Here is a 57,671-nt window from a genome sequence, read left to right as displayed (position 1 = left end):
TGTTATTGCCGGTATCATTTTCCTGCTGCGTAGTTCATTGTTTGAAAAGAGAGTGATCAACGCCCGTATCCTGAAGGACGAGATAGCCCTGAACGAGCACCTGGTTTACTCGGATAATACGGCTAATGCAAAAAGCTGGCTTTGGGAGTTCGGCAATGGCGATAAATCAATTCAACAAAACGGGAGCTACCGCTTTAAAAAAACAGGCGACTATATCATACGGCTTACAGTTGACGGCAATTTGACGCAGCAATTCCCGGTTAGCGTAAAAGATAGTACCCCAACCATAGCTGCCGATACCCTGATTACAATTAACGGCCCCACACAGGGAATTGTAAATGAACAGGTAAGACTTGAGGCGCAGGGTAACGCCCGGATTTTTGAATGGTCATTTGGGGAAACCGGCCGGGTGGATGTTAAAGGACCAACTGCACTCTACACCTTTCATAACCCCGGTACCTATTTCATCAAACTGAGCACGGATAAAAGCAGGCGCCCGGTCTATCACCGCATGCGTATTACCAATCCCGATTCAACATTTGCCAACCAGATCGTAAACCCTGGTGAAAGTGAGCGCCGTGTAATCGATGATATCAGGGCACACCTGCAGGCCATAGCCAACGGCGGTGATTTTAACCGCCATTATTATTACCTGGTTAGGAGGTATTTCTGCGGAGATGAGAAAGTTACCGTAAACCTTGAAGATAATGGCGAGAGCAAACGGACTGATTTTTATTCCTACTGTATGCGGTTAACTTTTGGAGGTGGCATCAGTGTTGACGAAGCACAGGTTACCCTAAAGCCAAAATCAAACTGTTCAAGCATGCTTTCGGTAAGGCAGCATGCAACCACTGCCGCTCCCGAAAAGAGGCCCAGATAATCCATTTTAAAACCTATTTGCATCAACCAACATGAAAAATATATTAAGCTTCGTTTTTTTAACCTGTATAGTAATTGCGGCCCGGGCGCAATCGCCGGTATCGCTTGGCAAAACAGTGGTAACGCTACCCAAAGCTTTTGAAAAACCTGATGAGCGTACCAGCATTTACAATACCGACGACCGTACTTCCCTGCCATGGATCGTATTTTCGGACAGGGCCGAAAATTATACATATACCTCGCCGGGCGGAACGCTGGTAATGAAAAAAATAAGTTTCATGGAGCCTTTTTATGTAAGTGAACAAAAAAACGGTTTTATAAAACTGATTAAGTACCAGGCAGGCATGGTACAGGGTAAAAAGCTTACCAATAAAAAAGGCTCGCAAAGTTACGGATGGATCAGCATTTCAAAGGTGTTGCCCTGGCAGTCGGCTTTTACCAGCACAAATGGTTATCCCGAAAAATATATCACCATTATAAGTGGTGCCGGCCCGCTTACTATGCCCGATTATTATTATGACAAAACTGATTCGGCATACATTTTTGCCGGGCCCGATCAAAGCCAGAAAAAAACCAAAGTGGCCCTGCACAATGTAGTTTATGTATACAAAAAATCTGACGACGGAAAAAAAGTATTGGTAGGGTCCGATCCGCAGTTGATTGCCGATAATGCAGCTGGCAGTGTTTATGGCTGGATAGCCGCCGACGCCGTTCATAGCTGGGGCGATAGGCTATATATCGGGTCGGCAAGGGAAAACCAGCCATTGATCAATGATTCTATTGCAAGGTATATCAACAGTTCCCTGAAAACCAATAATAGCAAGGGAGGTACGGGCTATTTTGCTTTTGATCCCTTACTGGCCGATAATGCTCCCTTGTTATTGAGCATGCCTGTAAGCTCATCTGCTTCGGGTAATCTTAGCCTCGGCTTCGCAACCGATGTTTATGATAAAAGCCATAACAGTGTGCTTAATATCAAAGGCGGGCATTTAGCATATAAGGATTATCTCAAGATCCGCAGCAATGTTCACCACGTTAACATTGTGTTTGTGGTTGATGGCGGCAGCCCTATGCGCAATTATTTTTCGGGTATTACCAGCACTATTCAATCATTTGAAGATATTTTTGATGCGCATGCCAGGGGTAACCAGGTTAGATATGGGGCTGTAGTTTACCGTAACGCGTCCGGCTGTCAAACCGGGGGCATCCAGTCAACCCCGCTTAACGCCGATTATCGTAACCTGGTAAAATACCTCGAATCACAGTCAACAGTAACAGGTAACTGTGCCCCGGTGATAAGTTCCCAACCTGTTTTTGACGGTATCCGCACGGGCTTAAGCCTTTTTGGCAATCATCCCGACGAAACCAACCTGGTCATCCTGATTGGTGCCACCGGTGCTTTAGATCGTAATTCGGTAGGGGTTAATACGGTGGCCAGTCAGATAGCGGCCGCCAACGCCCGCTTGTTAGCTATCCAGGTATTTAGCGATTACAACCCTATCTACAATGATTTTGTAATCCAGGCAAGACAAATTGTATCACAATCTGCGGTAAAGCTGGCCGATTATAAAAAACAGCGCATGGTGAATGGAGAAGGCCTTACCAACGTGCAGCAATTCAATACATCACTGTCTGATTCGGTTTCTTTTTACCTCGATTATCCCAAAAAGAGCCTGATCCAGGGCGCTGTGGTATTTCCGCCCAAGAGAGTAGTAAAATCAAACCAGGCCATGAGTTTGGCAGTTGAACGCCTGATGCGCGAAACCGATTATGATATCCGTAACCAGATCCATACGCTTGATAGTGCTTTCAGGCTTACCGGGCGCGAAAACCGTTATGTACAGCCGCTGGTTATGCAGCAACAGGGCCAGCCATCAACCGATTTGGGAAACAATATGCCGCATAACGCTTTCAAATATTACCTCAGCGCCGAAGCACCCAGGAACCTGGTAAATGAAAGCAAGGGGCAGCTGCAATACCTGCTGATATTGAACGAGCAGGATTATAAGCAGCTAACAGATCTGCTGTCGCTCATGATAGGCGAAAACCTGCAGCGGGACGCGTCCGATTATCGCTCAAAATTGGTTGATAACTACGTTGATATCGCTGCCAAGCATTTAGGGCTTAACTTATCTGGCGGTGATATTAAAGACATGACCCTGGCCGATTATTTTCTGCGGGTTACCAGTTTACCCTTACCCGGCAAAAAAGATTTCTATAATAAAAAGGTGAATGATCTTAAACACAACGATGATATGCCGCAGGCACAATTTGAGGAATATATCCACTATTTGATCCATAGCAGCGATGTTATTAAACAGGCCGCAATTACCAATCAACACTTTACGTCAAACGGCAAAACCTATTATTATATAACCCAGGCTAACCTGCAATAGCATATGAACATAGTTAATTTAAGCGAGTCGGTGAAAACGGCGGTGCGGGTAGCGCAGTCATTAGCCAAAGAATATCACCATAAGGAATTTGGTCCGGCGCACCTTTTAAAAGGCTTGATGCACCAGGAAGTTGGGTTGAAGAACCTGCTTCAATCCATCGGGAAGGACACGGCTTACATAAGCGATTGGGCCGAAGTGCGCATTGAAGACTATTCGGCCGCGTTAACCGTGCCCGACGAAATGTTAGGTAACAGCCAGGTAAAACAGGTATTTGAAGAAGCCGATAATGTGCGCATAAAATTAGGCCAGGATTTGATTATGCCCGTTTGTGTATTGATTGCGTTAATAAAACCCAATGTGGGTTTTGATGCTAACCAGCTAAAATCTTTCCCGGTAAAAGAACGCGAGTTGCTGGATATTTATTTGAGTAATGAGGATGTTAACCATGCGGTAAATCCCTCTGCGCAGGCCACAAACGGCAGCGATGTACCCAAACAAACAACAGCATTACTCAAATACTGTGTAGACCGTACAAGCCTGGCCAAACAGGGTAAGGTAGATCCCATCATAGGCCGGGAGCGTGAAACACGGATGGTGATGGAGATCCTGAGCCGACGCACCAAGCCCAATGTGATGATCACCGGCGATGCGGGCGTTGGCAAAACAGCCCTGGTTGACGGGTTCGCGCTTAGCATTGTAAACGGACAGGTACCGGCATCGCTTAAGAATGTACAGCTTTTTGAACTTGATCTGGGTTCATTGATCGCGGGGGCATCTTACAAAGGAGAAATTGAAGACAGGTTAAAAAACATCCTGCGCGAGATAAAGCAGTTTGAAAAAGCGATCCTGTTCATTGATGAGATCCATACCCTGCTCGATAATAAAGGGCCGATAGGCGGCGGTGTTGGCAACCTGCTGAAACCGGAGCTTGCCCGGGGCGAAATAACGGTGATTGGTGCCACTACTATCGACGAATACCGCAAAGTGATTGAGCCCGAACAGGCATTTAGCCGCCGGTTTGAGGTGCTGCAGGTAAATGAGCCCGATACGCCTACAGCTATAAAAATGCTTAAAAAACTGGTGCCCCAATATGAGGAGCACCACAACTTAAAGATAGACGATAATACTGCCGAAGAGTGCGTTAGACTGGCGCAGCGGTATATGAAAGACCGTCGCCTGCCCGACTCTGCCTTCGACCTGCTCGACCGTACCATGGCTGCTATCCGTTTAATGAACGATACCACCGATACTGCCCTTTCCGAACTCCGCACCGAACTGGACGAATTGAAAGCTCAGGATGATGCAGGCGATTTGATCGGAGCCTACAAATGGCTTTACACCTTGTATCGCAATAAAATAAGCGCGGTGTTGTTAGGCCAGCTGGAAGATGAAACCCAGGTTGATACTTTTGAAACGCCCGATGAATACATCGCTTACTTTGAACGCAATTTGAGCCGGCTTGAAGAATTGGCTCAAAATAAAACCGAGGTGGTGAATAAACATGATATTGCCGCTATTATCTCCTATAAAACAGGCATTCCCTTAGGCAAGATCCAGGCACAAGAGAAAGAAAGGCTTTTAGGCATGGAAGGCTTCCTGAAAAAACGGGTTGTTGGGCAGGACCAGGCGTTGAAAGCCGTTTCTGATGCCATACTCGAATCGCGGAGCGGACTGAACAAAAAAGGGCAGCCCATCGGCTCATTCTTTTTGCTTGGCCCAACAGGCACCGGTAAAACGGAGCTGGCCAAATCAATAGCCGAGTTTTTATTTAATGACGAAAAAGCGATGATCCGCTTTGATATGTCGGAGTTTAAGGAGGAGCATTCGGCCGCATTGCTGTATGGCGCGCCGCCGGGCTATGTGGGGTATGAAGAGGGCGGCTTGCTCGTAAACAAAATAAGGCAGCAACCTTATTCGGTTGTGCTGTTTGATGAAATTGAAAAGGCACACCCATCGGTATTTGATATCTTTTTACAGATCCTGGATGAAGGGCATATGCACGACAGGCTGGGCAAGCAAGGCGATTTTTCAAACGCGCTGGTGCTATTTACCTCAAACATTGGCAGCGAGTGGGTATCTGAGCAAATTAGCCGGGGGCATATGCCTACATCAAACCAATTGATGGAAGTGATGGCCAATAAGTTCAGGCCGGAGTTTTTGGCGCGGTTATCAGAAATTGTACCCTTTGCACCTATACATGAAGAAAATGTAGTACGCATCTTTGAGATCCAGCTCAAAAGCCTTATACAGGCGCTTGAAAAAATGGGCATAAACATGCAGTTAAGTGCCGAAGCCAAAAATATGCTGGCTTTAAGCGGTTTTACACCCAAATATGGTGCACGGCAGCTATCGGCGGTGATCCGTAACCAATTGCGCAGGCCAATATCACGCTATATTATTTTGGGCGAACTGAAAAAAGGAAATACTATCGCCATAGATAAAAAAAGTGATGATACTGAATTATTGTGGAGCATTAGTTAAGTAATTTAACTGAAATACATACTGTTAAAAACAATTTTATAGTTATTGCATTATAACATAAACACTTTCATACTTATCATTTATTAAATAAAGCTATGTTTAATTACGAAATAGGGGGAAACGAAACAAAAGTTGATTCCTCAGAAGCATTTGGTGAGATAGCTCCCAATAAAACTTTGTTTATTCAAAAATTAACTGATAATGAGCCGCTGAGACCTGAGAAGGTTGAGGGACTTAAAAATGTTGAAGAGGTTTTTGCTCATTACAAGCCAAAAGTAAGTGTTGAGCTTGAAAGAGAAAACGGAACAAATGTTACCGAAACGCTGCACTTTAACAATCTTGGCGATTTTGCCCCCAAAAACCTGGTACAACAAAGTAAATACCTGCATAAACTTAATATTCAGCGCGAGATGTACCTCAATATCATGAAGCAGCTGAAAACCAACAAAACGCTGAAGTCAACCCTTGATAACGCCGAAACCAAACAGGCCTTTATTGAGGCGTTAAAAAATATAGTAACCGAGCTTGACCAATAATTAGCTAATCCTAAACATTTAACAACACGATCATGGCAACACCAAACGAGCAGATCCTGAATGAAAATTCAACAGACCAGGCTCTTAAAATAAAAGAAAGAAGCGGCGCGACACCTCTATCAACCAGTTTAGATAAACTATCAAAAGTTGGTGGTTTTGATTTGCTGGAAGCTACTATAGATGGCCTTCAAAACCTGAACCCCGAACGCAAAGCCCGTAAACAGATCTTTTTAACTGATGATGAGAAGAAAGGGGAGCGCGAAGAACTTAAGCTGAAGCTTAATCAATGGATAGAAGCTTTGGAAAGCGGCGAATCGGTTAGCGATACTATTCAGAAAAGCGCCGAAAAACTGCAAAGCGTTGAAGAAAACCTGAACAAAAATTTACTCAATGTATTGGAAAGCACCCGCGAGCTTGAACAGGCTTACCGCACAGTGCATTTGTTTTATAAAAACACCGAACAGGATAAGCTGAAGAATGTGGTATTAATGAATGCCACGATCGATCAGTTGAAAGAGCTTGATAATCCGCGCTTTATTGAATATGCTGCAAATGAGCTTAAGCAAAATTATGACAGGCTGGATCTTCGTCAAAATTACTCAATCCTGGTTGTGCCCGGCTACCTTGGCTCAAACAAGGTAGTTGAACGCTGGTCAAAAATAGCCTATGATAATAAAGTAATGCTGGTGACCGATTTTGCGGATCTTGAACAACCGGATGATGTGATAGACCTGTTTACATCAGCCAATTTAACCGGCGGCGATGCTTTTAAATCAAATACCATCATGACCTGTAACTGGCTCGTAGGCCGCGGCAAAGTTGCCGAAGCGGGTGAAGAGGATGACCTGTATATCCCTGGTTCAGCAGCATTGGCGGGTAAAATGTATTATACGCTGATGTCGCAGGTTACCGCCGGTAAAAAACACGGCGCGGTTAACGAGGTGGATGGCGTACGCTTTGACCTTAAAAAGAGCGAGATCTCGCACCTGGAGCGCATTGGCCTGGTACCCATGGTGAATGAGTATGGCAAAGTAATGGCATTCTCGGCCAAAACTTTGTTTAATGGCGATAATATCGGTTTGCAAACCTATTCGGTAGTGAGGGTATTTGATTATATCACCAAAGTATTATTCGACTTTTTGAACCGCCGAGCTTTTGAAAACTGGACTTCAAAAACAGAGCAGGACCTGCGCTCGCAAATTGTGAAGTTTTTGGATAACATCCAGGGGCCCGACAGGCTTATCGAACGCTTTAAAATAATCAGGTTTGAGCGCGATGAACAGCAAAAGGACCGCATTCACCTTGATATTAATATCACGCCATATTTTCCCGCTAAAAGCTTTGTGGTAAAGCTTGACGGGCAAAAAGGTGAGGATGCAAGCCCAACGTGGAACAGCGAATATAAACAGCAGTAATATCGCGGTACACAACGTTGTGAAGTGGTAATGAATCCCTTTTAAAATAAGGAAGCACCTACTGGAGCGATATCGGATATGTGCAAAACAATATATTGGCTCCGTAGGTGCCTCCTGTTAGGAGGTGGGTTTTAAAAGCGAGATTCAACCGTTAAACCAGCGCTGTGTGCATTTTAGGTTAATTTAACCGAAGGCCTAACTTTATTTATTGTTAAATATGGTTTATGTTTGCATTGATGAGGCAGCTATTGATCATTAATGCAGATATAGATAAAACACCAACAACAGCGGCATTGATCAATGCCTATAAAGACGGGGCCCAGGCCGCCGAAGCTGTAGTAAAAGAGATAGCCATCGCCGATCTTAAATTTAATCCCAACAAGCAATTCACGCTAAGCAATAACGAGCCCGAACCCGACCTGGTGCAAGCTGTAAACGCGATAAAATGGGCATCGCATGTGGTTATATTTTGCCCGGTTTATAAAGATTCGATCAACTCAAAAATTAAAGGTTTTTTTGATCGCGTTTTTATGCCCGACCAGGTTTTTATCAGCGGCTCGTCGGTTAATTTCAATGGCCGGTCAGGACGTGTGGTTTCTATATTGGATGAAGCTGCCTGGCAGGACTGGCAGGTTGATATGAAGCCAACCTATCTGGCAGTAAAAAAACTAACCCTCGAAAAGCGCGGCATCAAGCCTGTGCATACCAGTACCATCGGGCATCTCTATAACCTCGATAATGAGTACAGTAAAAAGTGGATTCAAAAATTATATTCTTTTGGGTTAAAACTTATTTAAATAAATATTTAATATTTTCTCAAAACAATAAATTAATTACATTGTAGTTATTAAAGTGATGCGCAAAGCATCTACTTTAAATTATTAACCTCTTAAAATTTATCATTATGGCTTTCAAAGCAAGATTAAATTTTTCGGGCAAGGACTACGATGTGCTCACTTGCTCCTATGCATTAAACCGCGATGTAGACTCAAAAGGACGCCCGTCCTCAGGTATTTACGGCGGTACTATCGATATCGAGATCGAGTCGACTGAAGACACCTCCATTATCGAATCAATGGTTAACAACCAGTACAAACCGATTGCCGGAACTTTGCTGATCAAAAAATCTGAGGAAGACGCTAAAATGAAAGAGTTGTCTTTTGAAGATGGCTACATCGTGAAGTATTCTGAAGGTATCGACATTACAGGCGCAACTCCAATGAGTTTGAAGTTTGTGATCTCGGCCCGCAAGTTGAAACTGGGAAGCGCCGAGCACGTGAACGATTGGCCAGGTAAAAACTAAGCCCGGCCGATTTTGTTATCTGTTTGTGCCGAAGGGGCACTTAATTTATTTATCTACTTAAAACTTTATTGATCATGGCTTTCAAAGCAAGAATTAGTTTAGGATCGAAAGAATTCGATGTGCTGCAATGCAGCTATTCATTAAACAGGGACGTTGATTCAAAAGGCCGTCCGTCATCAGGTGTATATGGTGGTACTATCCAGGTTGAGGTTGAATCAACCGAAGATACTTCGGTTATCGAATCAATGGTGAACAGTCAGTACAAACCAATCCACGGCACTATTACCTTCAAAAAATCTGAAGAAGATGCCAAAATGAAGGAGCTTAATTTTGAGGATGGTTACATCATTCAATATAACGAGGGGATATCGATTATCGGTAACAACCCAATGTCGTTAAGCTTTGTGATATCGGCGCGTAAGCTGAAAATAGGCAACGCCGAGCACGAAAACGACTGGCCTAAATAATATATCAGTACAATTGATTTGTACTGTCTTTTAAAAAGATACGGAGGAGATAGTAACATATTTTCCTCCGTGTTCTTTTTACAGCTTTTGTTTAGGTTCAGTTATAAACCTTATGAAAAGAAAGAAGAGAATAATAAACCCAGCCTTACCCACTACAAAGAAAAAGGTGAAAAAATCGTCGGTTCCAACCCCCATGGAATACGTGCAGCTTTTTAATACCTGTGTTATTAAAAAGGAAAAAATTGCTGCTGTCGATAAGATCATCGATGAAAAGGTAACCGTAAACCGCCCCCGTTACGAAAGTATTTCAAACCTGGTACGCCTTGGTACTAATGCGCCGTCGGCTGCCGGAAATAAAAATCTTTTCGCATCGGTGTATACCCCTTTTTTTGATCGTTATAACACCACACCGCTATCATTAAACCCAACGGCGGCTAATGCCAAACCCGAAAGTGTTTTGGATCTGATGATCAAACCGCAAATGACAACCGGCCTTTTGGGAGGTAATTTTTTTGATACCGGGAGGTTTACTCCAAACGATCCGTTCACGTTTATGAACCTTTTTGGCGGCGGCGGAGCTATCCCCTGGTATTTTATTGCCTGCGTACATTATATGGAGTGTTCGTTCAGTTTCAAAAAACACCTGCACAACGGCGATCCGCTTACCGGTTATACGGTACAGGTGCCCGCCAATCGCCCAAAGGTAGGTCATGGCCCTCCGTTTACTTTTGAGGAGAGTGCTGTTGATGCTATTAAACTGATGAAGTATGATAAGGTAACCAATTGGAGCCTGCCGTTTATTTTGCAAAAGCTGGAGGGATATAATGGTTTCGGTTATAACAAAAAGGGCATTCACACGCCTTACCTCTGGAGTTTTTCGAACCAGTATGTCAAGGGCAAATATGTCAAAGACGGTGTTTTTGATGCCGAAGCGGTATCCCAGCAAATGGGCGCGGCAGTTATCCTTAAACGCATGGAAGACAGGGCACTGATCAGTATTCCCAGAAATTAACCAATGAAAAGGATCGTTAAATATATGGTATTATTACTGCTTGCTACCGGGTTGGCAGGTTCGGCCATTGGCTGCAGTGGTAACCCTAAAGCCCCGGTTGCTGATACTGTCAAAACCATAGCTAAGTCGGCCTCCCGAACTGTGCATAAGTCGCCCCTCACCGATGAGCAGTTGTTCAGGGCCTGTCTGAAACAGTTTAAAGCTGCTGCCCTGCAAAAAAACAAAAAGCAACTGGCTGCCATGTTTTACTTCCCGCTGCAAACAACACCCCAATGGTCAAACGAAGATTTACGATCTGCTAAGATTAACCCTGCTGAAGGGCTGGTTAGCGGAGCAGAATATCCACAGTATGAGCCTGCTATATTGAATGCTGACGCGCTTCGTCTTATACCCAAAAGCACAGAAGACGATCTGTCGGAAATTGACGCCGCTACCGACGAAAACTATTATAAAGTTATTGCAAAAGTTACAGATAAAGGTAGTAAGCTTTACGAGTTGCAGCAACAATATGAGCAAAAAAATGGCAGGGAAACATCGTACGGGTTTGTTTTTGGCAAAGTTAACGGGCAATATAAAATTATAAGTTACTACAGCCCATGGCCAGTTAAAGGTTAATGGATTTTATAGCCGAATTATGGAAAAGAAACTAAAAGTAGATATCAATATTGAAGGTACCCAGATCACCCATTTCTCTACCTTTAACCTTGACCAGCGTTTTAATGAGCACCATACTTTCCAGCTCAGGTTTAACCATGATATGGTTGAAGAGTACAACGCTGTTACGCTCGAAAACTCAAAGGACTTTATTGGTAAAAACATTACCGTGCAATTTGGCACAGCCGATAGCGGCGAAAATAAATTTAGCGGTATTGTTACCAAGGTAGAGCTTTCGCAAAGCCATGGGTTTCATGGCGATATCCTGGTGAGCGGCTTTAGTCCGACCATCCTGATTGACCGGGGCCCCGATCTCGGCTCGTACCTTAACAAAAGCCTGAGCAGCATTATTCAGTTAGCTACGCAGGATGCACCTGCAAATGATCTGAACCTCAATATCAAACCAACCAATACTTCGCCTATTGATTATATCATTCAATATCGTGAAAGCGATTTTGAGTTTATCAACCGTCTTTCGGCCGAGTATTACGAATGGTTTTATTACGATGGTGCTAAACTAAATTTCGGTAAGCCTGATAAGCTGGAGGAGGTTGCTCTAATTTACGGGCGTGATCTGCACAGCCTGCAATATGCAATGCAGATAGCGCCTTTAAAGCATAACAAGTTTGCTTACAACCCCAGGCAGGATGAACTGCTTTCGTCGGAGCCGCAAGGCTCTTCGGGCAGTACGCCGGATCTTTCGCATGCCATCAGCGCGTCAAACAAAGTTTTCAGCAAAGTTTATAATGAACCATTGGCTGTTAGGGTAAATAACAAAAAAGAAATAGATGATTTTGTTAATAACCAGCAAAAAGCGCTGATATCCGAATTGGTTACCATTGTAGGCAATGGCGACAACCCCATGGTGGGCCTGGGCAAAATACTTAATGTAAGCATGAGTGTAAGGGGCACAGGTGCTTTTGAATTGCAGGATTTTGGCAAGTTCCTGGTTACGGCGGTTTATCACCAGATCGACGGTGTTGGCCATTACCAAAATACGTTTGAAGGCGTTACTGCCGATACGGAGCGTATCCTGGTTGCTGAAGCCGAAAAACCCAACCCGGATATGCAGCTGGCCGATGTTACCGACAACGCCGACCCGGATGGGCATGGCCGCGTTAAAGTAAAATTTAAATGGCAATGTACCGCGAATGATGTTACCGAGTGGCTTAGAGTAGTTTCTCCTGACGCAGGCAGCTCGGATAAAGTAAGCAAGAATCGCGGGTTTGTTTTTATCCCCGAAGTTGGCGACCAGGTGCTGGTAGCATTTGAGGAGGGTAATATTGCCCGCCCGGTTATTATTGGCAGCATGTTTAGTGGTAAAACAGGCACAGGCGGCAGTCAAACCAATAAAACCAAAGCGCTTACTACCCGAAGCGGCAACACCGTGATACTGGACGATAGCAATGGCAGCATTAACGTTAAAGATCCCAGCGGTAACGTGGTAACCCTTAATGGCGACGGTACGGTAACCATTTATGCGCCAAACACCTTAACGCTGGTATCAAAAGATATTAACATTAATGCGGGCAATAGCATTAACATAACATCATCGCCGGCCAAAGAAGGCGGGGGTGACGGTGTTATCAATGTTACAGCCAAAAAATCGATAGCGGTAGCGGCGCAGGATGAAGGTATTACTACAAATGCGAAAAAAGATATTGCCTTTACCAGCGAAACCGAAAGCATCAAACTTTCTGCATCAGCCAAAGACATCACTTTTGATGCGGCGGCCGGCAAACTTTCATCAAGCAGCAAATCGGCCGAGATCAGCTCGACCGACAAAATGCATCTCAATGGCGGCAGTCTTGCGCATATTATAGCAGGCGATGTTGAAATTAACCAATCATGATCATGAATATATTACCGGTAAATACAGCTCAAAGTTCATGGTACCAGCTTAGCTCATCCAACCGTACTATAATCGGCACAAAAGTACTTGAGTTTGTGCAAGACAGGTGGATTGAAATAAAACTCATTAGCCATGACGATAAGCAACGGGTTTATGAATATACCCTGCTTGATCAAAATATGGATGGTTCGGCGCTGATCCATGAATGGGCAGCAGATATGGAATGGTTCCAGTCGCCGGTACAGATCATAACAGATCTGGAAGGGAAATTTATCGGCATCAATAATTTTAATAGTATCGCTAATTGCTGGCAGCAGGGCTTCCGGTCAAAAATCGCCAAAAAATATCGTCAGCAGGATGGTATCGATGTAATGCTGTCCGAAACAGACAAATTGCTGCAGGATCCTAAACGCTTTCTGCAATCATTTATGGGGTACAGCCATTACCGGTGCTTTTTTCAACCGTTTTACAGGGAATGGCAAGCCAATGAAAGCTCTTCCCTGATACTGAAAGGTTTTTTCGGCACAATTGACCTGCCGCTCGTCATCTACAGTTTTACCGAACAACATGGCAACACCGTAACCATAATTAACGAAGCCGAGGTTGACGAAGAAAGGTTTGAAAGACCTGTTTTAGTGAGGATGCTAAAAGACCTTACAAATACCTATAACCTGAAGGTTGACCTGCAAACCGAGATGGAAGAGATTTACAAATTTGAAAACAACATACTGCAGGAGGCCGATTTGTTTTTGCAATTACATGTGCCCTCATTTTATACCGTTGTAACGGCACATCAATGCAGGCGGATTGAACAGCATGAGCTTCCGAAGGAACGCGTTGATAAGCACGAGCTGAGCAACAGTATACTGCATGTATAAGGCTGAAGGTTTAGTACTAACAAAAAGTAATATCCGATGTCAAAAAAATATATTCCAAACAATAGCTGCCTTAAGTGCGATAAAGGGTCGGCTCCTGTGCGGTTAAAGGTAACGCATCATAATAACACAAAAATTTATGGTGAGTTCCTGGCCAGTGAGGCCGATATGGTGCCGGGTGAAAATATTTTGCCTATGGGCAGGTGTTCGGTAACGGGTGGCAGCTGCAAATTTGACCCAATTTACTGGGACAAGACCAATAAAGGTGTTAAGGTTAACGGCTACAAATTATTATTTGAAGACGCGAACCTGTTGTGCAAACAAGGCGGCAAAATAAGTGTTGACTTTAATGCGCCAAGCGGTATGAGCACAGCCGGGGCGCTTGTTACGGGTGCCGGTGCCGGAACGTTCAACTATGGTTCGTACACCAACACCCTTGATATATTGCAGCGCGGTACCATTTATGATGTTGAAAACGGCAAGATAAGCCTGGTACGGAGCAACAGCGAAAGTGATTACCGCAGGCACGGTAATTACGGGGAGATGAAGGACAACGTTTATCATCGGCAGGAAGGTTTTCGCGACGTAAGAAGCGAGCATCCTGTAATTGATATTGATAAACCTACGGCTTCGGGCATTGACGGGGCTTATGCCAAAGATAATGGGTATAAAATTACAGACGGTAAATACAATACAGCATCAATACAAAATACGACAACCGGCCGCGAGTTAAGTGAGCGATGGACGCGAAATCACATCGACAATAACGGGGCGATAAACCCGGCAGACGAAGCAGGGGTTAGACTGGCAAATACAGATGGCAGCCTGAACCGCGAGGTGATCAGGGTTAAGCCCGACGGAACCATGCAGTCAGAAACTATAAACTCCAACGGTTTTAAAGCTACCCGCGGGCAAAGTGAGGCCCTGGAAATAAAAACCAGCAGGGCAGGCAATTTTATGAATGGTGTAAGGTCGTCCATGCTCAATTCAAAACCTCTTACAGCCTTGTCCGAATCTAATTTTTCGCAGGCGGTACGTAATAGTAGAATTGCCACTGGCGCAAATGACGGCCTGTTTAAGGCAAGCCAGGCAATTGCACGTTCTCCGGCTTTAAGTGTGGCGGGCAAAGTTGCCGGCCGGGGGCTTATAGTTGTTGGTATCGCCCTTGATGCAGTAAGTATCTATTCGGCGTATGAAGAAGAGGGCGGTTTTGGCAAAAAAACAAAAGAAGCGGTAGGCGGTGCTGCCGGTGGCCTTGCCGGCGGTATAGCCGGCGCCGAAATAGGTGCAATGATAGGTACTGCTATATGCCCCGGGGTTGGTACGGTGGTTGGTGGTATTGTTGGCGGGGTTATCGGAGGCCTGGCCGGAAGCGGCATTGGTAAATCAATTGCAGGATGGTTCTCATAAATTTAAACAATTTATAAAATGGGTTTTTTTGATAAATTATTTGGCGGAGGTGGAACCACGGCAACACCCGAAACGCAGTTAAGAGCAGAATATAAAGACGCTGCTTTCTTTAAAAAAATGTTTGATAAGAAGCAGTCGATAATAAAAATGTACCAGGAACAAAATGTCACCCTGAAGCAGCAGGAAAAGTTTCGCCCGATAAACAACTGGGTGCTTGCTATGGAACATCTTGACCTGGTTTATTTAAACTATTCTGCCGGGAATGATATCAGCCTGTGTTATAATGAATATATAACAGCTGCCGGATACTACAGAGAAGGTTGGGATGCCGACGCGTTCTATGCTGATATGATTGATATGGTAGCCTTAGGCAGCCTACTTGATGTACCCGACGAGGTATACGAGCCCGTTATTAATTATATTCGCCAGTCGGATAGTGGTTCCAGTTACCCAACCTGGACACCGGATGCTTTACTATGGTATATCATCAACACCAAAAAGCCGGGGAGCGGCCCGCAGCCGGATACGCTTATTACCGAAGCTTACAGGGATATTTATGATTTAACAAAAATGCCTAAAGCCGATGCGGAGCGCGAAATGAAACTTTATCTCGACAAATGGTACAGGTTGCATAAAGACGATTCATGGTATGAAAACCACAAAAAAGAAGGCTCATATAAAGGCTACTGGAGCTGGGAGGCAGGCGCGATAACTAAGATATTGGGGCTTGATGATAGCGGTTACGCTAATCATCCAAATTATCCTTATGATATGGTGCACTGGTCGGCTTCCTAATTGCGCGGTATCAAATAAAATCACCATAAACCGGAGTTGATTTGAGTTTTACTGAAGCAATCCGGTACTCCTTTTAGGCCGCTCAAATTTACGCAAACGTTTCTGGGAACGTTTGCGCGGTTTTAGTTGGGCAAATCCTTTTTTTTATTGCCGTCAGCCTTTAATCTTGTTTAGGATTTAATGTTCCTTCACCAATTATAGGGCGATAAATAGCTGTTTTAAAATAAAAACATGTCGGTAGTAAAAACAAGGATAGGGATAGCGGTTTTGCTTTTGGCGGGTTGCTTCACATCGCGGGTACAGTGTCAGCAGTATTCCTGGCAACATTTGCCGCAGGTAAATAAACCTGAATTTAAAAAGGATACCATCAACATTTTAAAATACGGAGCCAAAGCGGATGGCATTACGTTAAATACAACAAGTATCAATAAAGCGATAAGCGCCTGTAGCGCCAAAGGGGGCGGGGTAGTGCTTATTCCGCAAGGCTTGTGGCTAACCGGGCCGCTGGTGATGAAGAGTAATGTAAACCTGCACGTAAGCAGGGCGGCGCTGTTGCAGTTTACCGATGATAAAACTCAGTATAAACTGGTTGAAGGTAACTATGAAGGCCATGCCGCTGTGCGCAATGAATCGCCGATATCGGGTACCAACCTTACCAATATCGCTATTACCGGCGAAGGGATCATTGATGGTCACGGCGATGTTTGGCGGGCTATCAGTAAAGAAAGGCTTACCGAAGCCGAATGGAAAAAATTAGTAGCCTCGGGTGGGGTGGTGAGTGAAAACGGCAAATCATGGTATTCTTCTGAAAGTTACGTTAAGGGGTTAAAAACACCCGGAGCAGGAGTGATAGGTAACGGTAAAACAATTGCTGACAACGAACCTTTTAAAGATTTTTTCAGGCCTAATATGCTGGTGCTTACCAATTGTAAAAAAGTATTGCTGCAGGGCGTTACACTTCAAAATTCGCCCGCATGGGATATCCATACTTTACTATGCGAAGATCTTACCGTACAGAACGCAAGGGTCAGGAATCCCTGGAATGCCCAGAACGGTGACGGAATCGATGTAGAATCATGCCGGAATGTGTTAATTGAAGGCAGCACTTTTGATGCCGGCGATGATGGCATCTGTATTAAATCGGGCCGGGATGAAGAAGGCCGCAAACGCGGTAAGCCCATTGAAAATGTCATTGTACGGAATAACGTGGTTTACCGTGCCCACGGCGGTTTTGTGATAGGTAGTGAAATGTCGGGCGGGGCGCGTAATATTTTCGTGTCTAACTGTACGTTTATTGGTACTGACATTGGCCTGCGTTTTAAAACCACCCGCGGCAGGGGAGGCGTGGTAGAAAATATTTTTATCAAGGATATTGCCATGAAAGATATTCTTCATGAGGCTATTCTTTTTGATATGTACTACGGAGGTAAATCGCCCGGCGAAGCGGATGATATAAATGACCAGGCTGTTGTGCCGGTAACCGAAGCTACACCTTCGTTTCGCAAGTTTTATGTAAATAACGTAGTATGCAACGGTGCTGAAAAAGCGCTTATGATCCGGGGGCTACCCGAAATGGGGATCAAAGACATCCACATCGAAAACAGCACCTTCAAAACTGTTAAAGGAGCAGATGTAATAGAAGCACAGAACATCTTCCTGAAAAATATCCATCTCGAAAGCAAAGAAACCAACCCACTCATAAATATTCAAAATAGCAACAACCTTGCGTTTGATCATATTACCTATGGCAATACAGAGTTGTTGTTTAAGGTCAGCGGTAAAAAGTCGCAGCAAATAAAATTACTGAATACAGATGCCGCCAAGGCTAAGAACAAAGCTGAGTTTGCTTCAGGAGCAACCAAAAATGCAATAACCGGTTCAAATTAATGAAGAGAGCGGCGCTATTGATATGGATTGTTTTTGCACCGGCATTATTGCTGGCGCAGGCTGTTGTATATCCAAAGCGTTTTACCGTAGCACTGGATGGTAGTGGCGATTTCAAAACCATTCAACAGGCTGTAAATGCTGTGCGTGACCTGTCGCAGCAAAGGGTTTGCATTTACATAAAAGCCGGAGTATACCACGAAAAACTGGTAATCCCTTCCTGGAAATGTAATATCGAGCTGATAGGTGAAGATCAAAATAAAACTATTATAACCAACAGCGATTTCTCGGGCAAAGCAAACCCGCAGGGTAAGGATGCCTTCGGAAAAGCCGAGTTTACAACCTATACTTCCTACACTGTTTTGGTGCAGGGTAATGATTTCATCGCCAGGAATTTAACCATAACAAATGCCGCGGGGCCGGTAGGGCAGGCCGTGGCTTTACATGTTGAGGGCGACAGGTGTGCCATAATCAATTGCCGGCTGCTCGGCAACCAGGATACGCTTTATGCCGGTACCGAAAACAGCCGCCAGTTTTATAAAGACTGTTATATGGAAGGTACAACCGATTTTATTTTCGGCGAAGCCACTGCGGTTTTCCAAAACTGTGTGATCAAAAGTCTCCGAAACTCTTTTATTACAGCTCCCGCAACTACACCGCGACAGCGATTTGGTTTTGTGTTTTTAAACTGCTGGCTTGAAGCAGCTGATACCTCTGTAACAAAGATTTACCTGGGCAGGCCCTGGCGGCCATACGCCAGATCTGTTTTTATCAATACAACAATGGGAAGCTACATCTGCGCCCAGGGCTGGGATAACTGGCGTAACCCGGAAAATGAAAAGACCGCCTTTTTTGCCGAATATAAAAGCAGCGGCACCAATATCAGCAAACGTGCGCCATGGTCGCACCAGTTAACTGAGGCCGAAATGAAAAAATATACATTGAATAATATTCTTGCCGGGAATGATAACTGGGATGTAATGTCAATAAAATGAGCTGTATAATGAAGAAAATATTATTGTTATGTGCTTTCCTGTTCGCGGACCTGGGGCTAAGGGCGCAAACGCTGCCATGGTCACAGCGGATGGCTAACACGGCTATGCATATCTGGGCAGATTCGTTACCGGGCGCCAACTGGTCGTATGACCAGGGGATTGTTTTGCAGGGGCTGCAAAGCGTTTGGCAGCAATCGGCCCGGAGTGAATATTTTACTTATATCCAAAAAGCGATGGACAGGTATGTGGGGGCAGATGGATCCATCCGTACTTACAAGGCTAAAGATTATACGCTGGATAATATCTTATCCGGCCGGAGCCTGTTGTTTTTGCAACAAGTATTAGGTACTGAAAAATACTACAAAGCTGCTTCGTTACTTCGCAAACAGTTGGACGAACAACCAAAAACACCCGAAGGTGGTTTCTGGCATAAAAAAAGATACGCTAACCAAATGTGGCTCGATGGCTTATACATGGCCGAGCCTTTTTATGCCGAATATGCTTCCGTTTACCATGAGGATGCGGACTTTGATCAGGTAGCCGATCAGTTTATCTGGATGGAGCAGCATGCGCGTGATGGTAAAACAGGTTTGTTATATCATGCCTGGGATCAAAGCAAAAAGGAACGCTGGGCTAACCCGCAAACCGGTCTTTCGGCCAGTTTATGGGCTCGTGCCGATGGCTGGTACGCTATGGCACTGGTTGATGTGCTGCCGCATTTTCCGGCCAATCATCCCAAACGGGCGGCACTTATTGCCATTTTAAACCGTTTTGCTGTGGCTATACAAAATTGCCAGGACCAGGACACAGGCTTGTGGTACCAGGTGCTCGACAAGGGTAACAAAAAAGGCAATTACCTGGAAGCATCGGCTTCGTGCATGTTTGTGTATACGATGGCTAAAGGTGTGAGGGAAGGCTATCTGCCTCAAAAATATTTGCCTGCTGCCCGAAAGGCCTATGAGGCTATCATCAAAAACTTTATTGAAACCGATGCCGATGGGCAGATAAATATTAAAGGCACAGCAGGTGCCGTAGGCGTAGGCGGCGAACCATATCGCGATGGCAGTTACGAATACTATACAGGCGTTAAAACTGTCACCAACGAAACCAAAGGTGTTGGTTCATTTATGCTGGCCAGTGTAGAGATGGAACGTTTAGCCAATCTGAATGCAGGTAAAGGCAAAACCGTACTTTTAGATAGTTATTTTAATAACGAATACCATAAGGATATTACCGGTAAAAGCATCCCGTTCCACTACAAGTGGGAGGAACAGGATAATAACGGATTTTCGCTTTTTGGGCAGATCTTTAATAATTACGGATTACATACCAAAACTTTAAGTGAGGCGCCGGATGATATAAATTTGAAGAAAGCTTCGGTTTATATTATTGTTGATCCTGATATACCAAAGGAAAACCCTGATGCTAAATATATTGAAGAACCACATATTAAAGCCATCAGTAATTGGGTGAAAAATGGCGGCGTACTGGTGGTTTTAAATAACGATACCGGTAATGCCGAATTTGTACATCTGAACAAGCTAATGGCCAAGTTTGGTATCAGCTTTAACCTAAATAGTGTTAACAGGGTGGTTGGTCGTAACTTTGAGCAAGGGGCAATAAATATTCCTGCGGATAACAGCATCTTTAAAACAGCCCGTAAAGTTTACATTAAGGAGCTAAGTACTTTGCAATTAACCAGTCCCGCCGTTTCGCAGTTAATCAATGGTAAAGATGTAATTGTGGCTACCGTTAAAAATGGTAAAGGCACTGTGTTTGCCGTTGGCGATCCCTGGTTTTATAATGAATATACAGATGGCCGAAAGCTGCCGCCCGACTATGACAACTTTAAAGCAGCCAACGATTTGGTAGGCTGGCTGGTGAAGCAGATTCCTCAAACAAAAAAATAGTAACTTATTACAATTCAAAAGAACATGATATTATCAAGATATAACCTCAACAAAACAACTGTACCGGCGGCAGAATTACCCCCCGCCAATGTATTCGACCTGCCTGAAAAGGTACTGCAATTTGGTACCGGCGTACTGTTGCGTGGCCTGCCCGATTACTTTATTGATAAAGCTAACCGCGCCGGCATTTTCAATGGCAGGGTGGCGGTTGTTAAATCCACCGACAAAGGTTCGACAACGGATTTCGATATGCAGGATGGTTTGTACACCATTTATTCAAAAGGCATTGAAAATGGTGAAGAAGTTAATGAGCAGGTAATTTGTTCGGCGATCAGCCGGGTGCTTTCGGCCTCAAGCGAGTGGGAAGAGATCCTGGAGATAGCACGAAGCAAGAATTTACAGGTGGTGATTTCAAACACCACAGAAGTTGGGATCCAGTTGGTGAAGGAAGATGTACGTAAACATCCGCCAGCATCATTCCCCGGCAAATTGCTGGCTATTTTATATGAACGATACAGGGCATTTAACGGAAGGCCCGATACCGGTTTGGTGATCATCCCAACCGAGCTGATCATTGACAACGGTAAAAAGCTGGAAGCCATAGTATTGGAACTCGCCCACCTGAATAAACTGGAGCCCGCCTTTATGGACTGGCTGGAGAGCAGCAATAGTTTCTGCAACTCGCTGGTGGACAGGATTGTGCCCGGCAGGCCGGATCAGCAGTTAAGTGACGCCATGGAAACTGAGCGTGGTTACACCGATAACCTCAGTATCATGTCCGAAACCTATAGTCTTTGGGCTATCCAGGGCGATGAGAAAATAGCCGAAGTGCTATCTTTTGCCCAGGCTGATAACGGTGTTGTAATTACGCCTGACATTGAACTATTCAGAGAGTTGAAACTCCGCTTGCTTAACGGTACGCATACCTTGAGTTGTGCCGTAGCCTATCTATCCGGTTTTAAAACAGTTAAGGAAGCCATGGACGATGCGCATTTCACCAAATTCATCACCCAACTGATGTTTACTGAGATCATGCCATCTATCCCATACCAGATTGACGAAGATGTAGCCCGCGATTTTGGTAACAAGGTGCTCGACAGGTTCCGCAACCCCAACATCAGGCACGAGTGGCTGAGCATTTCGGTGCAGTACGCTACTAAAATTAAAATGCGGGTTATTCCGTTATTATTGAACTATTACAAACAAAACAATAAGGCACCTCAAATGATGGCTCTTGGTTTCGCAGCTTTTATCCGCTTTATGCAGATTACCGAGACGGCTGATGGTAAATATACCGGAACAGCACATTCGGATAATTACGTGGTAACCGACGACCAGGCACCTAATTTAAGCAAAGCATGGAACGGCGTTGATGCAGAAACAGCGATTGCAGCTATCCTTAAAAATAAAAGCCTTTGGGATACCGATCTGACAACGTTACCCGGCTTTACAGAAGCAGTGACAGCACAGTTTAAGCTTATTAACGAACAGGGAAAACTGGAAATAAGCGCCATTTAAATAGGAGGACAGATGAAACAGAATATATTAAAAGTACACCCTGCCGATAATGTGCTTGTAGCGCTTACCGATTTGCAGGCCAATGAACAGGTTACCTACAAGGGCGAAACTTATACAGTAAAAGAGTTGATCCCGGCAAAGCATAAATTCGCTGTTGTCGAGATCCCCGAAGGCGGCGAAATTATCATGTATGGCGTACTGGTAGGCAAGGCGCAAAGCCTGATCCCGGTAGGAGGGTTGCTTAGTACCGCCAATGTAAAACATGCGGCAAACAGTTTTTTAACAGGCCAAAGCCATACTGATTGGCACAGGCCTGATATCAGTAAATGGGAAGGCAAAACATTCAACGGCTATCACCGCGGAGACGGCAGTGTAGGTACTGCGAACTATTGGCTGGTAATACCGATGGTTTTTTGCGAAAACCGAAATATTGAAGTATTGCAGGAAGCGTTGGTAAAACCACTGGGTTATGGCCGCAAAAAAACGTATGAGATCAAAGCGCAGGAGTTGATCGGTAAAATAAAAGCAGGTGCGGAGATAGATGAGGTTTTATACACCGAAATAGGTAGCGATACCGCTCAAAGCGCTGGCAATAAAGTGTTTCCTAACGTTGATGGCATAAAGTTTTTAACGCATACAGGTGGCTGCGGCGGCACCCGCCAGGATTCAACGGCGCTTTGCGGTTTGCTGGCCGGTTATATTACGCACCCTAACGTTGCAGGGGCAACAGTATTAAGCCTTGGCTGCCAGAATGCCGAAGTGAAGACCTTGCAGGAGGAGATCAATAAACGCTCGCCGGAGTTTAACAAACCACTTTATATTTTAGATCAGCAGAAAACAGGTAAAGAGGCTGATTTGATGGAGCTGGCTATCAGGCAAACGCTTGCCGGGTTGATGCAGGCTAACCAATATACCCGCAAACCGGCTCCTTTAAGTAAACTGACCATAGGTTTGGAGTGCGGCGGATCGGATGGCTTCTCCGGTATTTCGGCAAACCCTGCTATCGGTTACACATCTGATTTGTTAGTGGCGATGGGTGGTTCGGTTATTTTAGCCGAGTTCCCTGAGCTTTGCGGGGTTGAACAAAATCTGATTGACCGTTGTTTGGATAAAACTAAAGCCGAGCGCTTTGCCGATCTGGTACGTACCTACAGCCAACGGGCCGAAGAGGCCGGTTCTGGCTTTTACATGAACCCGTCGCCGGGTAATATTAAAGATGGCCTGATCACTGATGCCATCAAATCTGCCGGGGCAGCCAAAAAAGGCGGCACATCGCCGGTTGCGGATGTGCTGGATTATCCCGAAAAAGTAACACAGCCGGGGCTAAACCTGTTGTGTACCCCGGGTAACGACGTGGAATCGACCACGGCCGAGGTTGGGTCGGGCGCTAATATCGTATTGTTTACTACCGGTTTGGGTACGCCAACCGGCAATCCAATAGCTCCGGTTGTAAAAATCGCCACTAATACTGCATTATTTAACCGAATGAGCGATATTATCGATATCAATACCGGTACTATTGTAGAAGGTGACGAAACCATTGAACAGGCAGGCGAACGCATTCTGGACTACGTGATAAAAGTAGCCAGCGGCGAAATTGAAGTTCATGCTGTACGACACGGTCAGGATGATTTTATTCCCTGGAAAAGAGGAGTTTCGTTGTAAAAAGATAAAAGTCTCAATTCATAAGTTCTGAGAGTGGCTTGAATTTATTGAATATAGTTTACAGACAGATAAAATCGTAGCCCTTGGTTTTAACCAACGGAATAATGTGTAGCAATAAGAGGACTTTAGCCTAAATTCGCTTGTATAATTGGGCTAAAGCCAGGACTTTTAGCTTTTACCGTTGGTTAAAACCAACGGCAATGAATATATTTTAAAATAGTTTCTAAGTATAAAAAGTTGAATTTAACTTCAGACTTAGTACTACTAACTTAACACCAATGAAAATACTAACCTGTACAACACCCGGTCAATTGGATTATGGCACTGCTGATGTACCCCAATTAAAACCGGGTAATGCACTTCTCAAAATAAAACGTATAGGCATTTGCGGTACCGATCTGCATGCCTTTGAAGGTACTCAGCCATTTTTTAGCTATCCACGAATTTTAGGCCACGAACTTGCTGCCGAACTGGTTGAAGCTGGCGATGCCGAAGGTTTTGAAAAAGGTGAGGCTGTTACTTTTATTCCGTATTTCAATTGCGGGCATTGTATCGCTTGCCGCTCGGGCAAACCAAATTGTTGTGTAAATATCCAGGTTTGTGGTGTACATACGGATGGCGGCATGGCCGAATACCTGCAGGTACCATCACATTTATTGGTTCATGGCGAAGGTTTGAGCTTTGACGAACTGGCCTTGGTTGAGCCCCTTGCTATTGGTGCTCACGGGGTACGACGGGCCGATGTAAAGCCGGGTGAATTTGTACTGGTTATTGGTGCAGGCCCAATCGGCTTAGGTATTATGGAATTTGCCCGTATTGCCGGAGCAAAAGTCATTGCTGCCGATGTGAACGAACAGCGTCTTAATTTTTGCAGAGAAAATTTGAAGGTTGATTATACCATCAACGTAAAAAACGAAGATGTGAATGAGCGCCTGAAAGAGATCACCAATGGCGATATGCCTACCGTGGTGATTGATGCTACCGGCAATCAAAAGGCTATAAACGGCGCGTTTTTGTACCTGGCGCATGGCGGCAGGTATGTGTTGGTTGGTTTACAACGAGACGAACTTATTGTAAGTCACCCCGAGTTTCATAAACGCGAAAGCACGCTGATGAGCAGTCGCAACGCTACCCGCGAGGATTTTGAACACGTGATACGTTCCATGAAAAATGGTTTGGTAAACCCGCAAACTTATATTACCCACAGGGTAACTTTTGATGAAGTAAAAGATCAGTTTGAAAGCTGGCTGAGCCCGGCAAATGGCGTCATTAAAGCTATTGTAGAGGTATAGGTGATGATAAAAAAGACGTTTTTTACCGGGCTGTTTTTTTGCATGATAGGTAGTGCTTTTGCGCAGCAAAAGCATGTGTTGGGTTTTGATACACTGAAAACCTATGTCAATAGCTTCAACAAAACAGATACCGAAACGGTAAAAAACTACATCAACAACGATCGTGCTTACGAATGGCTTGCCAAAAATGTGCCCTTGTTTGAGTGTCCGGATTCGGCCATTCAAAAGATCTATTACTACCGCTGGTGGACATTCAGGAAACATCTGAAACAAACACCCGATGGCTTCATTTTTACCGAATTTATAACCCCGGTTAGCTTTACCGGGGTTTACAACAGTTCGAGCAGTGCCCTTGGCCACCAAATTTATGAGGGACGCTGGCTGCACGATCCGCAGTACATCAATCAGTATATCAACTTTTGGCTATATGTTGATCCTAAGCAAAAGAAGCCCCATTTGCATGCGTTCAGCAGTTGGATAGATGACGCGGTTTACAATTATTACCTCGTAAACCTTAATAGAAAATTTGTTGAACAAGCCTTGCCTTTGCTTAATACTGATTATTATGTTTGGGAAAAGGAAAAACAGCTGCCTTCCAAATTGTTCTGGCAGTTCGACGTGCGCGACGCGATGGAGGAAAGTATCAGCGGGGGGCGCAAAATAAAAAACATCCGGCCTACTATTAACAGCTACATGTATGGCAATGCTGTGGCGCTATCAAAAATGGCGGCCCTAACCGGCAATGATTCACTAAAAACAAAATACACACAAAAAGCTATCGACCTAAAAAAACTGGTGCAGGATAGTTTGTGGAACGACAGCGCATCCTTTTTTGAAGTACGTAAACCCGACGGGCATTTTGCCAACGCCCGCGAGGAATTGGGCTTTATCCCCTGGTATTTTAACCTGCCCGATGATAAACCTGTTTATGCCAAACAATGGGATCAACTAACCGATATCAAAGGTTTTAACGCTCCATGGGGCATTACCACTGCCGAACGCAGGCACCCTTTATTCCGTACCCATGGTACCGGGCACGGCTGCGAGTGGGACGGTGCGGTATGGCCTTTTGCCACTACGCAAACATTAAAGGGCCTGGCTAACCTGCTTACGGCTTATCAAAATAAAGGCGCTATGACACCCGGTATTTTTTATAATGAACTGCATAAATATGCTCTTTCGCACGTCAAACGCGGACTGCCTTATTTGGGTGAGTACCAGGATGAAAAAACAGGTTACTGGCTTAAAGGGGATAACCCAAGAAGCAGCTATTACAACCACTCCGGTTTTTGCGATTTGATCATCAACAATCTCGTTGGCCTGAAACCTCGTGAAGACAATATGCTGGAAATTTTCCCGCTCATCCCCCAAAACCAATGGAAATGGTTTGCGCTGGATAATGTGCTTTATCACGGGCATACTATCAGCGTAGTTTGGGATAAAACCGGTACTAAATATCACAAAGGCAAAGGTTTTATCATTTATGCCGATGGTAAGGCAATATCCCGGAGTACGCAACTGAAACATGTACTGGTGAAACTCCCGGGTTAAATCCTGACTCATTTTCTCCCTTTTATTGGCTTGTTGGCTTTAATGATGATAATATCGTATAGTAGATAGAGAAAATATCAGATGAAATTGCAGTAGCGTACTGATATTTTTGAATACTATACAACCAATTAAGTTCAAAACTAAAGAGTAGGTTTAAGAAGCTAATTCGCTTCAAATATTGAAAACCGGCTCTGCGTACGCCTGTCTAAATACCAATGAAAATGAAGATGTTTAACCGTTGCCTGCTGCTGTTGCTTATATTAATCTCTTGTTTTCATTCAAATTTAAACGCACAGGGAAAGTCAAAAAAAGTCACCATTGTTACCTTATCTAAGCATCATGCAAGGATAAGCTATGGCGTACAAAAGTTGATTCAGGCTTTACAGCATGCGGGATATTCAGTTACTGAACAAACTTATAAAGGCGCAATGCCTTCCGGTAGCGCAATAGTTATTGGGCTGCTTACCGATGCTCCGGTTAAGAAATTCGCGGCTGCTGCAAATAGTCAACCCCGAAAAGAGGGCTTTATCATCAGTGATAGCGGCCTTAAAAATAAACTCCTGATAGCAGGTGCCGATAATTCAGGTGCGCTTTATGGCTGTCTTGAACTGGCGGATAGGATCAATTTAAATAACAAGCTTCCCGTAAATATCAACCTGCATGATCAGCCCGAAATGGTTTTGCGGGGTACCTGTATTGGGGTGCAAAAGCCTGCGCTACTTCCCGGTCGGGGTACTTATGAGTACCCATACACGCCGCAAAATTTCCCATGGTTTTATGATAAAGCTTTGTGGATCCGTTATCTGGATTCGTTGGCGCATAACCGAATGAACTCTTTGTATTTGTGGAATGGTCACCCTTTTGCCTCGCTGGTACGGGTAAAGGAATATCCTTACGCTGTTGAGGTTGATGACGCTACTTTCAAAAAAAACGAAGAGATCTATAGTTTTTTGGCCGAGGAAGCTGATAAACGTGGCATCTGGCTTATTCAGGGTTTTTATAACATCATCGTATCCAAACCCTTCGCCGAAAAAAATAACCTGAAAACGCAGGACAGGAACCGACACATCGTACCCGTCATTGCCGATTATACCCGTAAATCTATTGCTGCTTTTGTACAAAAATACCCTCACGTTGGATTGTTGATTACACTGGGCGAGGCTATGGAAGGTGCGGGTCAGGATGATATCGACTGGTTTACGCAAACCATTATTCCGGGCGTAAAAGACGGGTTAAAAGCCCTGGGTCGCACAGATGAGCCGCCGATTGTGCTCCGTGCGCATGATACCGACGCACCTACGGTGATGAAATACGCCAAACCTTTATATCACAACCTGTACACCATGGCCAAATACAATGGTGAGGCACTTACTACGTATGAACCACATGGTCCCTGGGCTGATCTTCATCGCACTTTGAGTAATATCGGTACCGTACAAATAGAAAACGTCCATATCCTTGCCAACCTGGAGCCTTTCCGCTATGGATCGGCTGATTTTATTCAGAAATGTGTGCAGGCCATGCATACCGTTTTTGGGGCAAATGCCCTGCACCTGTACCCGCAGGCATCCTACTGGGATTGGCCTTATACAGCAGATAAAACTGATGGTAAGCGTCTGCTGCAGTTGGACAGGGACTGGATCTGGTATAAGGCATGGTCGCGTTATGCCTGGAATAGCAAGCGGGACAGGGATGGTGAAATAGGCTATTGGGCGAAGCAACTGGCTGATAAGTACGGATGCGACCAGGCGCACGGCGACGCTATTTTAAAAGCTTATGAAGAATCAGGCAATATCTCGCCCGAGTTGTTGCGTCGTTTCGGGATCACCGATGGTAACCGCCAAACAATGACTTTAGGGATGCTGATGAGCCAGCTGGTAAATCCTGAAAAATACGGTTTGTTTTCGCTGTTATACAATTCAGAAGGCCCTGTTGGTGAAATGATGAGTGAATATGCCGAAAGGGAATGGAAGCGCCAGCCGCACGTAGGCGAAACACCGGTAAAAGTTATCGATAGTGTAATAGTGCAAGGGAAAAAAGCTGTTGAGGCTATCGACGAAGCATCAGCGAAAATTAGTAAAGATAAAGCTGAGTTTGCCCGCTTAAAAAATGATATGTATTGTTATAACGCAATGGCCAATAATTATGCTTACAAAGCAAAGGCAGCTTTATGGGTACTTCGTTATAAATATTCGGATAATGTCGCCGATCTGGAAAAGGCTTTACCCGAGTTGCAAACCAGTCTGGATTATTATAAGCAACTGGTAAGGCTAACCGAAAATACTTACCTGTATGCCAACAGCATGCAAACCAAACAACGCAAAATCCCGGTAGGGGGCAATGATGCCAAAATGAAAACCTGGGCCGAGCTTTTACCGGTTTATCAAAAGGAACTTGACAACTTTAAACGCAATATCGATTCATTGAAATCGCCTCAAATACAGCAAAAGCAAAAAGAGGTTACCGTTTTGAAAGATGCGCCTGTGAAGTTTGAGGATAATGTCAGTAATTATCAGATAAATTCAGGCGAAACGGTTTATATCGATACAACCGCTCTGATAAAAAATACCGCGAAAGAGCTGGCAGGTCTAAAAGGTGTAAAACTATCTAAAGCAGGTCAGCAGAAGAACGGCACAACAATCAGTTTTAAAAATGATAGACCAGTAAAGCTGCTTGTTGGCTTTTTCAATAGCAAAATGCCTCAATACCTGCCCGAGCCGCAATTGGAAACAGATGCCAGCGCCAATGATTTTGGCCAGGCCGATATTAAAATTGCCAATGCCATTCAAATTGATGGCTTGCCGCCGATAAATATTCATACCTATACCTTTAAAGCAGGTTCAAATACGCTTACCTTAGGTAAAGGTGCGGCCTTGGTTTTAGGCATTGTTGATGCTGACGCTAATGTGCCGGTATATGACGCTGGCCTGAGCAACGAAGGTAATATCAAAGATTTACGCTGGCTTTTTAACTGATATTTATGAATAGCAGGAAGGGTTTATGTATTGCGATTTTATTGTTTGGAGTTGTACAGGTTTTTGCCCAACAGCCCCTGAAGCTTTGGTATAAACAACCTGCCCAGAAATGGACTGATGCCTTACCCATTGGCAATGGCCGCATTGGGGGCATGATTTACGGCGGCCTTACTGAAGACCATATCCAATACAACGAACAAAGCCTATGGACAGGCGGCCCGCGCGACTATAACCACAAAGGCGCCGTGAAATATCTGGAACCTATCCGCAAGCTCCTTGCAGATGGTAAGCAAGCCGAAGCAGAGGCCCTGGCCCAGCAGCATTTTATGGGGATGAAGAGCAATGAAGCCACTTATGCGGTTGATTCGGCGAAATGGTTTAATATGATGAGTTCGTATCATTTACCGCAGGACGTGTTATTTCATGATAATAATCTCAGAACTATCAATTTGCCAATTGAACAGGGCTGGGAAATAACACCCGGTTTTGAAGGTTTGGATGGAGCAGTTTGGTTTATTAAGTATTTTAATATTCCTTCTGGTTGGAAAGGAAAAAATATCGTAATTAGTTTAGGCAGGATACGTGATATAGATCGAACCTGGCTTAACGGAGATTACATCGGCACAACATCGGGTAACGCTTACAGGAAATACATTATCCCTTCTGATAAGGTACATATCGGCGAAAACAGGATCGCTGTACAGGTAGTTAATTTTTACGATAAAGGTGGATTTACAAGCAACGCTAAAACTTTATCGGTTTATCCCGGAGGAAGTGAAAGTGATGCGATTAATTTGGCCGGTCAATGGAAATATTTTATCCAGGATGATAGCCCACCCGCATATCCCCGTTACAATGCCGATTACCAACCATTTGCCGATCTGTACCTGCAATTTCCCAAACAGGATGTAGCCAATTATAAACGTGATCTTGATCTTGCAAATGCCACCTCCCATGTAAGCTATAAAGCCGAGGGTGTTACCTACACTCGTGAGTATTTCAGCAGTGCGCCCGATCAGATGATGGCCGTACATCTTACTGCCGATAAGCCGGGTAAAATTACGTTGAAGGCGTTAATGAGCAGTCTGCATAGAAACTATGTAACCCGTAAAATTGATGACTATACACTCGCGCTGTCTTTAAAAGTAAAAAGTGGTGTTTTGCGTGGCGTAAGTTATCTGCATGTACAGGCGGCGGGTGGTAAGGTTGTAGTGGATTCAAAAAACATATCGGTTACTGGAGCTAACGAGGCTACATTTTACCTCACAGCTGCAACCAATTTTAAAAACTATCACAATGTCTCGGGCAATCCCGAGGCTATCTGTAAGGCTCAGATTGCAGCTCTATCGCATAAAAGCTATGCCGTCATTAAAGCTGCTCATATTAAAGATTATCAAAAGTATTTCAATACTTTTTCCATTGATTTAGGCAAGTGTGAAAATGCCGAGCTGCCAACAGATGAAAGGATACTGAAATTTGGCCAATCACCTGACCCTTCGTTTATTAGCTTGTATACGCAATATGGCAGGTATTTGCTGATCTCGTCGTCCCGGCCCGGTAACGGCCCGGCGAATTTGCAGGGTTTGTGGAATAACCTGCTTACACCACCGTGGGGCAGTAAGTTCACCACCAATATTAACCTCGAAATGAATTATTGGCCTGCCGAAGTACTTAACTTATCGGCTTGCAGTCAGCCGTTTTTTAGTATCGCTGATGATCTCGCCAAAACCGGACATGAAACGGCGGTTGAATACTATGGTGCACCGGGCTGGGTATTGCATCATAATACGGATTTGTGGCGCGGCACTGCACCTGTTAACGCTTCCAATCATGGCATTTGGGTTAGCGGCGCTGCCTGGCTTTGCCACCAGTTATGGGAACATTATTTGTATACCGGCGATAAGGATTTTCTGCAAAAACGGGCTTATCCCGAAATGAAGGGTGCAGCCGAGTTCTTTGTGCATTCTTTGGTGAAAGATCCTAAAACCGATTACCTCATCAGCACGCCATCCAACTCGCCGGAGCACGGAGGTTTGGTTGCTGGACCAACAATGGATCACCAGATCATCCGCGATCTCTTCAAAAACTGCATGGAAGCTGCCAAAGTGTTGAATATCGATAAGGCGTTTGCCGATACATTAAAACTCAAATACAGCCGGATAGCACCGAATAAAATTGGCAGATACGGCCAGTTACAGGAATGGCTGGAAGATAAGGACGATACCACGGATACCCACCGGCATGTTTCGCATATGTGGGGTGTCTATCCCGGCACTGAGATCTCGCTCAAAACTCCCGAACTGTTAAAGGCTGCCGAACAATCTATGAAATACCGCCGGGATGAAGGCACTGGCTGGAGTATCGCCTGGAAAGTAAACATCTGGGCGCGGATGCACGAGGGGGATCATGCTTATCTGATGCTGAGCAAACTGTTATCACCTGCGGACGTAACTTCCGGGAAAGAGAAGGGAGGCGTTTACCATAATCTGTTCGATGCACACCCGCCATTTCAAATTGACGGAAATTTTGGCGGCGTAGCAGGTTTAGCCGAAATGCTTTTACAAAGTCAGGGTGATGTTATTGAACTGCTTCCAGCTTTGCCAACTGCATTACCGCAAGGTAGCATCAAAGGTATTTGCGCAAGAGGTGGTTTTATGCTGGATTTTGAATGGCAAAATGGGCGCTTGAAAAGTCTGCAGGTAATCTCCAAGCTGGGTAAAACTTGCCGGTTAAACTACGCCGGAAAGATCATCAATATTGAAACTCAAAAAGGTAAAAGCTATCGCTTTGACGCCGATCTGAAACAATTGTAAAAGATGGGTGAAACTCAAAAATATCACAGCGAAATTACTGGAAAAGAACAATCTGTTTTGGGATTGTGCAATTCCTATCTTGAGAGAATAATAGCCCATAAAAAGACAATAGTTGGGTTTAAAGCGCCGGGGGCTGCGCGATTCCCTCCCCTGGGAGGGTGTAGGGAGGGGTTTCAGCGAAATGCCTTGTCGTCGCAAAGGCGTATAAACCCCTCCCTGCCAACACGCAATCCTAACGCGCCCCTCCCAGGGGAGGGAATTGCCAATTCATTGACTATTACTCTTGAGAGGAGCAGAGAGGAGTGTTTCTCTTTTTTAAAACTGATCGCCTCGCTGCTGTTTTTGCTCCTTTTTTCTCATAGTTCCCTTCTCGCACAGCGTAATGATATCTCATTAAATACCAACTGGAAAAGTATTGCCGATGATAACAACCCAAAAGCGAATGCCGGTTTTGAGCAAGCCGGTTTTAATGATGCCCAATGGGAAACAGTAAACGTACCCCATAACTGGGACATCTACGGAGGCTATCGCCGCCTGAAACATGGCAACCGGCATGGCTCTGCATGGTACCGTAAAACATTCGCTCTTGAAAATAAGCAAAATGATAAGCGCTATTTCCTTTGGTTTGAAGGCGTTGGTTCTTACGCTACAGTCTGGCTCAACTGCAAGCAGGTAGGCTACCACGCCGGCGGACGCACATCTTTTACTATTGATGTAACGGATGCTATCAAAGCAGGCAAACAAAACCTGTTATGCGTTAAGGCCGATCACCCTTCGTTTATTAAAGATCTGCCCTGGGTTTGCGGTGCCTGCTCTGATGATCCGGGCTTTTCGGAGGGTTCGCAGCCGATGGGTATTTTCAGACCGGTGCATTTGATGGTCACAAATGCCGTCAGGATTGAGCCTTTTGGTGTACATATCTGGAATGATACTACCGTGCGTGAAAGATCGGCCACGCTTAATCTCGAAACTGAAGTTAAAAACTACAGTGGTAAGCCGTCTGCAATAACCTTGACAAACAGCATGGTTGATGCCGCTGGCAAAACTATCGCGCAAGCAAAAGCAAAAAAAATATTAAAAGCCGGTGAGGTTAATACAGTAAGTCAACAATTTTCCGATGTTAAAAACGTGCAGCTATGGACATTAGAAAAACCTTACCTGTATCATGTAGTAACGGAAATTTGGGCCGATGGAAAATTGATTGACAGAACTCAAACCTCTTACGGTATCCGGTGGATTAGCTGGCCAATTGGCAGAAATAATAACGACAATCGTTTTTATCTCAATGGCAAACCTGTTTTTATCAATGGCATTGCTGAATATGAACACCTGATGGGTAAAAGTCAGGCTTTTGAAGCCGAGGAGATCAAAGCCAGGGTAATGCAGGTAAAAGCAGCTGGTTTTAATGCTTTTCGGGATGCTCATCAGCCTCATAACCTCGCCTATCAGCAGTATTGGGATAAGCTGGGCATTTTATGGTGGCCGCAATATTCGGCACATATCTGGTATGATTCGCCGGAGTTCAGGGCCAATTACAAAGCTTTACTGATTGACTGGGTGAAAGAACGGCGCAATAGCCCGTCGGTAATATTATGGGGATTACAAAACGAAAGTAAGTTACCGGCCGATTTTGCCCGGGAATGCAGCGATCTCATCCGCAAGCTTGACCCTACAGCCTCATCGCAACGCAAAATAACAACCTGTAATGGCGGCGAAGGTACCGATTGGGACGTACCTCAAAACTGGACGGGTACCTACGGCGGTAACCCGCTTACCTATGGAGATGACCTGAAAAAACAAATCTTAGTAGGCGAATATGGTGCATGGCGAAGCCTTGGTTTACATACCGAAGGCCCTTTCAATGCAAATGGGCCGCTGAGTGAAGACCGTATGACCCAATTGATGGAAACCAAAGTCCGCCTGGCCGAGTCTGTAAAAGATCAGGTTGCGGGGCATTTTCAATGGCTGCTCTATTCGCATGAAAACCCTGGTCGCACACAAGGCGGCGAAGGGCAGCGGGAACTGGATAGGGTTGGCCCTGTTAACTATAAAGGTTTGTTTACACCTTGGGGGCAGCCAACCGATGCGTTTTACATGTACAGGGCCAATTATGCGCCTAAAGGTAGTGAGCCGATGGTTTACATTGTATCGCACACCTGGCCCAACCGTTGGCTTACTCCGGGTAAGAAGGATAGTATAATTGTTTACTCCAATTGCGATGAGGTTGAGCTTTTTAATGATCTCAACCATGAGTCTTTAGGTATACGAAAACGACAGGGTATCGGCACGCATTTTCAATGGCATGGCGCAGATATCAAATACAATGTGCTGTACGCCGTAGGATATGTTAATGGCAAGCCGGTAACGCATGATGAGATCATGTTAAACCATGTGCCACAAGCACCTCATTTGCCAAAAGAGAATCCCGCTATCCTGAAACCCGAAGCTGGTTACAACTATTTGTACCGTCTCAATTGCGGCGGACCGGATTACACCGATACCTACGGCAACACCTGGATGGCCGACAGGCATCAGGATAATAAACAAGAACCCGGCTCCACATCATGGACGGACAATTACCCCGGAATGCCTCAGTTCTTTGCCAGTCAGCAACGCACTTTCGACAGGATCAGCAACACGGCCGATGGGGCTTTGTTCCAGACTTTTCGGTATGGTTTAGATAAACTAAAATTTAATTTCCCGGTACCTGATGGTGATTATCGTATCGACCTATATTTTACCGAGCCCTGGTATGGCACAGGCGGCGGGATGGATTGTTCAGGCTGGCGTTTGTTTGATGTAGCCCTGAATGGCAAAACCACGATCCGCAATCTGGATATCTGGAAAGAAGCAGGATATGCTAAAGCGCTTAAGAAAAATATCGTTGCCCATGTTACGGGCGGGATGCTAACTATATCTTTTCCGAACGCAGCGGCCGGTGAAGCAATTATATCAGCTATAGCCATCAGTACTTTAAATAAGGCGGCAAAGCCACAACAAGGAAGCAAAGGAATAATCGGTCAATTACAGGGCCATAATAAATGGGTGGTAAAAAACTGGATGGACATTGGCCAAAAACAATACACCGATGCCGGGGTAACTTTTAATGATCTGCCGCCAATATTTTATGGTGCAGATTGGATAAGTCCCACCCACCCCACCCTGGAAGGGAGGGCTTTGAAAGTCTCCCCTACCGGGGGAGATTTAGAGGGGGCTTTTACTTTAAATGCTGATGCCGATGTTTATGTTGCCATGGATGTGCCCGCCTTGCAACGACCAGCATGGCTTGCTGATTATGAAAATACCGGCTTGTTTGTAAAAACAGATGCTGATGGAGGCCATCAGCTACCTGTTTACAGGAAGCGTTTTAAAAAGGCTGATGTAGTTACGTTAGGCGAAAACAAAGGCAGGTTCATGTACACCGTGGTAGTACTGCCCGTTACTTCGCTGCAACCGGCTACTGACCTTCGTAAAACCGTAAGTTATAAAGCGGAGACGGCTGAGATAAAAGGCGATGGTTTAAAAGCCGACACCCTGAACGGAAAAAAAGTAATTAAATTTAACAGCGTGGCAAGCGGCAGTGTGGCATTCGCGTTAACACCGGGTGTTGCCGACCTGTACGCCTTGCGCATAAAATATTATAACCAGAGCAATCAAACTTTTACGGCAAAAATGCAATTACTGGCCGCCGATGGTACGGTGATGAAGGAGGAAGAACTGAGTTTTAAACCGGTTGCCAAAAATAAATCGGGCACGGTTGCAACCAATACGGGCACAAGTATCAACGCGGGGAATTATAAGCTGGTAATCACAGGAATTAAGGCCGATGGTTTGGCTGTTTCGGGTATCGAAATGCAATAAAATATTAACATGAAAAAAAGGATCAGCCTGTTGTTTTTGTTACTGCCCTTCGGCCTTTTTGCGCAAAGCCTGAAGGTGTTAAACCTGCAATGCGAGTACAAAACCACTCCGTTGGGTATCGAATCGCTTAAGCCAAAGCTGAGCTGGCAAATACAAAGTGATGCCCACAGCACCCTGCAAACCGCTTACCGGGTTTTGGTTGCCGGTGACGCTGCTAAACTCAAAAGTAATATTGCCGATATATGGGATTCGGGAAAGGTATCATCCGGTGCATCGCTGCAGGTTTCATGTAATGGTAAGCCTATGCAAGCCGCAAAAACATATTACTGGAAGGTAATGGTTTGGGACAACCATGGCAAAGCATCGGCATGGAGTAATACTGCCAGCTGGCAAATGGGCCTGCTTACAAAAAAAGACTGGCATGGTGCCGATTGGATAGCTTATGATAAATTACATGATTCATCGGTCATTGTTCCCTTTTATCATGGTAAAGGGCCTAAAAAGCTGGGCGCAGCCAATGATGTTTTGCCTTTAATACGCAAGAATTTTAATGTTGATGGCAAGCTTAAAAAAGCCACGCTTTATATATGCGGGTTAGGTCATTTTGAGCTAAGCCTGAATGGTAAAAAAGTTAGCGATCATTTCCTTGATCCCGGGTGGACAAAATATGATAAGCAGGCACTATATGTGCCTTTTGATGTAACCAGTCAACTTCTTTCGGGAAAAAATGCTATTGGCGTAATGCTTGGCAATGGATTTTATTACATTCCGCGGGATAAACGTTATCGCAAGCTCACCGGTGCCTTTGGTTATCCTAAAATGATTTGCCGTTTGATGCTGGAATATGATAACGGCAAGGTAGAAAATGTTGTTAGTGATGGCTCATGGAAAACGGCACCTTCGCCGGTTACTTTCAGCAGCATTTATGGTGGCGAGGATTATAACGCCAACCTTGAGCAACCGGGTTGGAATACCAACAATTTTGACGACTTAAAATGGCGAAATGTTGTTAAAGTAGATGGCATACCCGAATTGAACGCGCAAATGGCCGAGCCTTTGAAAATTATGCAGGCGTTGAAGCCTCAAAATAAAAAGCAACTTGCTAATGGTGCATGGATCTATGATTTGGGCCAGAACTTTTCAGGAATCCCGCAAATTACTGTGCAAGGTAAAAAAGGAGATACCGTGCGTATTATCCCCGCCGAATTGGTGAATGAAGATGGCAGCGCTAATCAGAAAGCTTCCGGCAGTCCACATTATTATGATTACGTGTTGAAGGGCGATGGTGTTGAAACCTGGCATCCCTTGTTTACTTATTACGGTTTTAGGTATTTGCAGGTACAGGGTGCTGTTCCCCAAGGAGAAACCAATGTATCGAAGCGACCCATGATCGTTGATATTAAAGGGTTGCACACCCGTAACAGTGCCGAAACCGTGGGCAGTTTCGCTTGTTCAAATGAGCTGTTTAACAAAACGTTTAAACTGATTGACTGGGCCATGAAAAGCAACATGGCAAGCGTATTTACCGATTGTCCTCACCGCGAAAAACTGGGCTGGCTGGAAGAAGCGCATTTAGTCGGCAGCTCCCTACATTACAATTATGATATCGTTGGCCTGGCGCGTAAGTGTGTTAACGATATGCGCATCTCTCAAACAAAGGATGGATTGATCCCCGAAATTTCGCCCGAATATGTAAAGTTTGATGAACCTTTCCGCGACTCGCCCGAGTGGGGGAGCAACGCGGTGATTTTGCCGTGGTATGTATACCAATGGTATGGCGATAAAGAGGTACTGGCTCAAAACTATGATATGATCAAACGGTACCTGGTCTACCTTGATAAAAAATCTCAAAACCATTTATTGTACCAAGGCTTAGGCGATTGGTATGATCTTGGTCCAAATCCTCCCGGCGTTTCGCAGTTAACGCCGCAGGGTATTACGGCTACTTCGCTTTACTATTATGACCTGGATATAGCCGGAAAAATGGCAACCTTGCTTGGCAAAAACGATGATGCCGCATCATACAAAAAACTCGCTATCGAGGTTAAACAGGCTTATAATCAAAAGTTTTTTAACGCCGATACCAAACAATACGGCACAGGCAGCCAGGCTGCCAACGCTATGTCGGTTTATGCCGGATTGGTTGAACCGCAATATAAAACTGCTGTGATTAACAATATTGTAAAAGACATTCGCGACCGTGGCAATGCACTTACTGCCGGAGATATTGGTTATCGTTACCTGTTGCGTGTGCTGGATGACGAAGGTCGCTCGGATGTGATCTACGATATGAACAGTCGTGCGGATGTGCCGGGCTATGGTTATCAACTGGCTCACGGTGCCACTGCCTTAACCGAATCATGGGCGGCATTGCCTTCGGTATCCAACAACCACTTTATGTTGGGGCACCTGATGGAGTGGTTTTACAGCGGCCTGGCCGGGATCCGCCCGGCAGATGATGCCATCGCATTTAATAAAATCGAGATCAGGCCCGAAACTGTGGGCAATGTAACCTGGACTAAGGCTAATTATAAATCGCCCTATGGCAATATTTCAAGCAGTTGGGAGAAGGGGCGGGGGCAGTTTAAACTGGAGGTAAGTATCCCGGCAAATACTACTGCAAGTATTTTTTTGCCCGTAAAAAGCAATGCCGCTATTATGGTGGATGGGCAAAATATCAAAACCCGCCGTGATCTTAAGTTTATCGGCTATCACGATGGAAAAGCAGAAATCAAGGTGGGATCGGGTAATTACACGTTCGTGGCCAAATAATATTTATACACTCTATGAAACACATTTTTAAATCGTCTGCGTTCCTTGTCTGTGTTTTTTTTATGCTGAAGGCACATGCCCAGGAAGTACCCGAGAAGGTGATGAAAGATATTTACGAGCAGGTTAAAACGCCTTACAAATATGGCTTGGTGATAGCTCCGGAAGATAATAGCCAGAAGGCTGATTGCCCCACGGTTTTTCGCCAGGGTGACAGCTGGTATATGAGCTATATTATTTTTAACGGTCGCGGATACGAAACCTGGCTGGCCGATAGTAAAGACCTGCTGCACTGGAAAACACGGGGCCGCATCCTTTCATTTTCGGACGATACTACCAAATGGGACAATAACCAAAAAGCCGGTTATGTCGGTTTGCAGGATTATAAATGGGGTGGATCATACAAATTGCAGCAGTATAATGGCAAATATTGGTTATCGTATTTTGGCGGGCAAAGCAAAGGCTATGAGAAAGGTTTGTTATCCATAAGTGTGGCTTCTACCGATACAGATCCGGGTGCGGTACATGAATGGCAGGGATTAGATCATCCGGTATTGTCAAGTATTGATAAAGATGTAAGCTGGTGGGATAACCACACGCAATACAAACAAACCGTGATCTGGGATAAAAAGAAGCTAACCGGTCACCCGTTCATTATGTACTACAACGCCAATGGCGACAGCGTTAATAAAAAGCGAGGAGCGGAGCGCATTGGCATGGCTATGTCTGATGATATGCTGCACTGGAAACGCTTCGGTAAAGACCCGGTATTGAATCACGGCGACGGTATTACCGGCGACCCGTACATTCAGCAAATAGGAAATGTATATGTCATGTTTTATTTCGGCGCTTTCTGGAAAACCGGCGACTCAGGCGTGTTTAACCGCTTTGCCTGCTCGTATGACTTGGTGCACTGGACTGATTGGACAGGGGAGAAGCTCATTCAATCGTCCGAACCTTATGATAACATGTTCGCCCATAAATCATGCGTGGTTAAATACAAAGGCATAGTCTACCATTTTTATTGTGCCGTAAACAAAGCCGATCAGCGTGGTATAGCGGTAGCTGTATCAAAAGATCTGGGTAAAAGCGAACTGAACTTTGTTGCGGCGCCTGTAAAGAAAAGCAAAACGAAATGAGGTTCCGTTATCTATATACACTGTGTTTAACGCTTTTCGTGGCTGGTTTTGCATCTGCTCAAAACGTGCGCAAAACAGAAAGTTTTAACTCTAACTGGAAGTTTTTCCTGGGTGACGATTCGACTGCTAACGCAGTAAGCTATGATGATAGCAATTGGCAAAAGCTTGATCTGCCGCATGACTGGAGTATCGAAGGTAAATTCGACAGTAAAAACCCTACCACACAGGCAGAAGGTGGGTTGCCTGCCGGTATCGGCTGGTATCGTAAAAGTTTTATAATCCCTGCATCGTCAAAAACTAAAACTATTGTTATTGATTTCGACGGCGTTTTTCATAACAGCGAAGTTTGGATTAATGGCCATTATTTAGGCAAACGGCCTAACGGCTATATCTCGTTCAGATATGATTTAACGCCTTACCTTAAATTCGGTACACAACAAAATGTGATTGCCGTTCGGGTTGATAACAGCGATCAGCCTAATTCTCGCTGGTATACCGGGTCGGGTATTTATCGTAACGTGTGGCTAACAACGGTCAACAAAACGCATCTGCCGCAATGGTCGTCATTTATAACCACGCCGCGGGTTGATCATCAAAAAGCAGAGATCAATATTCGCACGGTTTTACCAGGTTCGATTGACTCAAAGTTTAAGCTCAAAGCTTCTGTTTTGGATGATAAAGGAAAGGTTGCAGGGGTTGTAACAACGTCAATAACCGATACTGTAATTCAGCAGAATATAAGCGTTCGGAATCCTCAACTATGGTCAGTAAAGCATCCTTATCTGTACAAAGTGAAACTGCAATTGACGGCTGCAGATCAGGTTATTGATGATTATGTCATAACTACCGGTATCAGGTATTTTAATTTCGATGCGGATAAAGGTTTCAGCCTGAATGGTGAGCCGATGAAAATTCTTGGCGTATGCCTGCACCATGATCAGGGAGCTTTGGGCACGGCTGTTAATACCCGTGCCATTGAACGGCAATTGCAGATCTTAAAGGATATGGGTTGCAATGCTATCCGCACCTCGCATAATCCGCCCGCACCCGATCTGCTCGACCTATGCGATAAAATGGGTTTCCTGGTGATGGACGAAGCTTTTGATATGTGGAAGAAGAAAAAAAGCAAACACGATTACCACGAGGATTGGGATAAATGGCATGTAAAAGACCTGCAAGACCAGGTATTACGTGATCGTAACCACCCATCTGTTTTTGCATGGAGTATTGGTAACGAGATCAGGGAGCAATTTGACAGTACAGGTGTAAGTATTGGTCGCGAGCTGGTTAAAGTTGTAAAGCAGTTAGATAACACACGATTAGTTACATCGGCCCTGAGCGATGCCGACCCTAAAAAGAATTTTATTTACCAGTCGGGTGCGCTTGATTTAGTGGGTTTAAACTATCACCAGGAGGTTTATGCAGATTTTAAGAAAAACTACCCCGGTCAAAAGTTTATCGGTACCGAAAATATGTCGGCCCTGGCAACACGGGGGCATTATGATATGCCGTCGGACAGTATCAGGCGCTGGCCCAAAGATGGCAAAACACCTTTGAAGGATGGCAATGCTGATCTCACGGTATCATCTTATGATAATGTTTCGGCCTATTGGGGCTCAACACATGAGGAAACCTGGAAGATCATCAAAAAGCATGACTTCCTTTCGGGCCTTTTTGTGTGGACAGGCTTTGATTACATCGGCGAACCAACCCCATACCTATGGCCGGCCCGAAGCTCATACTTTGGTATTGTTGATTTGGCCGGTTTTCCGAAGGATGTTTATTACATGTACCAAAGTGAATGGACAAATAAGCCGGTTTTACACCTGTTGCCGCACTGGAACTGGAAGCCTGGGCAGATGATTGATGTTTGGGCCTATTATAATAATGCCGATGAGGTAGAAGCTTTTCTGAATGGAAAATCGATAGGCGTGAGAAAGAAAGCCGGCGACGACCTGCATGTGATGTGGCGTGTAAAATATGAGCCGGGAGTATTAAAAGCCATATCGCGCCGTAATGGTAAAGTGGTGTTGACTAAGCAGGTAGTTACAGCAGGCGAACCTTACAAAATACAACTCAAGGCAGATCGGGATAAAATCAAAGCCGGCGGTAAAGATCTTTCTTACATTACCGTATCTGTTCTGGATAAAAATAATATTCCGGTACCTGACGCTAATCAATTGGTGAAATTTAAAGTAACCGGACAAGGCATATTGAAAGGGGTGGATAATGGTTCTCAAACCGATCTGGATCCTTTTGTATCTGATCAGCACCATGTGTTTAACGGTTTGGGATTGGCTATTATCCAATCTAAATCTGTTGGCGGGAAAATTACCATTAATGCTGCTGCCGATGGGCTGAAACCGGCTCACTTGATTATTGAAAGCGCACGTTGATGAGCTTTTAACTTACGAAAAAAAGAGCGGACTCACGCGATTCCCCTCTTGAGAGGGGCGGAGGGGTGTGTTTCTGCACTTTGGTTGTCGATCGCAGAAACACACCCCTGCTGCCGCTCTTTCCGCCGCGCCCCCTCTCGAGAGGGCATTTTTAAAATCTTTTGTTTAATTAATCCCGCCGCCACTTAGCTCTGATGCTAATATCCTACAATAGCAGGCGAAAATATTACAGTAAAGGCTAACAGCGGTACGTTACATTTGTTATGCAATTTATAAACCATAACATTAAATTTACTGTACTACCCGATTAACGCATGAAAGTGTTGCCCGTGTTAGATTTTACCATTATAGGTATTTACCTTATAGCTATGGTGCTGGTGGGTTTTTATTTTTCGCGTAAAAATAAAAATGCCGAACAGTTCACCGTTGCATCTGGTTTAATACCGGGCTGGGCTATCGGTTTATCAATTTATGCTACTTTTTTAAGCAGTAACACCTTTTTAGGTGTACCCGGCAAAGCCTACGGCGGCAACTGGAACGCTTTCGTTTTTAGCCTATCCATGCCATTTGCGGCCTGGATTGCTGTTAAATATTTTATACCATTTTATCGTAATACCGGTAACATTTCGGCCTATACGCATTTCGAAAAACGTTTTGGCCCATGGGCAAGGGTTTATGCGGTTATTTGCTTTTTGCTTACGCAGATAGCCCGTATGGGTTCTGTATTTTTTGGCATAGCGTTAAGCCTGCAGGCGCTTACCGGTCTGGCTATGAAGACCATTATGGTGGTAATGGGAATCTCTATTATCCTGTACACGGTATCAGGAGGGATCAAAGCTGTGATCTGGACAGAAGTTGTGCAGGCTATCATCAAAACTTTAGGAGCCCTGCTGATCATTTATTTGGTGGTAAACAGCATCCCCGGCGGCTTTGATAAGATCATAGAAATTGGTAAAGCTGATCACAAATTCAGTCTGGGTAGTTTTTCATTGAACCTTACCGAACCGACTTTTTGGGTGATCCTGTTCTACGGTTTCTTCATCAATCTAAATAACTTTGGGATGGATCAGAACTATATTCAGCGTTATCACGCGGCTACATCTACCAAGCAGGCCGCCAAATCGGTATGGTTTTGCGTTGGTATTTATGTGCCGGCATCTTTCCTGTTTTTTGTAATAGGTTCATGCTTATATGCTTACTACAGCCAGCATCCCGATCTGATCTTAAGCCTTAAGCACCAGGTAGCTATCGAGCGCCTGCCTGCAGCGGCTTCGGCAACCGATATTTCGGCATTTATGAACAAACTAACCCCTGCCGATTACGGCGATAAGATCATGCCGCATTTTATGGTTACCAAAATCCCTGCAGGATTGGTTGGTATTATCGTAGCCGCTATTTTATCGGCTGCCATGAGCACCATCAGTTCGGGTATGAACTCATCAGCTACTGTTTTTACCATCGACATTTACAAACGCTACTTTAAGCCGAAACTCAGCGATAAAAATACATTGAACGCCCTGCACATTGGTACCGTACTTTTTGGCTTTGCGGGTATGGCCGCCGGAATAGCCATGATAGGGGTAAAAAGTATCCTTGATTTATGGTGGCAGCTTTCGGGGATTTTTGCAGCAGGCATGCTCGGTTTGTTTTTGCTGGGCATTATCAGCAGGCAAACCCGTAACCATGAGGCTATCATTGCCAGTATCATAGGTATTTTGGTGATCATCTGGCTTACTTTTCCGTCACTCATTCCGGAGCAATACGCAGCCCTTCGCAGCACATTGAATACCAATATGATAATTGTGGCCGGTACATTGGCTATTTTTTTAACGGGGATTTTATTAACAAAAACAAGGCAGTTAACAGTTTAATAATCATCAAAATGGAACAATCAAAAAAGGGTTTTATCCCGGTAATGTTAACGCCCTTTAAAGATAACGGTGCTATTGATTATGCAGCGCTTACCCGCTTAACCGAAATGTACCTGCGCGCGGGTGCGGCTGGTGTGTTTGCCAATTGCCTCTCGAGCGAAATGTTTGAACTGAGCGGCGAGGAACGTTTGGCAATTATCAAACATGTGGTTGAAACTGTTGACGGCGCTGTTCCTGTTGTAGCTACCGGAACCTTTGGTGGCCCGGTTGAAAAACAAGCTGATTTTATAAAGAGGGTGTATGATACCGGCACTTCAGCGGTAATTGCCATTACCAGTTTACTTGCTGATGTCAATGAGCCGGATACTGCGTTTAATGATCGCGTTTTTGATCTTTTTGATCAAACAGAAAATATCCCTTTAGGATTTTACGAATGCCCGGTTCCATACAAAAGGTTATTATCGGCAGAACAGCTTCATCATTTTGCAGCAACAGGCAGGGTAATATATCATAAAGATACCTGCCTTAAAATTGACGTGGTAAAACAGAAATTGGAGGCAAGCAAAGTTAATCCGGCGTTTGGGCTGTATGATGCTTATATGGTTCACGCGGTTGAATCACTTAAAGCAGGTTCGGCCGGGTTGTCATGCATTCAGGGAAATTTTTTTCCGGAGCTTATTGTTTGGTTGTGTAATCATTATGCCGATGCATCGCGCCAGCATGAGGTTGCCATGGTACAGGAATTTCTAACCGAAAATATGGATGTGATGCACAATGTTTACCCGGTAATTGCTAAATATTATCTTACCAAACGGGGCTTCAAAATATCAACAACTACCCGGCGCGATGTTGGTTATTTCTCGCCGGCCATCCGCAATAAAATAGAAGATCTTTACGCTAACTACACTACACTTCAAAGTGAGATCGGTATCTATTAGTCTTAAGTTGAAAGTCCTGTTTAAATTCTGTTGTGAAGTTTTACGTAGAGACGCATCACATGCGTCTCCCATAGGACAAGCCGTTTTGTAATTCATTAAACCCTGGATTTGCATGCGTGAGACGCATGTGATGCGTCTCTGCATTTTAAAACAGCCTGTTGGAACTTTTGGCTAACGATTTAATACTTAACCAAACTAAGCAGAAATCGCCTGCTTTTGTCCTTTAATATACCGGCGTTTATACTCAAGCGGGGTCATGCCGGTAACCCGTTTAAAGTGTCGGTAAAAATTAGAGATGTTGTTATAACCGCATTCAAAGCACAAAACCTCGGTGGGTAATTTGTCCTCAATCAAAAACCGGCAGGCATGACTGATCCTGATCTCGGTTAAAAAATCAAAATACGTTTTCTTGGTCATCAGTTTAAAATATCGGCAAAAGGAGGTGACACTGAGGTTGCCAATGGCCGCTATTTTTTCCAGGCTGATCTCCTGTTTATAGTTGGCCAGCGTATAGGAGCATACTTTATTAAGGCGAATGGTGTCCGATTCGTTGGATTGATGAAAGTCACTGTGTGATAGCGTTATTGGTTCAAAGTCTTCATTTTCGGCTAATACTTTTAATATCGATAACAGAATAATGATCCTGTCGAGGTTGGTGGCTTCCGCTGCCTGCCGCATCAGTTTGGCCAGTTCGGTTCTTGCTTCGCCCTTAATTACCATTCCGCTTTTAGCTTTCTCAAACAACTTGGGCAGCATGAACGCTTCGGGTAAATTTAACAAATAACGACCAAGGCAGTCGGGCAAAAAGTGGATCACGATCACCTCAACATTCAATCCGGATTCGGGCAAAAAATATTCATCCTTGCAGCGCCAGCAGTGTGGTAGGGCCTCTCCCAGCAATGTGATTTCGCCTGGCGAAAAATTGCTGATATTATCACCAATAAACCTAACCCCTTCGCCCTTTATTACGTAGTGTAATTCAAGCTCGGGATGGTAGTGCCAGATACCCCGGAAGGTGGGCAAAATATCATGCCTGATACTGAATGAATTTTGCGGTTTAACCGCAACCTTGAGAAAATGGGGCTTCATTTTGTAAAAATCAATAAAGATTAGCAGGTGAGCGGACAATTAAGTATGCGTCGCGCTGGTTTATATTTTAAAAGTAGTAATTTTTAATCAAACTCAATTTGCACGAATGTAATTTTCTTTTGACAAAAAATTACCCTAACACGAAAAGCGGGTTATGATAAGATTGTATAATAAATAGATAAATACAAATAGGAAAGGCAAAGGCTAACCATTGATATTTGTTAAAGCAACTTGTAAATCAGGCTGCAGGATACCAGGAAATATAAACCAATAAAATTAATTATACTTTTTATCAGGCTTTTAGAACTGACAGGATTTTAACAGTTGATTAATTGTGATATGAACAATTAATTGCGTAAAAAAATTGCAGGACACCATATACTTTTTTAAGGGCTTTTATAAAAACTGTAAAGAATTTAACCAATTGAAACAACCATGAAACACTTTAAATACATAGTGATATTGTTATTATCAGTTGCAATCAGTGAGGCTTTCGCGCAGGCACCAGTGGATAACAACTACCTAAAAGTTATAACCGAACGTTCAAATAAAATTGTTACAGGAGCAGGCATTACCGACTCGGTAAAATTTAAGAAAGTGCGTGATATTGTAGTTGCCCAGTACAGTGATTTGAACACCATTTATGATGCGCGTAAAGCAAAAGTAAATGATATTAAAACCCAGATGCCCGATGATAAAGCAGGTGCCAATGCCAAAATCGCCCTTGTAGATAGTAATGTGGCTAAGCAGGTAAAAGTGTTGCATACATCATATATCAACAAGCTTAACAAGGTATTAAGTGCCGATGAGGTTGATAAGATAAAAGACGGTATGACCTACCGCATATACCCCATTACCTTTACCGCTTACCAGGACGAGATCCCTAACCTCACCGAAGAACAAAAAAGCAAAATTAAGGGATGGCTGCTGGAGGCGCGGGAAAACGCTATAGATGCTGAATCATCAGAAAAAAAGCATGCCTGGTTTGGGAAGTTTAAGGGCCGCATTAATAATTACCTATCCGCACAGGGCTACGATATGAAAAAGGAAGGTGAAGAGTGGCAAAAACGGATCAAAGAGCGGCAGGCAGCAAAACAATAATTTTTGAACTAACCTAAATATCCCGGTATCATGAAATAAGCTTTAGCCGGGCAAACCAATTATACTAATTAATTAACCTGATCATGAAAATTAAATTATCAAGTTTATGAGAAAACTTTTCCTCTTACTTTCGGTGTTGCTGTGCTTAGGCAGCGCGCTAAAAGCCCAGGACCGTAATATAACAGGTACGGTTACGGACGAAAAAGGTGCTCCCCTGCCAGGGGTTGCCATCCAGGTAAAGGGCAGTACTACAGGTACTATCACCAATGCCGATGGTAAATATTCAATTAAGGCTACTAATCTGCAGGCCATTGTGGTTGGGGCTAAATTTCTTGGATACAACTACCAGGAAAAAACACTGAAGATTGGCGAAATGAATGCCGACTTTAAAATGGTACCATCACAAAATGCCCTCGATGAGGTTGTGGTAGTAGGTTACGGTACTCAAAAGAAGGTCCACTTAACAGGTGCTGTTGCCGCGGTGGATATGAAAACCATTCAGGATATCCCTACCACTAACCTTGCCGCCGCACTTCGCGGTACCAATGCCGCGGTAAGTGTTACCGGTGGTATTGCAAGGCCAGGCCAAAGCGGAACCATCACTATCCGTAACCCAGTCTTTCTGGCAAAGAATGGTGGAAGTACAACACCATTGTACATTATTGATGGTGTACAACGTAGTGAAGCAGATTTCAACCTGCTTGATCAAAGTGAGGTGGAGAACATTTCGATATTGAAAGATGCTGCCGCTGCCATATACGGTATTTTAGGCGCGAATGGCGTTATCGTTGTAACAACCAAACGCGGCCAGGCCGGCGGGCCAAAGGTAAGCTTCAGTTCATCAGTAGGTATTGCCGATGCAATTCAGCTTCCTAAAATGATGTCGGGCTTTCAGATGGCTACTTATTTGAATGATATTGAGCAAACCAGGTATAACCACACCATAACACCCGAAGGTTATATCAACGGCGATTTAAGCAATAAAGACTTAAAATATTATACGCCGGATGAGCTTGAGTACTTTAAAAATAATAATCAAAATTTCCTGGAGCAGGCATTTAAACCGGCAGTAACCAGCAGGAACGCGTTGAGCATAACCGGCGGTAATGATAAGGTTACTTATTTCGCAGGCGCAAATTATGTAAACCAAAACTCCAACTTTAAAGGCGTAAATACCAACCGCTTTGGCTTCAGGGCCAGTGTCGACGCAAAAGTGGCGAAAGGTTTAAAACTGTCATTGTCATTGAGCGAAGATCTTGCCAAAAGCAAAATTTACTGGTATAAACTATCAAGTACCAGCGAAAGCCCCGATAACGACTTTCTGTCGCTTAACCAGGCACCACCATGGCAAAAATATTTTATCGACGGGCATCCTGTATATTTAGGAACCAGCAATAACGATAACCTTAACTTTTTTGCTGTTCAAAATTCTAACAACTACACAGGTAACAATAACACTGTATTTAATGGTTTAGCCAATTTGAGTTACGAAATTCCGGGTATTAGCGGCTTAACTGCCAATGTTAGCTACAACCGTAATCTTAATAATGCCTTTAACAAGCAATATGGCTCAACGTTTTATTACAACCAATACTCGGGCGAAGGCGACAATAACCATATTCCGGGAGGAACTGTGGTAGGCGTAAAAGCTATTAAAAATGGCGACAGGGTGCGCCTTACCCCTACAATGGCAGATAATTACCAGTTCAACGCCAACCTTACTTACCATAAACGTTTTGGGGCGCATGAAATTACTGCACTGGCTTTGTATGAGCAATATGAGTCATATAGTGAAGGTGTAGCTGCCGAAGCCGACGGTGTAATTGTAGGCGGAAAAGATAACCAAACGTTCACCATCGGCGATCAATCGTCAAACCAGGCTACCTTGGTAAAAGAATATGGCCGTAAAGCTGTGGCAGGTAGGGTAAATTATGCCTACGCCGATAAATACCTGGTTGAATTGGCCATGAGGGCGGATGCTAATACCAACTTTGCACCGGGCCACCAGTGGGGATATTTCCCTTCGGCTTCAGCAGGCTGGGTGATTTCAAAAGAAAACTTCTTTAAATCAGTGAGCTTTGTTGATCTTTTGAAATTCAGAGGTTCGGTAGGTTTGTTAGGTTCTGATAATACACCTTCATTCTTATACGCGGTTAACTACCAGTTTGGTACCGGCAACAAAGGCGGTGCTGTTTTCGGCGGCAATAGCGACAGGGGCCTCGGCGCGCTGCTAAATATCGCTATCCCGAACGCTAATTTAACCTGGGACCATGACCTGAAAACAAACTACGGTTTAGATGCCGCTTTCCTGGGTAACCGCTTATCAGTTTCGGCCGATTATTTCTGGGAGCACCGCTATGATATGCTTGCATCGCTGAACACTTCAGTTCCGGTAACTATAGGTGCAGCGCCATCTGCCGAAAATTATGGTATCGTCAATACTTTCGGATACGAGATCTCTGTAAGCTGGAAAGACAAAATTGGTTCTAATTTTAGCTATAATTTTAGCCCGTTCTTTTCCTGGAGTGATAATAAATACATTAAATACGATATCGCTGCAGCGCAGGTGGGTACCATTCAGGATTTGACCGGTAAATCAAGCGATCAGGGAACATTGGGATACAAATCACTCGGTATCATCCGTACACAAGCCGATGCCGACGCGATCATTGCTGAAAGGGCCGCCGCAGCCGGTGGGGCACAAAACGTTAAGATTTTTGGTTACGTGCCTTCACCTGGTATGATCAATTACGTTGACAAAAACGGCGATGGTATTATCAAACAAAACGACCTCAACGACCAGTTTTATTTAGGTAAGAAATCATCAAACCACTACAATCTTGGCCTTAACTTTGGCGGTGCATATAAAACATTAAGCTTAAATGTGGTTATGGGAATGAGCTGGGGTGGCAACCAATCAATTGAGAGCGCCGCCATTAAACAAGCCACGGCTAACCAGAACAGGCCTGTATTCTGGGCTGATCACTGGACCCCATCTAATCCAAATGCTAAATATCCCGACCCTTATTACTCGGACGATGTGAGTGCTACAAGTGATTTTTGGTTTGTTAGCCCCTTCACCTGGAATATCTCCAGTGCTAACTTAAGCTATACCCTGCCTGCTTCCATCACCAAAAGGCTCGGCATGTCAAGCATAAGGGCGTATGTGGTAGCTACAAACCCAATCAACTTTGTAAACCCGTTCCCCGAACATTATCGTGATATTTCATCACCATTTGGGGCATATCCCAACTTACGCACAGTATCTTTTGGTTTAAACTTAGGCTTCTAAACTTTGAAAGACATGAAATTATTTAAAACCATATTTGCAGCTTTGATCGTATCAGCCCTGTTTACAAACTGTAAAAAAGTGCTTGATAAGGAAGATCTTACACACAGCACCCCCGGCCAGATTTTTAATGACTCAACGGTGGCTATTTTAAACATCAATTACCTGTATACAGCAAACCAGCCCGGCTGGTTTGGCGATACCGGCGGCGCTATTGGCAGCGGGGGCGACAAATGCGACGAATTTTACAGCGATAACGCGTACGTAAAAGGTACGGTTACCATCGAAACTGTTGGTGACATCGGTACCTCGGTGAATATCAGCAATAACTACGGCCGGATCCGTAACATTAACCAAACCCTGCAGGATCTCGACGCCAGCACCTTGCCTGCCTCTACCAAAAATAGGTATAAAGCACAGGCTTATTTTTGGAGGGCTTTCAGGTATTTTGACCTGGTAAGGTTATACGGCGGTGTTCCGCTGGTGTTAAAACCGCTTGATGCTATTGGGCAGGACGCCAAAAACGCGGCGCTTTTGCCTCGTAACAAAACTTCGGAGTGCTTTAAACAAATTGTGAGCGATCTGGACAGCTGTATAAAATATCTGCCCGCCAAATGGAGCGGCAGCGATTACGGTCGTATTTCATCGGCTGCTGCGGCTGCGTTTAAAGGAAGGGTGTTGCTAACGTATGCAAGTCCTCAGTTTAACCCCAGCAATGATGCGGCCCGCTGGCAAACAGCTGCTGATGCCAATGATAAGGCAATGCAGATATTATCTGCCAATAACTACGGTTTAAACCCATCTTATGATAACATGTGGTTTACCGAAAACAGCAGCAATCCGGAGGCAATTTTGATAACAGGTTTTAACACATCATCAACCGATCAAAACCAGAATAACAATACCTATGATAATGCGACTCGTCCGGCCTATTTAGGTACTAAAGGCGGTTCCAATCAACCTACATGGGATATTGTAAAATCATACCCGATGCTTGACGGAAAAGCACCAGGTACCTCGTTAAAGTATACATATGATGATGCAAAGTTTTTTGATAACCGCGATCCAAGGTTTAACAAAACTATTGCCTACAACGGTTGTAACTGGCCTATAAACGGCAATAGCTCTTATCGCCTGTGGACTTACTTTTATTACAATAAAGCGGATGGTTCCGGTGTTAAAACCACTGAACCGGCATCGGCAACAGGCTCAGGTTTCTACCTGCGCAAAGCTATTGACCCTAACGTCAGTGTGGCAAATACACCATATGTTGGTACAGATTGGATGGAGATCCGTTATGCCGAAGTTTTATTGAACCAGGCCGAATGTGCCGCAGCGTTAGGCAACGTAACTACCGGTTATACCAATATAACAGCTATCAGGAAACGTGCCGGTATTGAAGCAGGTGCCGATAACCTTTACGGTTTAGATGCAGGCATGAGCCCTGATCAGATGATCAACGCTATCATGAATGAACGTAAAATTGAATTTGCCTTTGAGGGTAAACGCTATTGGGACCTTCGTCGCCGTAAACTACTCGAAAGCACATTGAACGGTAAAAAGAGAACGGGGCTTACAGTTACCCTTAATAACAACGCAAGCGGTAAAGATTATCTTACCGGTACAAGAGATGCTTTAGCAGCTGCATCATTGGATGCCCTGTACAGCACATCTTTCACCGTTAAAACTAAAACTATGGATTCTTATAACATTGCGGTTCAGTCGGGCGATTACTTTTTCGGGATCCCTTCGGCGGCATTGTTAAATAATATCAATTTACAGCAAAATAACACCTGGGGTGGGCCGTTTGATCCGCTTCAATAATAAATTAATTGAACGATGGGTGCCTGCTAACCATTTAACAAAAGAAGATTACGAATACAGATATGAAAAAACACACAGCTTTATTTTTAGTAGCAGCGGCATTGGGTTTAGCTAAACCGGCTTTTGCCCAATACCCGGAAATACCAGAAAAGGTTAAAGCAGAGAGTGAAGCTTTGATGAAAGAGGCTACCCGTCGTTCAGATTCAGCATGGGCGGTCGCCCTGCCCATTATCCAGGCCGATCAGCGCCGTGGCAAAGTATACGTACCATGGGCCGCGCGCCCGACCGATTTGCCGCAGGCCAAGATCCCGGCTTTTCCGGGTGCCGAAGGCGGTGGTAAGTTTACCTTTGGCGGCCGCGGTGGTAAGGTATATGTAGTTACCAGTTTGGCAGATAATGGCCCCGGCACTTTGCGTGAAGCTTGCGAAAAAGGCGGCGCACGTATAGTGGTATTTAATGTTGCGGGCATTATCCGCATCAAAACACCGATTATCGTGAGGGCTCCGTATATTACTATTGAAGGCCAAACTGCTCCGGGTGATGGCGTTTGTATTGCAGGCGAATCATTTTGGGTGAATACACATGATGTTGTGATCCGTTATATGCGTTTCCGCCGCGGCGAAACCAATGTTGGCCGCCGTGATGATGCTTTGGGTGGCAACCCGGTGGGCAACATCATTGCCGATCACGTATCTGCAAGCTGGGGCCTGGACGAAAACTTTTCCATGTACCGTCACATGTTTGATCCGGGCGATGGCTCGAAAGAAGAGAAGCTGGGTACCGTAAATATCACTATCCAGAATTGTATTTATTCAGAATCATTGGATTACTGGAACCACGCTTTCGGCTCAACAACAGGCGGCGAAAACAGCTCATTAATGCGTAACCTTTGGGCCGATAATACTGGCCGTAACCCATCTGTTGGCTGGAATGGCGTATACAACTTTGTAAACAATGTGGTATTTAACTGGCATCACCGTTCAATGGACGGCGGCGATTATACCACCAATTACAACGTGATCAATAACTACTTTAAACCTGGTCCGGTTACACCTAAAGATGAGCCGGTTGGTCACCGTATCCTGAAACCGGAATCGGGCAGGAGCAAGCTGAAGGAAAAAGTGTTTGGTCGTGTTTATGCATCAGGTAATATTATGGAAGGTTATCCCGAAGTAACTAAAGATGCGTGGAACGGTGGCATCCAGGTTGAAGGCCCAGGTGGCAAAGAATTGCCTGACGCCGGTCAGTACAAGGACTATATGAAGGCTAACGAACCGTTTCCAATGCCCCCGATGACAATCATGTCGGCAAAGGACGCTTTTAAATTTGTTATCGCGAATGCTGGTGCCACCCTGCCAAAACGCGATCCGGTTGATGTGCGCATCACCGAGCAGGTACGTACCGGTAAGATCACTTACAAGGAAATGAAAACCGATACTGCTTACCAGTTTAAAGTGCGTAAATTACCGAAAGACTCGTACAAGCTGGGTATCATCACCGCCCCATGGCAGGTTGGTGGCTATCCGGAATATAAAGGCACGCCTTACAAAGATTCGGACAATGATGGTTTGCCAGATAGTTGGGAAACAGCTCATGGCCTAAACCCTAAAGATGGTAACGACTCGGCCCTGCCTGCAAAAAATGGTGGCGGTTATACCAATATCGAAGTATATTTAAATACAGTAGCCGCTAAAGGCGAAAAGAAATTGGCTTCGTTAAAATAATAAAGACACTATAATGCGGGGATTGAGGTTTAACAGGATTTATTTTTGGGTTGGTTTAATGACTGGGGGGATGCTTATGCATTCCCCCTTATTTGCACAGGATAAGAAAAAAGCCCCTAAACCCCAACCGCCTGTTGCCGCCGATAAAAACGGCAAACTAAATTATGCAGTGAGCCCCAACGGCGACCGCATTCCTGATTTTTCATATTGCGGATATATGGCCTCCGAAAAGCCAATCCCTTTTGTAGCTGTAAAAGTTGTAGTACCTGTAAAAGCCGGTGATGCTACACTGAGGATCCAGGCTGCCTTAGATTACGTAGCTGGTTTACCTGCAGATAAAGATGGTTTTCGCGGAACGGTGCTGCTCAACAAAGGCACATATCAGATTAACGGCAGCCTTAAAATAAATGCATCCGGCGTTGTATTGCGGGGAAGCGGGATGGCCGCCAACGGTACCATACTATTCGCTGCCGGAACGGATAGGGAAACCTTTATCCATGTTACCGGCAAAAACGACCGGCTAACATCCAAAGAAATTAAAATTACCGATGCATACGTGCCGGTAAATGCTAACACTCTACACATTGCCGATGGTGCAGATCTTAAAAACGGCGATCTGGTTTTAATTCACCGTCCAAGCACACAGGCATGGATCAGCACCATTAAAACCGACCATTTTGGCGGCGACTTAACCGCTCTGGCCTGGAAACCCGGCGAACGCGATATTTACTGGGATAGAAAAGTAACATCAGTAGACGGTAACACAGTTACCCTTGACGCACCTTTAACAACAGCATTGGATACTGCATACGGCGGTGGTTTGATAGCCTCTTACCAATGGTCCGGCAGAATTATGCAAGTGGGGATCGAAAACTTAAAACTGCAATCAGCTTACGATGCTTCAAACGCAAAAGATGAAGCCCACCGCTGGATGGCTATCACAATGGAAAATGTTAGCGATGCTTGGGTACGCCAGGTAACCTTTGAGCATTTTGCAGGTTCGGCAGTATTTGTTGGTGTTACCGGAAACCGGGTAACGGTTGAGGATTGTAAATCGCTCGCGCCTGTTTCGGAAATAGGGGGACAGCGTCGCAACACTTTCCTGACTATGGGGGGGCAAAACCTTTTTCAGCGTTTATATTCCGAACAGGGTTTTCATGATTTTGCTACCGGGTATTGCGCGCCGGGGCCAAACGCTTTTGTGCAATGTATGTCGGTAGGTTCGCTGGGCTTTAGCGGAGGTATTGATAGCTGGGCATCGGGCGTTCTGTTTGATATCGCTAACATCGATGGACAGCCCTTAAGTTATATGAACCGGGGACAGGACGGACAAGGCGCCGGATGGAGCGCCGCCAACAGCCTGTTCTGGAATTGTACCGCAGCTCGTGTGGATTGCTATCAGCCGCCAACGGCTCAAAACTGGGCTTTTGGTACCTGGGCACAATTTGCAGGTGATGGCTACTGGAGTACATCAAACAGCACCATAAGCCCAAGAAGTTTTTATTACACGCAGTTAGCTAACCGCTTAAATAAAGATGTAAGCAAACAAGCCGATATCCTGTACCCGGCCACCGAACCATCAAGCAGCCCGACAGTTGAGCAGGCAGCCGAACTGATGGCAGCGGCCCGTAAACCTGCACTTACCATCAGTAACTGGATTGATCAGTCGCCTAAAAGAAATTCGATTAACATTGAATCGGCAGGTGCCAAAACTATTGATGAAATAGGATATAAACGCCCGGCTGTTGCTACATTGGCACCCACAATGAGTGTTACCAACGGCTGGCTCACCCGTGGTAACATCGTTTTAACAGGCAAGCATTTTGAAACCCCGTGGTGGAACGGCACTGTTCATCCCGATTATACTGAAAAGGAAGCTAAACCCGCCATCTCCCGTTGGGTACCCGGCCAAACCGGCACCGGTTTAACGGATGATCTGAACGCGGTAACCGACTGGATGCAGAAAGGTAATATCGTGGTATTTGAACACAACTACGGCTTATGGTATGATCGCCGCCGCGACGACCATGAGCGCATCCGCCGGATGGATGGCGATGTTTGGGCTCCGTTTTATGAGCTGCCTTTTGCCCGCAGTGGCAAAGAACTGGCTTACGACGGCTTAAGTAAATACGATTTAACTAAATACAATACCTGGTATTGGAACCGCCTGAAACAATTTGCCGATCTGGCCGATCAAAAAGGTTTGGTACTGGTACATCAAAACTATTTTCAGCACAACATTATTGAAGCGGGCGCGCATTATACCGATTTTCCATGGCGTACAGCTAATAATATTAACGGCACCGGTTTCCCGGAGCCCGTACCTTATGCCGGCGACAAACGCCAGTTTATGGCTGAGCAGTTTTATGACGAAACCGACCCGGCAAGGCGTAAGCTTCACATTGCCTACATCAATAAATGCATGGACAATTTTGCAGGTAATACCGGGGTGATCCAACAGATTGGAGCAGAATTTACCGGTCCGCTGCATTTTATGAAGTTTTGGGTAGAAACCATTAAGCAATGGGAAACTACGCATAAAAAGAAACAGGTCATAAGCCTGAGCGCCACCAAAGATGTGCAGGATGCTATCCTGGCCAACCCGGCTACAGCTTCGGTCATCAATGCTATTGATATCCGTTACTGGTACTATCAGGCCAACGGAACAGCCTATGAACCCATCGGCGGCCAAAGCCTGGCCCCTCGCCAACAAGCCCGGATCTTTAAACCCAAGGCTTCATCGTTTGAGCAGGTTTATCGTGCGGTACACGAGTACCGTACCAAATACCCGGATAAAGCTGTGCTTTATTCTGCCGATGGTTACGATCATTTTGGCTGGGCGGTATTTATTGCAGGCGGATCATTGCCGGTCCTTCCTGCCAATATTAATAAAGCTTTTTTAGCCGATGCAAGCGGTATGAAACCTGCCGAGTTGCCGGGTTCGCCTAAAGATCAATGGGCGTTAGGTTCATCAAAAGGGTATATCGTTTAT

Annotated in this window: 35 protein-coding genes (2 of these 35 running past the window's edge); 34 read left to right on the top strand and 1 reads right to left on the bottom strand. The window is 44.8% G+C overall.

Annotated elements, in window-relative coordinates:
* From BLP33_RS18175 to BLP33_RS18035, 29 genes are all read left to right on the top strand, one after another.
* On the top strand, positions 1-880 hold the 3' portion of the coding sequence (locus BLP33_RS18175; RefSeq protein ID WP_090531699.1) for a PKD domain-containing protein. The gene continues 83 nt to the left of window position 1, outside the view; 880 of the gene's 963 nt are visible here — the last part of the coding sequence; its start codon lies off the left edge, out of view; the stop codon is at positions 878-880.
* A 31-nt stretch (positions 881-911) separates the two neighbouring features.
* Positions 912-3,275, top strand: a complete 2,364-nt coding sequence (gene tssR / locus BLP33_RS18170) for a type VI secretion system protein TssR domain-containing protein (protein ID WP_090531697.1) — start codon at positions 912-914, stop codon at positions 3,273-3,275.
* A 3-nt stretch (positions 3,276-3,278) separates the two neighbouring features.
* Positions 3,279-5,756, top strand: a complete 2,478-nt coding sequence (locus BLP33_RS18165) for an ATP-dependent Clp protease ATP-binding subunit (RefSeq protein WP_090531696.1) — start codon at positions 3,279-3,281, stop codon at positions 5,754-5,756.
* A 95-nt stretch (positions 5,757-5,851) separates the two neighbouring features.
* Positions 5,852-6,292, top strand: a complete 441-nt coding sequence (locus BLP33_RS18160; RefSeq protein WP_090531694.1) for a type VI secretion system contractile sheath small subunit — start codon at positions 5,852-5,854, stop codon at positions 6,290-6,292.
* A 32-nt stretch (positions 6,293-6,324) separates the two neighbouring features.
* Complete coding sequence (locus BLP33_RS18155; protein WP_090531692.1) at positions 6,325-7,707, top strand: DUF5458 family protein; 1,383 nt, start codon at positions 6,325-6,327, stop codon at positions 7,705-7,707.
* A gap of 224 nt (positions 7,708-7,931) precedes the next feature.
* The gene (locus BLP33_RS18150; protein WP_090531690.1) at positions 7,932-8,504 is read left to right on the top strand and encodes an NAD(P)H-dependent oxidoreductase; all 573 of its coding nucleotides are present in this window, start codon (positions 7,932-7,934) and stop codon (positions 8,502-8,504) included.
* A 107-nt stretch (positions 8,505-8,611) separates the two neighbouring features.
* Positions 8,612-9,010: a type VI secretion system tube protein TssD gene (gene tssD / locus BLP33_RS18145; RefSeq protein ID WP_090531688.1), complete on the top strand. Its 399-nt coding sequence runs from the start codon at positions 8,612-8,614 to the stop codon at positions 9,008-9,010.
* Between the two features lie 74 nt (positions 9,011-9,084).
* Positions 9,085-9,477, top strand: coding sequence for a type VI secretion system tube protein TssD (gene tssD / locus BLP33_RS18140; RefSeq protein ID WP_090531686.1), 393 nt, complete (start codon positions 9,085-9,087; stop codon positions 9,475-9,477).
* Between the two features lie 112 nt (positions 9,478-9,589).
* Complete coding sequence (locus BLP33_RS18135; RefSeq protein ID WP_090531684.1) at positions 9,590-10,489, top strand: hypothetical protein; 900 nt, start codon at positions 9,590-9,592, stop codon at positions 10,487-10,489.
* Between the two features lie 3 nt (positions 10,490-10,492).
* Complete coding sequence (locus BLP33_RS18130) at positions 10,493-11,104, top strand: hypothetical protein (RefSeq protein ID WP_090531683.1); 612 nt, start codon at positions 10,493-10,495, stop codon at positions 11,102-11,104.
* Between the two features lie 19 nt (positions 11,105-11,123).
* Complete coding sequence (locus tag BLP33_RS18125) at positions 11,124-12,995, top strand: type VI secretion system Vgr family protein (protein WP_090531681.1); 1,872 nt, start codon at positions 11,124-11,126, stop codon at positions 12,993-12,995.
* 2 nt (positions 12,996-12,997) lie between these two features.
* Positions 12,998-13,873, top strand: a complete 876-nt coding sequence (locus BLP33_RS18120; RefSeq protein ID WP_139160016.1) for a hypothetical protein — start codon at positions 12,998-13,000, stop codon at positions 13,871-13,873.
* A 36-nt stretch (positions 13,874-13,909) separates the two neighbouring features.
* Positions 13,910-15,280 (top strand): PAAR-like protein, encoded by a 1,371-nt coding sequence (locus BLP33_RS18115; protein WP_090531678.1) that lies wholly within the window; start codon positions 13,910-13,912, stop codon positions 15,278-15,280.
* An 18-nt stretch (positions 15,281-15,298) separates the two neighbouring features.
* On the top strand, positions 15,299-16,075 hold the full coding sequence (locus BLP33_RS18110) for a PoNe immunity protein domain-containing protein (RefSeq protein ID WP_090531676.1): 777 nt from the start codon (positions 15,299-15,301) through the stop codon (positions 16,073-16,075).
* Between the two features lie 231 nt (positions 16,076-16,306).
* Positions 16,307-17,962 carry a glycoside hydrolase family 28 protein gene (locus BLP33_RS18105; protein WP_090531674.1) on the top strand — a complete coding sequence of 552 codons (1,656 nt, stop codon included), beginning with the start codon at positions 16,307-16,309 and terminating at the stop codon, positions 17,960-17,962.
* Positions 17,962-18,954: a pectinesterase family protein gene (locus BLP33_RS18100; RefSeq protein WP_090531672.1), complete on the top strand. Its 993-nt coding sequence runs from the start codon at positions 17,962-17,964 to the stop codon at positions 18,952-18,954. Before BLP33_RS18105 ends, BLP33_RS18100 begins: the two co-directional genes overlap by 1 nt.
* A gap of 8 nt (positions 18,955-18,962) precedes the next feature.
* The gene (locus BLP33_RS18095; RefSeq protein ID WP_090532055.1) at positions 18,963-20,864 is read left to right on the top strand and encodes a glycoside hydrolase family 88/105 protein; all 1,902 of its coding nucleotides are present in this window, start codon (positions 18,963-18,965) and stop codon (positions 20,862-20,864) included.
* 24 nt (positions 20,865-20,888) lie between these two features.
* Entirely contained in the window at positions 20,889-22,382 is a 1,494-nt protein-coding gene (locus BLP33_RS18090; protein WP_090531670.1) for a tagaturonate reductase, read from the top strand.
* 12 nt (positions 22,383-22,394) lie between these two features.
* Positions 22,395-24,047, top strand: a complete 1,653-nt coding sequence (locus tag BLP33_RS18085; RefSeq protein ID WP_090531667.1) for a UxaA family hydrolase — start codon at positions 22,395-22,397, stop codon at positions 24,045-24,047.
* A gap of 278 nt (positions 24,048-24,325) precedes the next feature.
* Positions 24,326-25,339, top strand: coding sequence for a zinc-binding alcohol dehydrogenase family protein (locus BLP33_RS18080; protein WP_090531665.1), 1,014 nt, complete (start codon positions 24,326-24,328; stop codon positions 25,337-25,339).
* A 3-nt stretch (positions 25,340-25,342) separates the two neighbouring features.
* Positions 25,343-26,890, top strand: coding sequence for an MGH1-like glycoside hydrolase domain-containing protein (locus tag BLP33_RS18075; RefSeq protein WP_090531663.1), 1,548 nt, complete (start codon positions 25,343-25,345; stop codon positions 26,888-26,890).
* 221 nt (positions 26,891-27,111) lie between these two features.
* On the top strand, positions 27,112-29,865 hold the full coding sequence (locus BLP33_RS18070) for an alpha-d-galacturonidase (RefSeq protein WP_254780190.1): 2,754 nt from the start codon (positions 27,112-27,114) through the stop codon (positions 29,863-29,865).
* Positions 29,866-29,870: 5 nt separating this feature from the next.
* Positions 29,871-32,678: a glycoside hydrolase family 95 protein gene (locus tag BLP33_RS18065; RefSeq protein WP_090531660.1), complete on the top strand. Its 2,808-nt coding sequence runs from the start codon at positions 29,871-29,873 to the stop codon at positions 32,676-32,678.
* Between the two features lie 270 nt (positions 32,679-32,948).
* Positions 32,949-36,539: a malectin domain-containing carbohydrate-binding protein gene (locus BLP33_RS18060; protein WP_254780188.1), complete on the top strand. Its 3,591-nt coding sequence runs from the start codon at positions 32,949-32,951 to the stop codon at positions 36,537-36,539.
* Between the two features lie 9 nt (positions 36,540-36,548).
* Positions 36,549-39,311, top strand: coding sequence for a family 78 glycoside hydrolase catalytic domain (locus BLP33_RS18055; protein ID WP_090531655.1), 2,763 nt, complete (start codon positions 36,549-36,551; stop codon positions 39,309-39,311).
* Between the two features lie 62 nt (positions 39,312-39,373).
* The gene (locus BLP33_RS18050) at positions 39,374-40,447 is read left to right on the top strand and encodes a glycosylase (RefSeq protein WP_090531652.1); all 1,074 of its coding nucleotides are present in this window, start codon (positions 39,374-39,376) and stop codon (positions 40,445-40,447) included.
* Positions 40,444-42,843: a glycoside hydrolase family 2 TIM barrel-domain containing protein gene (locus tag BLP33_RS18045; RefSeq protein ID WP_090531650.1), complete on the top strand. Its 2,400-nt coding sequence runs from the start codon at positions 40,444-40,446 to the stop codon at positions 42,841-42,843. Before BLP33_RS18050 ends, BLP33_RS18045 begins: the two co-directional genes overlap by 4 nt.
* A gap of 314 nt (positions 42,844-43,157) precedes the next feature.
* Positions 43,158-44,714 (top strand): sodium:solute symporter family protein, encoded by a 1,557-nt coding sequence (locus BLP33_RS18040; RefSeq protein WP_090531648.1) that lies wholly within the window; start codon positions 43,158-43,160, stop codon positions 44,712-44,714.
* Positions 44,715-44,725: 11 nt separating this feature from the next.
* Positions 44,726-45,652 (top strand): dihydrodipicolinate synthase family protein, encoded by a 927-nt coding sequence (locus BLP33_RS18035; protein ID WP_090531645.1) that lies wholly within the window; start codon positions 44,726-44,728, stop codon positions 45,650-45,652.
* A gap of 195 nt (positions 45,653-45,847) precedes the next feature.
* Here the strand turns inward: BLP33_RS18035 and BLP33_RS18030 are convergent, their stop codons facing one another.
* Positions 45,848-46,741 (bottom strand): AraC family transcriptional regulator, encoded by an 894-nt coding sequence (locus tag BLP33_RS18030; RefSeq protein WP_090531643.1) that lies wholly within the window; start codon positions 46,739-46,741, stop codon positions 45,848-45,850.
* Positions 46,742-47,176: 435 nt separating this feature from the next.
* Between BLP33_RS18030 and BLP33_RS18025 the strand changes: the two genes are divergently transcribed.
* From BLP33_RS18025 to BLP33_RS18005, 5 genes are all read left to right on the top strand, one after another.
* A complete protein-coding gene (locus tag BLP33_RS18025) occupies positions 47,177-47,842 on the top strand; it encodes a DUF3826 domain-containing protein (RefSeq protein WP_090531641.1) in 666 nt (221 codons plus the stop codon).
* 106 nt (positions 47,843-47,948) lie between these two features.
* Positions 47,949-51,134: a SusC/RagA family TonB-linked outer membrane protein gene (locus BLP33_RS18020; protein ID WP_090531639.1), complete on the top strand. Its 3,186-nt coding sequence runs from the start codon at positions 47,949-47,951 to the stop codon at positions 51,132-51,134.
* Between the two features lie 12 nt (positions 51,135-51,146).
* Complete coding sequence (locus BLP33_RS18015) at positions 51,147-52,955, top strand: RagB/SusD family nutrient uptake outer membrane protein (RefSeq protein WP_090531637.1); 1,809 nt, start codon at positions 51,147-51,149, stop codon at positions 52,953-52,955.
* A 62-nt stretch (positions 52,956-53,017) separates the two neighbouring features.
* Entirely contained in the window at positions 53,018-54,679 is a 1,662-nt protein-coding gene (locus BLP33_RS18010) for a polysaccharide lyase (protein ID WP_090531635.1), read from the top strand.
* A gap of 76 nt (positions 54,680-54,755) precedes the next feature.
* Positions 54,756-57,671, top strand: partial view of a DUF6298 domain-containing protein gene (locus tag BLP33_RS18005; protein WP_254780186.1) — the 5' portion only. It continues 177 nt past the right edge of the window; 2,916 of the gene's 3,093 nt are visible here — the first part of the coding sequence; the start codon lies at positions 54,756-54,758; its stop codon lies off the right edge, out of view.

Source organism: Mucilaginibacter sp. NFR10 (genome assembly GCF_900100445.1).
GTDB classification, from domain to species: Bacteria; Bacteroidota; Bacteroidia; order Sphingobacteriales; family Sphingobacteriaceae; genus Mucilaginibacter; species Mucilaginibacter rubeus.
The sequence above is the reverse complement of the archived record's forward strand: the minus strand, read 5'-3'. Positions and strand labels throughout refer to the sequence as shown.

What these genes read in the sequence shown, in the direction of transcription:
- BLP33_RS18165 (WP_090531696.1), top strand. Translation starts at nt 3,279, where the DNA reads ATGAACATAGTTAATTTAAGCGAGTCGGTGAAAACGGCGGTGCGGGTA.
- BLP33_RS18125 (WP_090531681.1), top strand. Translation starts at nt 11,124, where the DNA reads ATGGAAAAGAAACTAAAAGTAGATATCAATATTGAAGGTACCCAGATC.
- BLP33_RS18080 (WP_090531665.1), top strand. Translation starts at nt 24,326, where the DNA reads ATGAAAATACTAACCTGTACAACACCCGGTCAATTGGATTATGGCACT.
- BLP33_RS18100 (WP_090531672.1), top strand. Translation starts at nt 17,962, where the DNA reads ATGAAGAGAGCGGCGCTATTGATATGGATTGTTTTTGCACCGGCATTA.
- BLP33_RS18090 (WP_090531670.1), top strand. Translation starts at nt 20,889, where the DNA reads ATGATATTATCAAGATATAACCTCAACAAAACAACTGTACCGGCGGCA.
- BLP33_RS18075 (WP_090531663.1), top strand. Translation starts at nt 25,343, where the DNA reads ATGATAAAAAAGACGTTTTTTACCGGGCTGTTTTTTTGCATGATAGGT.
- BLP33_RS18135 (WP_090531684.1), top strand. Translation starts at nt 9,590, where the DNA reads ATGAAAAGAAAGAAGAGAATAATAAACCCAGCCTTACCCACTACAAAG.
- tssD (WP_090531688.1), top strand. Translation starts at nt 8,612, where the DNA reads ATGGCTTTCAAAGCAAGATTAAATTTTTCGGGCAAGGACTACGATGTG.
- tssR (WP_090531697.1), top strand. Translation starts at nt 912, where the DNA reads ATGAAAAATATATTAAGCTTCGTTTTTTTAACCTGTATAGTAATTGCG.
- tssD (WP_090531686.1), top strand. Translation starts at nt 9,085, where the DNA reads ATGGCTTTCAAAGCAAGAATTAGTTTAGGATCGAAAGAATTCGATGTG.
- BLP33_RS18150 (WP_090531690.1), top strand. Translation starts at nt 7,932, where the DNA reads ATGTTTGCATTGATGAGGCAGCTATTGATCATTAATGCAGATATAGAT.
- BLP33_RS18070 (WP_254780190.1), top strand. Translation starts at nt 27,112, where the DNA reads ATGAAGATGTTTAACCGTTGCCTGCTGCTGTTGCTTATATTAATCTCT.
- BLP33_RS18015 (WP_090531637.1), top strand. Translation starts at nt 51,147, where the DNA reads ATGAAATTATTTAAAACCATATTTGCAGCTTTGATCGTATCAGCCCTG.
- BLP33_RS18025 (WP_090531641.1), top strand. Translation starts at nt 47,177, where the DNA reads ATGAAACACTTTAAATACATAGTGATATTGTTATTATCAGTTGCAATC.
- BLP33_RS18130 (WP_090531683.1), top strand. Translation starts at nt 10,493, where the DNA reads ATGAAAAGGATCGTTAAATATATGGTATTATTACTGCTTGCTACCGGG.
- BLP33_RS18115 (WP_090531678.1), top strand. Translation starts at nt 13,910, where the DNA reads ATGTCAAAAAAATATATTCCAAACAATAGCTGCCTTAAGTGCGATAAA.
- BLP33_RS18120 (WP_139160016.1), top strand. Translation starts at nt 12,998, where the DNA reads ATGAATATATTACCGGTAAATACAGCTCAAAGTTCATGGTACCAGCTT.
- BLP33_RS18030 (WP_090531643.1), bottom strand. Translation starts at nt 46,741, where the DNA reads ATGAAGCCCCATTTTCTCAAGGTTGCGGTTAAACCGCAAAATTCATTC.
- BLP33_RS18020 (WP_090531639.1), top strand. Translation starts at nt 47,949, where the DNA reads ATGAGAAAACTTTTCCTCTTACTTTCGGTGTTGCTGTGCTTAGGCAGC.
- BLP33_RS18065 (WP_090531660.1), top strand. Translation starts at nt 29,871, where the DNA reads ATGAATAGCAGGAAGGGTTTATGTATTGCGATTTTATTGTTTGGAGTT.
- BLP33_RS18045 (WP_090531650.1), top strand. Translation starts at nt 40,444, where the DNA reads ATGAGGTTCCGTTATCTATATACACTGTGTTTAACGCTTTTCGTGGCT.
- BLP33_RS18040 (WP_090531648.1), top strand. Translation starts at nt 43,158, where the DNA reads ATGAAAGTGTTGCCCGTGTTAGATTTTACCATTATAGGTATTTACCTT.
- BLP33_RS18010 (WP_090531635.1), top strand. Translation starts at nt 53,018, where the DNA reads ATGAAAAAACACACAGCTTTATTTTTAGTAGCAGCGGCATTGGGTTTA.
- BLP33_RS18105 (WP_090531674.1), top strand. Translation starts at nt 16,307, where the DNA reads ATGTCGGTAGTAAAAACAAGGATAGGGATAGCGGTTTTGCTTTTGGCG.
- BLP33_RS18085 (WP_090531667.1), top strand. Translation starts at nt 22,395, where the DNA reads ATGAAACAGAATATATTAAAAGTACACCCTGCCGATAATGTGCTTGTA.
- BLP33_RS18055 (WP_090531655.1), top strand. Translation starts at nt 36,549, where the DNA reads ATGAAAAAAAGGATCAGCCTGTTGTTTTTGTTACTGCCCTTCGGCCTT.
- BLP33_RS18035 (WP_090531645.1), top strand. Translation starts at nt 44,726, where the DNA reads ATGGAACAATCAAAAAAGGGTTTTATCCCGGTAATGTTAACGCCCTTT.
- BLP33_RS18160 (WP_090531694.1), top strand. Translation starts at nt 5,852, where the DNA reads ATGTTTAATTACGAAATAGGGGGAAACGAAACAAAAGTTGATTCCTCA.
- BLP33_RS18095 (WP_090532055.1), top strand. Translation starts at nt 18,963, where the DNA reads ATGAAGAAAATATTATTGTTATGTGCTTTCCTGTTCGCGGACCTGGGG.
- BLP33_RS18155 (WP_090531692.1), top strand. Translation starts at nt 6,325, where the DNA reads ATGGCAACACCAAACGAGCAGATCCTGAATGAAAATTCAACAGACCAG.
- BLP33_RS18110 (WP_090531676.1), top strand. Translation starts at nt 15,299, where the DNA reads ATGGGTTTTTTTGATAAATTATTTGGCGGAGGTGGAACCACGGCAACA.
- BLP33_RS18050 (WP_090531652.1), top strand. Translation starts at nt 39,374, where the DNA reads ATGCTGAAGGCACATGCCCAGGAAGTACCCGAGAAGGTGATGAAAGAT.